Below are 41205 nucleotides of genomic sequence, written 5' to 3' on the forward strand. Positions count from 1 at the left end.
TGACGAAGTACTTCGATCTCCTGAAGGCCGGCGGCTCGAAGCACCATTCGGAGCTTCTCGCCCCGTTCGGCCTCGATGCCGCGGACCCGGCCTTCTGGTCGAAAGGTCTCAAGGTGATCGAGGGCATGATCGACGAGCTGGAAGCCATGGACCGCGCCGTGGCCTAGCGGCGGTTTCCCCGCCCCCAACCCCCTCAATAACTCCATGGCCGGGCTTGACCCGGCCATGGTGTAAAAGGGGCAAGTTTTACATTCTGTACAACGCCCCATAGCCTGTGTTATACAATTTGTACAACATAGGGAGCCACGCCCATGAAGCTCGAGATCAAGAAGATCGGCAATTCGACGGGCCTCATCCTGCCGAAGGAGCTGCTCGCGCGCCTGGGTCTCGCCCAAGGCGATCATGTGCTCGTCACCGAGGGGCCGGAGCGGTCATTCTCCGTCACGCCCTTTGCGGATGACGACGAGGAGACCATGCGCATTGCCCGCGAGGTCATGAAAGAGTATCGCACAACGCTCAAAGCGCTCGCCAAATGAGCGAGCCGAGATGGATCACGAAGGATCAGGCCATTCGCATGCACGCCGAGCAACTCGCCATATTCGGCGGGCCTGCAGGCTTGCGTGACGAGGGCATGCTGGAATCTGCCCTCGATCGCCCGCGTAACAAATGGGCTTTCGGCGAAACCGACTACGCCGCGCTGGCGGCCGCCTACGCGTTCGGCGTCGCTCGGAACCATCCCTTCGTGGACGGCAACAAGCGCGCTGCTTTCATGGTGGCCATGACCTTCTTGCGAAAGAACGCTATCCCGTTCGCTCCCAAGCCGGCCGAGGCGACGGTCGCGATCCAAGGTCTCGCGGCCGGCGAGATCGACGAGGAGGGCCTCGCGCGCTGGATCCGCGATACCCTGCCGGCGCCCGGCTGAAGCGTTTTCAAGCGAAGTGGACACCACTTCGCGTTAAGAAAACGCGTCAAACCAAAACCTAGAGCCTTACTTCCAAGTCTATCAGAGGGGCTCTAGCGGGCAGCGCCGAAAGACATAACCGCCGTGGGTGTCAAGCTGGAACCGCATCGCGCGCGCCGAATTTGACGGCTTACAAGCTCCCGGGAACCGGCGTATAAGCGCCGGAATTTTTACAGCTTCGTAAGAGGCCAGATCGTGGCACGCGCTAAGGCCACCGAAACCGGTGGCGAGCCTGTCGAAACGGCACACGGTGCACCGTTCTGGACACTGGTCGTCGGATGTATCGGTGTCGTCTATGGCGACATCGGCACGAGCCCGCTCTACGCGTTCCGCGAGGCCGTGCGCGCCGCGAGCGGCGGCAGCCCCGCAAACTCGGAGGCCGTGTTCGGCGTCCTGTCCCTCATCTTCTGGGCCTTGATCCTCATCGTCACGCTGAAGTACGTGATCGTGCTTGTGCGCGCCGACAACAGGGGGGAGGGCGGTACGTTCGCCCTCATGGCGCTTGGCCAGTCGGTTGCCAAGCGGAGCACGCCGTTGCTCCTCGCCCTCGGCATCACCGGAGCTTCGTTCTTCTACGGCGATGCCGTCATCACGCCGGCCATCTCGGTGCTTTCCGCCGTCGAAGGCTTGCGGCTGGTGTCGCCCGTGTTCGAGCACTGGGTCATGCCGATTGCGCTCGTCATCATCGTCGGGCTCTTCAGCGTGCAGTCGCACGGCACGGCGCGCGTGGCGCGCTTCTTCGGACCGCTCACCGTCGTCTGGTTCCTGGCGCTCGCCGGCGGCGGCCTGCTGCACATCCAGGACAACCCCGCGGTGCTGACCGCGCTCAATCCATGGTTCGGCGTGAGCTTCATCGCCGCGCACGGCATCCTGGGCCTGACCGTCCTCGGCCTCGTGTTCCTCGCCGTCACCGGCGCCGAGGCGCTCTATGTCGATCTCGGCCATTTCGGCCGCAAGCCGATCCAGGTGGCCTGGGTCGGCTTCATCTTTCCGGCCCTCATGCTGAATTACATGGGACAGGGCGCCCTTGTGCTCGCGAACGCAGAAGCGCTCGCAAATCCGTTCTACCTGCTCTATCCCGAGTGGGCGCTCGCGCCGATGGTGATCCTGGCGACCTGCGCCACCGTGGTCGCGAGCCAGGCCGTCATCACCGGCGCGTTCTCGCTCGCGCGCCAGGCGATCCAGCTCGGGCTGCTGCCCCGTTTCGCGATCAAGCACACGTCCGAAGCCATGGCGGGGCAGATCTATCTGCCGCGCGTCAACTGGCTGCTCATGATCGCCGTCGTGATCACGGTTGCGACCTTCAAGACGTCGTCGAGCCTTGCCAATGCCTACGGCGTCGCGGTCACGGCCACGCTGGTGATCAATTCGCTGATGGCCTTCTTCGTCGTCTGGAAGTACTGGAACTGGCCGCTCTGGAAGGCGGCCGGCCTGATGATCCCGCTGCTTCTCATCGAGCAGACATTCTTCGCCGCCAACATCCTGAAGCTGTTCGAAGGCGCCTGGTTCCCGGTCGCCATCGCGAGCGTCCTGGCGCTCGTCATGTTCACCTGGGTGCGCGGCTACAACATCCTGCTCAAGATCACCCGCCGCAACGAGGCCGATCTCGATTGGCTGGTCCGCAAGCTCGAGGCCAAGCCGCCCGCGCGCGTGCCGGGCACGGCGATCTTCCTGTCGTCGGACGTCAACGCGGCTCCGACGGCCCTGATGCACAACCTGAAGCACAACCGCGTGCTCCACGAGCGCAACATCGTGCTGTCGATCCGCACCGAGGAGACGCCGCGCGTGCCGCGCCATGAGCGGGTCGAGGTGGACCGCTCGAACGAGACGTTCGTGCGCGTGATCGCCTCCTACGGCTTCATGGAAAGCCCGAGCATCCCGAAGATTCTGGAGAGCTGCCGGCGCAAGGACCTCAACGTGGACATCGGCGCCACATCGTTCTTCCTGTCGCGCCGCTCGCTGAGGACGACGACCAAGTCCGAGATGCCCCGCTGGCAGGCGCGGCTCTTCATCTGGCTCGCGCGCACCGCCGAGGATGCGACGACCTACTTCAAGATTCCGACCGACCGCGTGGTCGAGGTCGGCACGCAGGTCGCGATCTAGGCACTCGGGCAGGACGCATTCGATACTGCCGATGGCCTGCCTGTTGCCGGCTGCTCGCTGCCTATTCTTTCGCCGGCACGAGGTTCACGCTCTCGCCGCACCCGCAGGCGCCCGTCTGGTTCGGATTGTTGAACACGAATGTCGCCGAGAGCTTGTCGGTCCTGTAGTCCATCTCCGTGCCGAGGAGATACAGCACCGCCTGCGGATCGACGATCACGCGGGCCCCGTCCTGCTCGACGACCTCGTCGAACCTGCCGATGCTGTCGGCCCAGGTCATGGTGTACTCCATGCCCGCACAGCCGCCCTTCTTGACGCCGATCTTGAGCCCCACGATCTCAGGCCCCTTGGACGCCATGATGGCGCGCACCCGCTCGGCGGCGCGCTGGGTCATGGTCAGCACCTTGGGGCGGACCCGGCGGGGAGGAGAGGCGGAGGTCTGGTTGGTCATGGAAGTGCTGCTGTCCTGGTTCAACGCCAAGAAGTGACACGGGCGAGCTTTGCCCGCAAAGCGAGATCCCTACGCAATATAGCGCGCGGGGGCCCCTGGTGCGAGATGTCCGCCCGGCCGAGGCTCGCCCGAAGCGCGGAAGTCCACCCTTCAGAACATGTTGAGCGCCAGCCGCGCCTCGTCCGACATACGGTTCTGGTCCCAGGGCGGATCAAACGTCAGCGTCACCTTCGTGCCGGACACGCCCGGCACCGCATTGACGGCATCCTCGACCCACTGCGGCATCTCGCCGGCCACCGGGCAGCCCGGCGCCGTCAGCGTCATTTCGATGGCGACCTCGCGGTTCTCGCCGATATCGATCTTGTAGATCAGTCCCAGCTCGTAGATGTCGGCCGGGATCTCGGGGTCGTAGACGGTCTTGAGAGCGGCCACGATGTCTGCCGTGAGCCGCTCCAGCTCCTCTTGCGGCAGCGCGAAGCCCGCCGCCGGCGCGCCCTCCGCGGGAACGTCCGGCTTGGCACCGCTTTCGGCGGTCGCCTCCGGCCAGGGCTGTGTCTCGAGTTCGGACATCACTCCTCCATCAGGTAAAAAGATCCTTGGCGCGCGTGAGCGCGGCGACGAGCGCATCCACCTCGGCCTTGGTATTGTACATCGCCAACGAGGCGCGACAGGTCGCGGTGACGCCGAGCCGCTCCATCAGCGGCTGCGCGCAGTGATGCCCCGCGCGGATCGCGATTCCCGACCGGTCGATGATGGTCGACACGTCGTGCGGGTGCAGGCCGTCCATCGAGAACGCATGGATCGCGCCCTTGCCTTTGGCGGTGCCGTGCACAGTCAGTCCCGGCACCTCCTGGAGCCGTTCAAGCGCATAGGCACCGATCTCGGCCTCGTAGGTGGCGATCCGGTCGCGCCCCACCTGCATCATGTAGGAGAGGGCGGCGCCGAGGCCGATCGCCTCGACGATGGCCGGCGTGCCGGCTTCGAACCGGTGCGGCGGCTTGCCGTAGGTGATGCGGTCCACCTCCACGATCTCGATCATCTCGCCGCCGCCTTGGTAGGGCGGCATGATGTCGAGGTGCTTCTTCTTGCCGTAGAGCACGCCGATGCCGGACGGCCCGTAGGTCTTGTGCCCGGTGAAGACATAGAAATCGGCGTCGAGATCCCGCACGTCGATGGGGAGATGCACGGCGGCCTGGCTGCCGTCCACCAGCACCGGAATGCCGCGCGCATGCGCGATCTCGATCACCTCCTTGATCGGCACCACGGTGCCGAGCACGTTCGACATGTGCGTCAGCGCCACGATCTTCGTGCGCGGGGTGAGGAGCCGCTCGAACTCGTCGATCAGGAATTCTCCCGAATCCGAGATCGGAGCCCACTTGAGCACGGCCCCCTTGCGCTCGCGGTGGAAATGCCACGGCACGATGTTCGAGTGGTGCTCCATGATCGAGAGCACGATCTCGTCCCCCTCGCCGATCTCGATCGCGCCGAACGACGAGGCGACGAGGTTGATGGCTTCCGTCGCGTTGCGCGTGAAGATGATCTGGTCTGCGGAGGGCGCGTTGAGGAAGCGGCGCACGATCTCGCGCGCTTCCTCGAAGCGCTGCGTCGCCGTGTTCGAGAGGTAGTGCAGCCCGCGGTGCACGTTGGCGTACTCGAAGCGGTAGGCGTGATCCATCGCCTCGATCACCGGCAGCGGCTTCTGCGCCGAAGCGCCGTTGTCGAGATAGACCAGCGGCTTCCCGTAGATGTCGCGGTAGAGGATCGGAAAGTCCGTCCGGATGCGCTCGACGTCGTAAGGCGTCGCCGCGGCCTGTTGTGGCTTCTTTTTCGCTGCCGTTGTCATCCTGCCGTCCCCTCTCCTGGCCGCGGTTGCGACGAACTCAGACTGCCGACCGGCCGGGAGCTTCCCGCTTGAGCCAGCCGCGGGCAAGGCCGCGAAGCGCTCCCTGAACCGTCTCGGGCTCCGCCTTGTCGATGGCCTCGCCGACGAAGCTCTCGACCAGCATCGCCTGCGCCTCTTCGAGCGGGATGCCGCGCGAACGCAGATAGAAAATGAGCTCCGGATCGATCTCGGCCGATGTCGAGCCGTGACCGCAGACCACGTCGTCGGCGTAGATCTCGAGCTCGGGCTTGCTGTCGAACTCCGCGTTCGGCGACAGCATGAGCGCCTGCGCCATCTGCTTGCCGTCGGTTTTCTGCGCGTGCGGCCGCACGATGACCTTGCCCTGGAACACGGCGCGTGCCTCGTCCGCGAGCACGCACTTGACGAGCTCGCGGCTCGTGCAATGCGGCACCGCGTGATCGACGATCAGCGTTGTGTCGGCATGTCCGTGCCCGTCAACGAGCTTCGCACTGCCGAGGTCGAAGGTCGAATGCTGCCCCCCGAAGGTCACGGCGAGGTCGTTGCGCACCACGCCGTCGCCCGCCACCATCTGGAACGGCCGGTAGCTGGCGTTCGCTCCGAGCCGCGCCACTGTGCGGCCGAGGTGGATCGACCCCTCGCGGCTGGCAACGAGCTTGATGTGCACGACCTCAGCGCCATCTCCGATGACGAGCTGGGTCAGCGTGTTGACCTGCCGCGGAGCCGTCGGCGCCAGGTGGCATTCGACGAGCACGAGCTTCGCGCCCTTGCCGACGCGCACGGCATTGCGCGTCACGACGGACCGCGCCTCCCCGCCCGCGTCGCCGAAGATCAGTGCCACCGGCGTTTCGATCTCGCGGCCGTCCGCGATGTCGAGCGCGATGCCCTCCGTGAAGAGCGCCGTGTTGAGCGCCAGCACGCCGTCGGTGACATGCCCGCCGACCTCGCCGATCTCCGCCTCGATCCAGGCCGGAGGGTGATCGATGAAGCGAGAGAGAAAGGCCCCGTCGAGCTTGGATATGGACGCGAGGCCGGCTCCGCCTGCACCCTGGCCGTCGACGATCGCGGCAAAGGCCTTCGTCAGGTCGGCGCCCGGCAGCGCGTCGCGCACCATGGCTTCGACCGCGGCCGGCTTCGGTGCGGCCGCGGGCGGCGCGAACGGGAAGGCGTCGCGCATCAGGGTCCGCAGGTCGGTGAACTTCCATTCCTCGACGCGCCGGTGCGGCAGCCCTTCGGCCGCAAACGCACCCGCCGCCGCGCGCCGGAGCTGGCGCAGCCAGTCCCCGCCGGGGAGCCGGCGCTCGACGGCTGCGAACGCGTCCGCCAGCGCCGTCTCCGCCTTGGTCCTGAGAACCTGCACGGGCGCGCTCCGGCCCTTGCTCTCGGTCTTGATCTGCTGCGCGATGCTCATCTTAGGCCGCCTTGCCCTGGTAGCCGGCATAGCCGGACGTCTCGAGCTCGAGCGCGAGCTCCTTGCCGCCGGACGCCTGGATCCGGCCGTTCGCGAGAACGTGGACGCGATCCGGCACGATGTAGTTCAGGAGCCGCTGGTAATGCGTGATGACGAGCATCGAGCGATCCGGCCCGCGCAGGGCGTTGACGCCGTCGGCGACGATCTTGAGCGCGTCGATGTCGAGGCCGCTGTCGGTCTCGTCGAGCACGCAGAGCGTCGGCTCGAGCACGGCCATCTGCAGGATCTCGGCGCGCTTCTTCTCGCCGCCCGAGAAGCCGACGTTGACCGGCCGCTTCAGCATCTCCATGTCGATGTTGAGCTGCTCAGCCTTGCCGCGCACGAGCTTCATGAACTCGGGCGTCGAAAGCTCCGCCTCGCCGCGCTTCTTGCGCACCGCGTTGGCGGCCGTGCGCAGGAACGTCAGCCCGGCGACCCCGGGAATCTCCATCGGATACTGGAACGCCAGGAACACGCCCTTCGCGGCGCGCTCGTCCGGCGCCAGCTCGACGAGGCTCTCGCCGTTCCACAGCACCTCGCCCGAGGTGATATCGTAGCCGTCGCGGCCCGCGAGCACGTGCGCGAGCGTGCTCTTGCCGGAGCCGTTCGGGCCCATGATGGCATGCACCTCGCCCTTGGGCACGGTGAGCGAGAGCCCCTTGAGGATCTCCTTGTCCTCGTCCTCGAGCTTCACATGCAGGTTCTTGATCTCAAGCATTCCAGTTACCTCAGTCGTCTTCCGGTTTCGGCCCGCCGTCGGCCGTCGTTGTTCCGTTTGTCTCCTCTCAGCTGTGCCGAGAGGTCAGTCCTTGCCGCCCCACCGCCATTTCCAAGCGCCGTCGGTCTTGATCTTCGAAAGCCAGACAAACCCGAGCGTGGCGACCGCGAGGATGGCGATCGTGGCCGCAATCCCCGCTGCGCTCGGTTGCTCGCTGGCGAGCGACGGCGAAAGGATCCAGGGCCAAAGGATGGCCCACGTCGCGACGATGAAGCCCGCCGTCGCGGCCCATCCCTTCCAGTTGGCCGGAGCGGCGCCGTATCCGTACGTCTTGGGTTTGAACCAATGGTCGCTCATTACCCGACGCTCCCTTCGAGGCTGACGCCGATCAGCTTCTGCGTCTCGGCCATGAACTCCATCGGCAGCTGCTGCAGCACGTCGCGTACGAAACCGTTGACGACCAGCGCCACCGCCTCTTCCTCCGAGAGCCCGCGCTGCCTGCAATAGAACAGCATGTCGTCCGAGATCTTGGAGGTGGTCGCCTCGTGCTCGAAATGCGCTGAGGCGTTCTTCGCCTCGATGTAGGGCACGGTGTGCGCGCCGCACTTGTCGCCGATGAGCAGCGAATCGCAGTTCGTGAAGTTGCGTGCGCCCGTCGCCTTGCGGTGCGCCGAGACGAGCCCGCGATACGTGTTCTGCGAGTGGCCCGCCGCAATGCCCTTGGAGATGATCCGGCTCGAGGAGTTCTTGCCGAGATGGATCATCTTCGTGCCGCTGTCGACCTGCTGGCGTCCGTTCGAGATGGCGATCGAGTAGAACTCGCCGCGCGAATGGTCGCCGCGCAGGATGCAGCTCGGGTACTTCCACGTGATCGCCGAGCCGGTCTCGACCTGGGTCCACGAGACCTTCGAGCGATGGCCGCGGCAGTCGCCGCGCTTGGTCACGAAGTTATAGACGCCGCCCTTGCCGTCCTTGTCGCCGGGATACCAGTTCTGCACGGTCGAGTACTTGATCTCCGCATCGTCGAGCGCCACGAGCTCGACCACCGCCGCATGCAGCTGGTTCTCGTCGCGGGTCGGCGCCGTGCAACCCTCGAGGTACGAGACGTGGGAGCCCTTGTCGGCGATGATGAGCGTGCGCTCGAACTGGCCGGTCTCCTTCTCGTTGATGCGGAAGTAGGTCGAAAGCTCCATCGGGCAGCGCACGCCCTCCGGCACGTAGACGAACGAGCCGTCGGAGAACACCGCCGAGTTGAGCGCGGCATAGAAGTTGTCGCCCTGCGGCACGACCGATCCGAGGTATTTCCTGACGAGCTCGGGATGCTCGCGGATCGCCTCCGAGATCGGGCAGAAGATGACGCCCGCCTTGGCCAGCTCCTCCTTGAACGTCGTCACGACCGACACGCTGTCGAACACGGCATCGACCGCCACGCGCGCCCCCGAGACGCCCGCCAGCACCTCCTGCTCCTTGAGCGGAATGCCGAGCTTCTCGTAGGTGCGGATGAGCTCCGGATCGACCTCGGCAAGGCTCTTCGGCCCCTCCGTGCTCTTGGGAGCGGCATAGTAGTAGAGGTTGTCGAAGTCGATCTTGGGATACGAGACCTTGGCCCAGCTCGGCTCGATCATGTTGCGCCAGCGCGCGTAGGCTTCGAGCCGCCAGTCGAGCATCCACTTGGGCTCGCCCTTCTTCTCCGAGATGAAGCGGACGATATCCTCGCTGAGGCCGCGCGGTGCCTTGATCGTCTCGATCTTGGTCTCGAAGCCGTACTTGTACTGGTCGACGTCGATCGTCTTGACGGTTTCGATCGTCTCTTTGACTGCAGCCATTGCCTTCACCTTCATGTGCGGCCGGGGGCCGTGTTGTTCTAAAGCTCACGCGGCGAGCGATGCGCCGCAGATCCGTGTCCAGGCGGCAAGGAACGCCGCGATATCCTGTTCCGTCGTCTCGGGCCCGAGGCTCACGCGGATCGCGCTGTTGGCGATCTCGGGGGGAAGCCCCATGGCGGCGAGCACGTGGCTCTCGCCGACCTTGCCCGACGAGCACGCCGCGCCCGCGCTGACCGCCAGTCCCGCCAGATCCATCCTGATGACCAGCGTTTCCGCCGACACGCCGGAACGCGCGATCGACGAGGTGTTCGGCAGGCGGGGCGCATCCCCGCCGACGATGATCGCCTCCGGTGTCGCGCGGCGGACCTCCGTTTCGAGCCGGTCCCGCAACGCGGCGATCCGGCCCGCATCGTCGAGATCCCGAAGCGCGGCCTTGGCCGCCGCGCCGAAGCCGGCGATGGCCGCCACGTTTTCCGTCCCGCCGCGCCGGCGCTGCTCCTGCCCGCCGCCGGCGAGCAGCGGCTCGAGCGGCACGCCGTGTCCGACCACCAGCGCGCCGACCCCCTTGGGGCCGCCGATCTTGTGCGCCGAAAGGCTCATCGTCGCTGCGCCGAGCGTCTTGAAATCGACCGCGATACGGCCGGGCGCCTGCACGGCGTCCGTATGCAGCCGCGCGCCGTGTCGTGTTGCAAGCCGGCCCGCCTCCGCCACGTCCTGCCGCACGCCGGTCTCGTTGTTGGCGCACTGGAGGACGAGGAGCGTCGCTGCGTCGAGGGGGACACCGTCGAGATCGGCCACGCCGTCGTGCGTCACGGGCACCTCGATCACACTGGCCCCGCGCGCCGCCGCAAGCCGTGCGGCCGGGATGCGCACCGAATCGTGCTCGATGCCGGCCAGCGCGATCCGCTCCCAGGGCAGAGAGAGCGCCCACACGTTGGATTCCGTTGCCCCGCTCGTGAACACCACTTCGCCGGGCTCCGCGTTGACGAGCGCCGCCACCGCTTCGCGCGCCTCGTCGATCACCGCGCGCGCCCGCCGCCCCTCGGCATGCACAGAGGACGCGTTGCCGAACGCGTCGAGCGCCGCCACGACGGCCTGGCGCGCTTCCGCCCTCAGCGGCGCCGTCGCGTTGTAGTCGAGGTATGTGCGCACAAGGCTCACTGCGCCGGTCCCTCCAGGGTTGCGATCGAGGATGAGGTGTGCAGCACGCCGCCGGCCACCGGCGCCGTGCCGGGAAGTCCTTCGATGACGTCTTTGAGGCTGACGCCCGCAAGGAAGCTTTCGATGCGTTCGCCGAGCGCCGTCCAGAGGTTATGCGTCAGGCACCGGCTGTCGCCGACGCAACCGGGCGTGCTGTCGCCGAAGCAGCGCGTCATGCGCGTGCCTTCCTCGACCGCACTCATCACCTCGGCGACGAAAATATCGCCGGCCGCCCGCCCGAGCTTGTAGCCGCCGTGGCGGCCGCGCACGCTGTCGACCAGTCCGGCGCGCCTGAGCTTGAGGAAGAGCTGCTCGAGATAGTCGAGGGAGATCTGTTGGCGCTGCGCGATGGCCGACAGCGGCACCGAGCCGCCATCGCCGTACTTCGCGAGATCCGCCATTGCCATGACCGCATAGCGACCGCGTGTGTTGAGTTCCATGCCGTTCACCGCCTGTCCGCCCCCGTAGGCCCCGGGGCGCATACTGCTTGCAACGAACTACCCCACGTGTGCTAAGAGACGCGGGCTGAGCGCCACATACGCTGGGTTGAGCGAGAAAGTCGGCCGCTCGAGAGAGACCGCTCTTTCGAACTGTTCTAATCTTGTAATCCGAATATGAAAATTCCGAGCGGGGAAATCAAGCATTCTCTTGGGCACGATGTCGTGAACGTTGGATAATGCGTCTTCGAGTGCCCGAGCGCCCCCGTCGAGCCCGCCAACCTCAAGAACCCAAAGCGAATAGGAACTGATGCCCGAGCTGATCATAAATGGGCCTGCGGGCCGCATCGAAGCCCGCTACCATCACGAGCCGGCGGCTGATAGCCCGATCGCCCTGATCCTGCACCCCCACCCGCAGTTCGGGGGCACAATGAACAACCAGGTCGTCTACAGCCTCTACTATACGTTCGCGCAGCGCGGGTTTTCGGTCCTCCGCTTCAATTTCCGCGGTGTCGGCCGCTCCCAGGGCTTCTGGGACGGCGGCCCGGGCGAGCTCGCCGATGCCGCCTCCGCGCTCGACTGGCTGCAGATGGTGAAGCCGGATGCGAAGTACTGCTGGATCGCCGGCGTCTCGTTCGGCACCTGGATCGCCATGCAGCTTCTGATGCGCCGGCCCGAGATCGACGGCTTCATCTGCGTCGCGCCGCCGTCGAACCTCTACGACTTCTCGTTCCTGGCGCCGTGCCCCTCATCGGGACTGATGGTCAACGGCGACAAGGACCGCGTCGTGCCGTCGAACTCGGTCGCCGAGCTGACGAGCAAGCTCAAGACGCAGCGTGGCATCAAGATCGACCACGAGATCGTTCCCGGCGCCAACCACTTCTTCGAGGACAGGACGCCGGAGCTGGAAACCGTCGTTGGCGGCTATCTCGACATGCGCCTTGCGAAGGCGCTCGCCGACCGCGAGAGCCAGAAGGAGCGCGAGAAGGAGCGCGAGGCGGCCCGTGAGCGGGAGCGTGAGCGCGAGCGCGAGGAAGCCGCGAGCGGCGCGGCCGATGTCGACGACGGCGACGACGAGTAGCGCCGGGGCAGGCGTCTCCATTTCCGTCCGCACGGCTCCCCATCTGCGGCAAGTGAGCCGCGGCATCGCGGCGCCTGCCGGATTAAGATTGCGATAATGTCTTCCGCGTAAGGCTCGACAGTGTGTCGGGTCGATGTGTTGCGTGATCGCCCGCACGTGCGAAGGGGGAAACGCAATGCTCAATCTGTTGGCGAGGCCGAAGGTATCTGCCGGAGGCCCGCGGGGCACGTCGGCCGCGATCGGTGCGGCCTGTGACTGGGACGCGCTCGCAGGTATGCTGGCAGCGCTGGCCGAAGGACAAAAGGTTGATACGGCAGGGGCGCCGGCCCCGCTGCGCGCCGCCATCGACAAGCTTGCCGCCACGCTCGCGGAGCGCGATCGCGCCGACCTCAGTCAGGCCGTTGCCCATTCGACCTCGGCCAGCGATGCGGTCGCCGCCGTGGCGCGCACGGTGGGCGACGTGCGCGAGATCGCGAGCCTGTCCGAAACCATGTCGACCGCCATCGCCGAGCTCGACGCCACCACGCACGAGATCGCGCGCCTCGGCAACACCTCGTCGCAGTCGATGGCGCATGGCTCGGAGCTGATGGCCGACGGCGCCAAGGCCGTCTCCGCCGCCCACGACTCCATCGACGCCATCTATGGCCGGGTCTCCGCCATGGGCGAGACGATCCAGTCGCTCGAGCGCGCCGCCACTCAGATCGGCGAGATCGTGGCGACCATCGAGGCCATCGCGCGGCAGACCAATCTGCTCGCGTTGAACGCCACCATCGAGGCCGCGCGTGCCGGCGAAGCGGGCAAGGGCTTCGCCGTCGTCGCCGCGGAGGTGAAGGGGCTGTCCAACCAGACGGCCCGCGCCACCGAGGATATCCAGCTCCGCATCCACCAGCTCCAGAGCGAGGTGATGACGTTGAGTGCGGCCATGAAGAGCGTCGACGGCTCCGTGGCCACCGGCCGCTCCGTGACCGCCACCGCGCACGAGAAGATCGGCGCCTTGAAGGGCACCATCGAGGAGAACACCGCGCACATGCGCGATATCGCCGGCATGCTGGGCGAGCAGGCCAGCGCCACCGGCGAGCTTGCGCGCAGCGTGACGACCATCGCCGACCGCAGCTGCGCCGCCGCCGTCAACGCCGGGCGCGCGATCGAGGCCGTCGCCGGCTCCGAAAAGCTGATCGCGGTCGAGCTCGACGCGCTCGAGGGCCGCGCCGTCGCCGATTACGTTCTGCACCGCGCCAAGGCCGACCACATGCTGTGGAAGAAGCGGCTGAACGAAATGCTCGCCGGCCTCAACCGGCTGAGCGCAGCCGAGCTGGTCGACCATACCGCCTGCCGCCTCGGCAAATGGTATCTCGGCGTCAAGGATGCGGAGCTGCGCGGGCTGCCGGCCTTCCGCGAGCTCGACGCCCACCACAGCGCCGTGCACAGCCACGGGCGCCGGGCCGCGGAGCTCTATGCGTCGGGCGACCGCGAGGGTGCTTATCGCGAGGTCGCCGAGATGGAGCGCGCCTCCGCCGAGGTGGTGCGTCTTCTGGACCGGCTGATCGCGCGCTGAACGCGGCGCACGGCACCACATGCGGGGCGCTCGCCTCGCCGGCGATCGGGCTTTAGACCATGATCACTTCAGGCCCTATCAGCCTGAAGTGTGAATCATCGGTCTCATCAAAGAGATAGAGCGTGATCCCGATTCAATCAAAAATGATCACGCTCTAGGCTGGGCCTCGTTATCGGATGGAGCACGAGGGCGGTTGCCGACGGCGGCGGCCCCCCCTCGCCGCGAGGGAGCCCGGGCCTCATGATCCCCACCAACAACACCATTCCGTACACGGCGACGCCGCGGATCACCTGGGTGGTGATCGCGCTCTGTGTCGCGGCTTACCTCTACCAGATGACGCTGTCTGAAGCCGACGCCGCGGCCTTCGTCGACGCCTTCGCGCTGGTGCCCGCGCGCTATACCGACGGCGCCTGGGCTGCGGCCCACGGCGCCAGCCGCGCCAACCTCGCCCCGTTCCTCACCAGCATGTTCCTGCACGGGGGGCTGATGCACATCGCCTCGAACCTCTGGGTCCTGTGGGTGTTCGGCCCGGCGCTCGAGGACAGGCTGGGCTCGGGACGCTTCCTGGCGCTCTATCTCGCCTCGGGCCTCGCGGCGGGTGTGCTGCACGTCGTCTTCAATCTCTTCTCACCCGTGCCGGCGCTCGGCGCCTCCGGCGCCATCGCCGGCGTCATCGCCGCCTACGCGCGCCGCTTTCCCTATGCGTGGGTCAACGTTCTGCAGCCCATCGTTTTTCTCCCGGTCTTCTTCATGATGCCGGCGCTCCTCTTCGCCGGTCTCTGGTTCGCGGCCCAGGTCATGCAAGGGCTCGGGTCTCTCGCGCTGCCCGGCGCCGGCGGCGTCGCCTGGTGGGCCCACATCGGCGGCTTCCTTGCCGGATGGGTTCTGGTGCGCCGCCTCGCGCCGCCGGCAAATGCCGTCGAGGAAACCCACGCCGCAACGCGCTCGGCCCTTTGGCCTTGGACGACGTGGATGCGTTGGATGACATGGTGGTGGCGCCGCTAGTGTGATGATCGAGAAATTCGCCCTATCAAGCGGCCTGCTCCCGAGCGAATTTCTCGATCTGAATCACACTAGCAAGTTCATGATTCTAGTGTCCCTTAATGATTTCGAAGTTCGCTATGGGACCTAGCCGCAAACTCAAGCGAACTTTGGAATCGGGACACTAGACGGTGCCGCAGGATTCCTGTCCGGATTTGTAAGGGACTTGTAATCGCCAATCGGCCGCCGCGTGATTGACGGCCTGCAGCGCATGCCGGTTACATCGCTTCCATGACAATGTGACGGGGAGCGGTTCATGCGGGAGCAGGTGAGCGCCGCGGTGTCGTGGCACTGGACGACGGCCGTGCGTCTCTTGCGGATGACGCCGCCGTGGGTGCTGGCCGTGCCGCTCCTCGGTGCGATCGTCATTGTGGCCTTGAACACGCTGCCTTGGCTCGCTCCCTACCTCACCAAGGACAGCGCCGAGATCATCTCCCCGATCATTCTCGCCGTCGGCGTCGTCGTCGCGGGGTGGCTCGCGGCCACGCGACCCGCGCCGTATTACAAATGGCTTGCGATCTTCGCGCTCTGCCTGTTCCTGCGCGAGCTGCATTTCCGCACCACCAACACGGGTTTCTACATCGCCATCGTCGTGCTGCTCTGGTGGGCCTCTCATGCGCGCGACCGCCTCGAGCCCTTCTTTTCCAACAGGACGATCGTCACGCTGCTGATGGCGGTTCTCTGGACCTACGCCGTCTCGAAGACGTTCGACCGCCACCTTTGGGATGGGCTGATGACCGGCAGCCTCTCCCGCGACCTGTTCGAGGAGAACCTGGAAATTCTCGGCCACCTGCTGTTCGTGGTTCTGGTGATGGTGTCCGGCGCGATTAGGATCGCATCGCCGACAGCATCGCGAGAGACCTGAGCCGGTGAGGTGCCCTACGCCCGGGCCTTCGCGAACGGCGCGGACGCGATCTTGACGGCCACTGCGGTCGCCGCTCCGGCGATAAGCCCGACGATCGCCGCGCCGAAGGCTCCGGCGAGCCACGCCAGCGCCTCGCCGGCAACCGGGGTGGCGGTGCGCGCCGCGTGCGAAAGCGCCTCGATCCAGTGCTCCGGCCCGCTGATGCCGTAGGCATGGAGCCCGTGCACGAGAATGCCGCCGCCGACCCATAGCATGGCGAGCGTGCCGACGACCGTCAGCACCTGCAGGAAGGGCGGCATGCCCCGCACCAGGGCCCGCCCGACCGGGCCCGAGACGGCACCGCCCCTCAGCGCGAGCGCGACGCCGAAATCGTCCGCCTTGACGATCAGCGCCACTGCTCCATAGACCGCGGCCGTGAGGAGCACCGCGACGGCGGCCAGCACGAACGCCTTGGTGAGGAGGTCCGGCGCGGTGATGTTGGCGAGCGCAATCGCCATGATCTCGGCCGACAGGATGAAGTCGGTGCGGATCGCGCCGGCCACGCGTCGGTCCTCAAGGGCTTGCGCGTCGAGCTCTCCGGCCGCCGACACGATCGTTGCGGGAGCCTCGTGCAACACCCAATGCAGGACTTTCTCGAAGCCTTCGTAAGCGAGATAGAACCCGCCGAGCATCAGGAGCGGCGTGATGGCCTGGGGCAGGAAGACGCTGAGCAGCAGCGCCGCCGGCAGCAGGAAGACGAGCTTGTTTTTGATCGAGCCGAGCGCGATCTTCCCGACGATCGGCAACTCGCGCTCTGCGGCAAGGCCGGTAACGTAACGGGGCGTCACGGCGGCATCGTCGACCACGACGCCCGCCGCCTTGCCCCCGACCTTGATCGCCTGGGCCGCCGCATCGTCGAGGCTCGCCGCCGCGACTTTGGTCAGCGCCACCACGTCATCCAGTAATGCCAGCAAGCCGCTCATCGTCGCGTGTCCCCTTAAAGTCCGTCCTGAACACCGGCCACCTTTCCTGACCCGCGAACGGCGCGCAAGATCACCGGGTACGGACGGACGTCCGGGACCGGAGGGGCGGGCGGCGTCAGGGGACGCGTGGTCAGGCGTCCGCGACCACGCCCCCCGTAAGCGCCTCGGCGACGCCCGTTGTTCCCGGGAACGTGATCGGCAGACCTAGGCGCGCACGCACGGCGAGGAACGCCCACGCCTCCGCTTCGACGCTGTCGCCGTCGATGTCGAAGGCTTCGGCGGGCCGCACGGGCGCGCCGACACGCTCTCCGATCATGTTCATGAGGCTCGCATTGCGCCGCCCGCCGCCCGCGGCGATCCAGAGGCGTGGCGCTTCGGGAAAATGCGCGCGCGAGGCGGCAACGGCCGCAGCCGAGAACGCCGTCAGCGTCGCGGCGCCGTCCTCTGGCGAGAGGGCTGCGATCGGGCCGGCATCGAACGCGTTGCGGTCGAGCGACTTCGGCGCCGGCGCGGCGAAATAGGGGTGCGAAAGCCAGCCGGCGACGATGTCCTCGCGCACGCGTCCGGAGGCGGCGATCCCGCCGCCGGCGTCGAACGGCTGTCCGAGCTTTGCCTTCACCCAGTCGTCGATCATCGCCGACGCCGGCCCGGTGTCGAAGGCGATCAGCGTGCCGTCGTGGCCGATCCAGGTCACGTTGGCGACGCCCCCGAGGTTGAGGACGACCAGCGGGCGCTCTGCGATCCCCGCCGCGAGCGCGCGATGGTAGGCGGGCGCGAGCGGCGCGCCCTGGCCGCCCGCGGCCACGTCGGCGGCGCGCAGGTCGTAGACGACGGGCCGGCCGAGGCGGCGTGCCAGCAGCGCCCCGTCGCCGAGCTGGACCGTCAGGCCTGCCTCGGGCCGATGCAACACGGTCTGCCCGTGGAACCCGACGAGGTCGATGCTGTCGGCAGCGATCTGGTGATCGGCGAGGTAGTGGCCGACGGCCTCCGCGTGCAGTTCCGTCAGGTACTGCTCGATGAGCTTGAGCCGGCCCGGACGCGCCGTGCGGTCGCGGAGCGTGGCCGCCTCGGCAAGCCCGGCGCTGAGCTTGTCGCGGAAGGCGTCGGAATAGGGATACGTCGCGGCGAACCCCCGGCCGAGGATCTGCTCGCCGTCGGTTTCGATCACCGCCACGTCGATGCCGTCGAGCGAGGTGCCGCTCATGAGGCCGAGTGCGCGCCAGGTCTCGCCCATCCGCTTGCTCACCGCGCCCTCCTCATGCATGTTCCAGCCCGCCAGGTCATGATCGCTTCGGACTCTACTCTACCCGTCCGAAGCGTAAATCACCGGCCTCACGAAAAAACTCAGCGCCCCGCGCCCGACCGGCGGCGCAGCAGAAGGTCTTTCCAGCCCATCATGACGAATTTCCGATCCGACTTTCTCAATATTCTGACGGAGCGCGGCTTCATCCACCAGTGCTCGGACGAGCAAGGGGTGGACGCGCTGGCTCGCGAGGGCAAGCTCGTCACCTACGTCGGCTACGATTGCACGGCCCCGTCGCTGCACATCGGCCACCTGCTGTCGATCATGATGCTCCACTGGCTGCAGAAAACGGGAGCGGGCAAGCCCATCGCGCTGATGGGAGGCGGCACTACGCGCGTCGGTGATCCGTCGGGTCGCGACGAGACGCGCCGGATCCTCACCCTCGAGACCATCGAGGACAACAAGAACCAGATCAAGACGGTGTTTTCGAAGTTCCTGTCCTTCGGCGACGGCAAGGCCGACGCGCTGATGCTCGACAACGCCGAGTGGCTCGCGAGCCTCAACTACATCGATTTCCTGCGCGATGTCGGGCGCCACATGTCGGTGAACCGCATGCTGTCGATGGATTCGGTGAAGCTCCGCCTCGACCGCGACCAGGAGCTCTCCTTCATCGAGTTCAACTACATGCTGCTCCAGGCGTTCGATTACGCGGAGCTCGCGCGCCGCTACGGCTGCAACCTGCAGATGGGCGGCTCCGACCAGTGGGGCAATATCGTCACCGGCATCGACCTCGGCCGGCGCATGGGGATCGCGCATCAGCTCTACGCGCTGACCTGCCCGCTGCTGACGACCGCTTCCGGCGCCAAGATGGGCAAGACCGCCTCCGGCGCCGTCTGGCTCAACGAGGCCCAGCTCTCCGCCTACGACTACTGGCAGTACTGGCGCAACACCGAGGACGCCGACGTCGCGCGCTTCCTCAAGCTCTTCACCACGCTGCCGCTCGACGAGGTGGCGAAGCTCGCAGGCCTCGGCGGCGCCGAGATCAACGAGGCCAAGAAAGTGCTCGCCACCGAGGCGACGGCGCTGGTGCACGGCCGCGAGAAGGGCGAGGCCGCCGCGGAAACCGCGCGCACGACGTTCGAGCAGGGCGGACTTGCCGCCGGACTTCCGACGGTCGAGATCGGCCGCGAGGCGCTGGAATCCGGCGTCGGCCTCCTGACCCAATTCGTGGAGGCGGGGCTGGTCGCCTCGACGAGCGAAGCGCGCCGTCAGATCAAGGGGGGCGGCCTCAAGGTCAACGACAAGACCGTGACGGACGAGAAGGCGCAGCTTACGGAAACGGACCTCACGCCCGAAGGCGTCATCAAGCTCTCGCTCGGCAAGAAGCGGCACGTGCTGTTGAAGGCAGTGTAAGCGCCCGTGCGAGACCCGGCGTGAGGCCAACGGCCTGCGCATTTGCGCCGGCCCGCGAGATATCACGTACGACTACGGGTTCTTCTTCTTCTTCGCGCCCTTCTTCCCGTCGGTCGGCGTCGTCTCGGACGACCATCCGTCGACCACGCCGCTATCGGCGGACGACGCGCGGCGTTCCGGCTCGCGCGGCGCCTGCACCTGCGGATTGGGATTCGTCATTTCCATGATGGCGCGCAGGATGCCCGGCGTGAACATCGACAGCGGATTGACGAGCACCTGCGGCTGCGACATCGAGCCCTGGATGGCGTAGGTGATGCCGAACACGCCCTGGCAGTCGAAGCCGGATACGATCGGCCCGACCAGCGGGATCTCGCAGAACGCCGAGTTGATGCCCTGCAGGGGCACGTAGGTGCCGCCGAGGTTGATGGAGCGGCTGTTGTAGTCGACCTTGCCGCGGATCGAGGCCCCGAGCAGCGGGCCACGAACGTAGGAATCGTCGAGCACGAATTGACCGTGCCCGATCGAGAACGGCGCCTTGAGGCGCTGGAATTCGAACACCTCTCGCTCGACTTTCCGCTTCCGGCTCGTCGTGTCGGGAGGCGCGCTGCCGGCGCTCGAGTAAACCTCCGAGACGATGGGGTCGCCGAGCACGCGGAAATTATCGACCCACAGAACGCCGCTCTTTTCCGCATCGCCCCGCCCCTCGAGGTCGATTTCGAGCCTCAGGCGTCCGCCCTGCACGTTGGGATAGAACCCGACCAGCTTGAAGGCCTGACCGGCATCGTCTGATTCCGCCGTCAGCATCCGCGGCCCATTCGGCTTGAGCCGCACGGTCAGCGTCTTGCCGCCGTCAAAGGCGCCCTGCGCATCGACCTCGACAAGTTGGTCGCCGCGCTCCGAGATCTTCGCCGTGTAGCCTCTGAGCGAGATGCCGGAATGGCCGAGCACGGTATCGATGGTGGCCGAGACATCGACGCCGGCTGCCGGATGGATCTGCCGCACCGGCGCATCCGCCGCCTTGCCGAGGGCGAGCAGCGAACGGAACAGGTCGCGCGCATCGAACGTCGAGCCCTTGACCGTCATTTTCCAGACGCGCTGCGGGTTGATCTTGCCCGAGACCTGCAGCCGCGACACGACGTTGAGCGAGAAGTTCGGGAACGAGAACTCGCTCAAATCCCGCTTCTCGTTCATCGCGACCCAGCCGTCGAGGGCGATGGTGTCGCCGACGACGCGGAAGTTCTTGAGCAGCGTTCTCGCCGGGTCCGAGGTATCGACGTCGCATTCGAGCGACGCAGCGTGCCCCGGTGCCTTCCGCCAGGCGACGGTGGTGAAGAGGAGCTCGGCGTTGGTGAGGTCGGCGCGCACATGAACGTCGGACGGCGCGTCGGTCTTCGGCGTGATGGTGATCTCGACCGGCACGTTGCCCTGCACCAGATGATTGACGTCGAGCCCGAGCTGCGTGCGGTCGGTGTTGTCCAGCGTCGCCGAAATGCGGATCGGCGGCTGCATTTCGGGCGGCGCGTCGAGGATGCGGTGCATCTGGAGCTTGGCGAGCACGCCGTTGAGCATCAGGTCGCCCTTGGCGACCACTCCGGCGTCGGAGGCCTCGATCTCGATCGTGCCGCCCTGCAGGTCGAGGCCCCCCAGCTTGCCCCTTCCCTTGAGGTCGCTGATGCGCGCCTTGCCCTCGGTCTTCACAACGCTTGCACCGCTGACGAGCGGCATGGAGATCGCGATCTCGCCCTCGACCCGCCCGTCCACCCCTTCGATGGGGAGCGGCCCCTGGCCGGCCAGGTTGAGCTGGCTGTGATTGAGCGTATCGATCAGCGTTGCAAGGGAGGTTTCCGATTTCAGCGCGAGCTCCGCAACGGGGGCATCGTGCGTCACGTCGACCACGGTGAAGCGCCCGCCGCTGAGCGGAAGCCGGCCCGTCTCGCTGGCGATGATCTCCGCCTGGGGCACCGTGACCTCGAGGGTGCTGTTCTCGAGGCGAATGGTGGCCTGCGGCGCCTCGATCGGGAGGCTTTTCGGCAGCGGCTCCATCCTGAGGTCCGTGACCTCCATGATGGCCGAGAGCCGCTGCTGGCCGGAGGCGCCGGCAGGGTCGACATTTTCGGCGGGGTCGTCACTTTCGACGAAGCGTCCCGAAAGCAGCTTGAAGGAGGCCGATTGAATGTGCGCCGCTTCGACCTGCGATCCGACCCACGTGCGGGCGGCGGCAGCCACGGCCCGCGGCCAGAGCGCCTTCAGCGTCGCAAGCGGCATCGACGAGAGCGACGCCTCGATCCGGGTGCTCGGTCTGCCTCCGCCGCTGATCACTTCGCCGTTGGCCGTCACCTCGCCGTCGCCCGCCTTGAGGGAAAGCCCGCCGAGCTGCACCACGCCTTCGCTGGGGATGATGCGTCCGCGCGCCTCAAAATCGCCGATGCCGATCGGCGCCACACCGAACTCCTCCGCGGCGAGCGCCCCGCCGGTCGACCGGACGCCGAAATGCCACTGCGGCGCGCCGCCCGCCGAGGGGTCGTTCGCCACCGCGCCCTCGAGCGTGACGTGGCTCTCCCCCCAGTTGAAGGTCGACGGCGCGAGCGTGAGGCGGCGCGCGTCCGCGTCGTAGGCAAGCGCGAGCCGCCCCCCGTCGAGCAGCATCGGCGTATCGGAGGCCGACGGCAGCCGGACGAAGCCATGACCGAGATCGAGCGCCATATTTGCCGTCTTGAGATCGCCGTCGGTGGAAAGCTCGAGTGCGAGCTCGCCGGCGATCGGCGTGTCGAGCATGGCGAGCAGGCCGAATCCGGGGGAGATCTTGGCGAGCGTGCTCGGAACGAGGTCGCGTACCGTCGCGGCGAGCTTGAGGGTATCCCGCCGGCCGGCCTCGTCCATGCGGATCTCGAGCGACCAGGGCCCCTTCTCGGAGGCGATCGTCGCCGTGCCGGAAATGATGCTGCGCCGCTTGCTGTGCTCGAGGTCGACCGCGGCCTCGGGCACGCTGATCTCGCTCATCTGCCCATTGTAGAAGATGGCGACCGTCGCATTGCGGACCCCGAGCTCCCGGAGATGCGATGTGCCGCGCCGCGCGTGCGCCGAGCTTTCGGCCAGAATGCGCGCCACGTCGATGCGGTGGAAGGAGGGGGCAAGCGCGTCGTGCGCGCCGCCGTCGCGCGCCGGTGGCCGGGCGGGCATCGGGCGCGGCGGGACGATGGGCGTCTCCGCGCCTGCCGCGTCCGCGTCCGAGATGCTGAGCGAGAAGCCCTGGGTGTCCGTGTAGGTGACGGTCAGGCGCGGCTCGATCAGGTAGACCCGCGCCGGGTTGGCTTCGAGCCGCCAGAGAGCGCCTTTGTCGAGCTCGACGGCGGCCATCGGCGCAGAGGCTACGACGTCCCCGTCCGCATCGTTGAGGCGCAGGTTGATGAGGCGCAATTCGACCGTGTAGTCCTCGGCGAGCGTGAGCGCCGCGTCGTCGATATCGGCCCTGAACCCGTCGAGCTCCGCGTTGATGCTGGCCTCGATGCGCGTGCTGAAGGACTTGAGCGACACCGGGCCGTGGATGAGGCGCACGTAGATGACGGCGGCGGCGGCGAGCGATAGCAGCACCACGGGTCCGAGCACGAGCGCGGCGAGGTGGGCGATCCGGCCGAGGCGCCGGCGCATCGCGCTCGGGTGCGCGGCGCGGCCCGTGCGCAGCGCCGTGTAGCGCAACCCGCCCGGGGGCCTCGGAGGCGCCGGTTTTCCGCGCGTCGTGCCGGAGCGGTGTGTTGTCATCCCCAAACGGTCTCCGGCCGACGAAGTGCAAGGACGTTTGCGAGGCCCGGCGATATCCGAGGCCCGGCTATCTCAGGAGCGGTCTCGCCCCACAGCGGCGCCCGATTGGCGCCGCGCCCGGACACCGTCTATAAGCGCCGGTCGTGAGCGGAACGGCTTCCGATCGCGCGAGGGGCGTCGCCGCAGCCTGCGCCTCGAAGAACCCGTGGTCCGGAAATGCGGAGAAGCCCAGTGAATCCCTTGTCCGAGCAATGGATGTGTCGCACCAAAAGCGACGAAAGAAAGGCGCGTCCCGATGCTGAAGGAAGGTGATCCGGCTCCGGCGTTCGATCTGCCGTCGGATGGCGGTGGCAGGGCCGGTCTCAAGGCCGTCCGCGGCCGCTGGGTGGTGCTCTATTTCTACCCCAAGGACGATACCGAGGGCTGCACGATCGAGGCCCGGGAGTTCACCGCGCTCGCGGCGGAATTCGGGCATGCCGGCGCGATCGTGATCGGCATTTCTCCCGACAGCCCGAAGAGCCACGACCGGTTCAAGGCCAAGCACGAGCTGGATCTGCTGCTCGCCTCCGACGAGGAGAAGACGGTGGCCATGGCCTACGGCGTCTGGGTCGAGAAATCGATGTACGGGCGGAAGTTCATGGGCGTCGAGCGCGCGACGTTTCTGATCTCGCCGAAAGGCAAGATCGTCCGCATCTGGCGCAAGGTCTCTGCCAGGGGGCATGCCGAGGAGGTGCTGGCGGCGCTCGAGGCGGCCAGGACGTCGGCCTGAGGGCGATGGTCCGGGCCGGACGGCTCGGCACGGCTGTACACAGAAAGACGAGGGGAGGCGGGTGATTCTCTCGGGAGGACGTGGTAGGAGAGCCCTTGGGGATGGTGCCGGACGGGCGTGCTGAAGCACGCCGGTCGGGGGTTGGCTCAAGAGCCGCAGATCACCAGAAAGCCGAATGGCGGTCGGAAATTTCGCGCAGGTACGGCGTAACCGCGGAGGTTCAACGAATGCTGCCTCAACTCCGGAAATCGGACAACGATAGCCCCGCGAGGACGCAGCCAAGCGCCCTGCCGCCGAGCATGCCCAGTATGTCGAGCATGCTGAGCGCGCCGGCGTCTCCGCCGTCCATGCTGGGGTCGAGGCCGGCGAGCGCAGCGTTTCGTCCCGGGAGTTCCTTGATGACGACCGTGATCGGTGCCGACCTTGTCATCCAGGGCAATTTGATGTCGAAGGGCGAGGTCCAGATCGAGGGCGAGGTGCAGGGGGACATCCGCGCCACGCACGTCGTGCTGGGCGAGCGCGCCTGTGTCACCGGGGCCATCATCGCTGAGGAGTGCGTAATCCGTGGCCGCCTGCTCGGCACGGTCCGCGGGCGCCGCGTGCTGCTGCAAAGCTCGGCGCACGTCGAAGGCGATGTCTATCACCAGACCATGGCGATCGAGCAGGGCGCCTACTTCGAGGGCAAGTCGCGCCGGACGGACGATCCGCTCGCCGGCCTCACCCGCGCGTTGCCGGAGCCCACCGAAGCTGCATCGTCCGCCGATCCCGCAATGCCCCCGCCGCTCTCCTGAGCCAGATCCAGCGTCCGGTCCGCATTCGGTCTCCCGGGCCGTATCGGGACCGAGACCGGACCGTCGCCCCTCGCGCCGAGACGCACCCGACGATCTTCGGGGGGACTGCGTTCTTTCGTGTCGAGCGCCGCCGCCCCGAACAGAGGCTGAGCTGTTCGCGCCGGATGGTGTTCTGTTCTTGTTCTTGCCATCTGCAGAATTGGCGAGCTCTGTGGATAAGCTTGTGGATAAATCAAGTATCATATTGATATTATGATATATTTTAACGGACTCTAAGCGCTTGGGGCCGTTGGGAGCAACCTGCTGAGATCGAGGCCGTTCTCCGAACGAAAAGAGGGTGGCCCGTCGGGCCACCCTCTTGCCGGGCATACGATTTACGAGCCGGATCAGGGCGACGGGGCCGGAGCCGGTTCAGGCGCCTCGGGCGCCGGAACGGAGATGGTCGGGATCGGCTGGCCCTGCTCCTTGGCCAGGAAGGTGAGGCCGCCGAAGATCAGCAGGAACACGAGCGCCGTCACGATCGCGTTGCCGAAGCGGTTCGAGAAGGAGAGGAAGTTGCCGATCAGGTCGATGACGAACACCACGCCGGCGGCGATCAGGATGGGCTGCAGCCATCTATAGTCGGCGGGCAGGAACTCTACCGGGCTCGGTGGCACGTCGGCTTGCGAGAGGTGGTAGAGGACGCCGAAGATCACGGCGAACACGATCGCTGTCACGAGCGCGTTGCCGAAGCGGCTGGAGAACGAGAGTGCATTGCCGATCAGGCCGATGACGAACACCACGGCGGTGGCGATCAGTACGGGCTCGAGCCAGACGTAATCGGTCGGTAAGGACATGGTATTCTCCCCCAGTTTCGCGCCTCGGGATTCTGTTTCCGATGGCGGTCAATGCTTACCGCACGGGCCTGCCCTTGTCATGCCGCTTTCTGGCCGGGAAATTCCGTCAAAGCCCTATGGAACGGCGCGCTTTTGAAGCTTTCCTTCGAGCGATGACGACGCGCGCGACATTGCAAAGCAGAACAGCCAAAAGACGGCGCCGGCAAAGAAATATCCCGTAGCCGCCGTTTGTGGCGACGACCATTTGGCATCCGCCTGCACGCTTTGCTCGACAATGCCGATGAGGTCGAAAAGTCCTATAATGAGTACAAGACTTGTATCTTTGAACAGCGAGATGAACGAATTCACGATTCCCGGAATGACGAGCCTTATGGCTTGAGGAAGAATGACAAGTCCCGTTTTTCGCCAATAGCCGAGACCGAGTGCGTCCGCGGCCTCGTGCTGCCCGCGCGGGATCGCCTGCAGTCCGCCGCGAACGACCTCGGCGAGGTAGGCGGCCGAGAAGAGCGCCACGCCGACCAGCGCGCGCAGGAGCTTGTCGATCGTGACGTCCAGCGGAAGGAACAGCGGCAGCATGACGGAGGCCATGAAGAGCACCGTGACGAGCGGCACGCCGCGCACGAGCTCGATGTAGGCGGTCGCCGTCCAGCGTACGAACGGCAGCTCCGACCGCCGCCCGAGCGCGAGCAGAATGCCGAGCGGGAACGAGGCCGCGATCCCGAAGCTCGCGATCACCAGGGTCAGGAGCAGCCCGCCCCACTGGTCCGTCGGGACGACCGCCAGCCCGAGCGCGCCGCCGTAGAGCAGCACGAACGCGAGCACCGGGAATACGAGCAGGAGAAACGCGAGAAGCGCCGCCTTGTGCGGCGCCCGTGGCACGAACAGCGGCACGAGCCCTGCGAGCGCCAGCAGATAGGTGAGATGCACGCGCCACAACTCGGCCTCGGGATAGCGGCCGTAGAGGAAGAGCTGCAGCTTGTGCCGGATGAACGGCCAGCAGGCGCCCGCATCCGGAACGCGGCAGGCCGATCCGTCGCTGCCCGTGAAAACCGCCCGCACGAGCGCCCAATCGAGAAACGCGATGGCGACGTATCCGGCGAGCGCGATCAGGATCAGGCTCGCGAACGCCTGCCCGACGCTCGGAAAGAGGGCATCGCGAATCCGCCTGACGACCCCGCGCGTTGTCCCCCGCCCCTCGCCCGCGATGTTCGCCGGACCCGCCATGCTCATCGCTCCGCCCAGGCCGTGCGCGCGTTGAACCAGTTCATGAGCAGCGCCGTCGCGAGGCTGATAGCGAGATAGACCGCCATCGTGATCAGGATCACCTCGACTGCCTGTCCGGTCTGGTTGAGCACGGTCCCCGAGAACACCGACACGAGATCCGGATAGCCGATGGCGACCGCGAGCGACGAGTTCTTGGTGAGGTTGAGGTACTGGTTGGTGAGCGGCGGGATGATGATGCGCAACGCTTGCGGCAGGATCACCAGACGCAGCGCCCGCCGCCGGCTGAGGCCGAGCGCGGCCGCAGCCTCGCGCTGTCCCTTCGGAACGCCGTCGAGCCCGGCGCGCACGATCTCGGCGATGAACGCTGCCGTATAGGTCGAGAGCCCGATCAGAAGCGCCAGGAACTCGGGCTCGATGGAGAGCCCGCCCTCGTGGTTGAAGCGGCCGAGCGTCGGAAACGTGACACAAGCATCGACCGCAAACAGAAAGACCGCAAGCGGCAGCAGCACGACGCCCGCCCAGCCGATTGGCCGTAGCGGCCCCGTCGCCGTAGCCTTCCCGGTCCGCCGCGTCTGCCGCCAGAGCCACGCCGCGCCGGCGAGCGAGAGGGCGAGCGCCGCTATGAGCAGCCCGCCGCCGGATTCGATCGCAACCCGCGGCAGATGCAACCCGCGCGTATCGAGAACGCTGCCGCCCGGCAGCGAAAGCCCCTCCTGCGGCATTGGAAGCGCGCGCAGCACGGCGACATACCAGACGAGAAGCTGAAGTAGAAGCGGCACGTTGCGCACCAGCTCGACGTAGGAAAGCGCCAGCCGCGACGCGAGCCAGTTCGGCGAGCCCCGCGCGATGCCGAGCGCAAACCCGAGCACCGTTGCGAGCCCGATGCCGAGGGCGGCGACGAGCAGCGTGTTCGTGAGGCCAACGAGGAAGGCTTGCCCGTAGCTGCTCTTGCTCGAGTAGGGGATCAGCGTTTGCGAGATGTCGAACCCCGCCGTGCGCGACAGGAAATCGAAGCCCGAGGCGATGTTCTGCTTCTCGAGGTTTGCCGCCGTGTTGAGCGCGATCCCGACAGCGAACGCAACCAGCAGGAGCGCGAGCAGCACCTGGAAGGCGAGCCCGCGCACGCGCGGATCGTAGACCGCATCGATCCATGTCTTGCGCTCGATTGAACGCTTTGGCGCCGTTCCCTGCATGCGCCTCACCGGACCGGCGGGGCGTACATGAGCCCGCCGTCCTTCCAGAGCGCGTTGCGGCCGCGTGCGATTTTGAGCGGCGAATCCCGGCCGAGATTGCGCTCGAAGCTCTCGCCGTAGTTGCCGACGGCCGTCAGGATCGACACCGCCCAGTCCGGATCGAGCCCGAGCGCCTTTCCGTAGTTGCCTTCGGTGCCGAGCAGGCGGCGGATCTCCGGATTGGAGGACGTACGGTCCGCTTCGACGCTGCGCTGCGTGACACCGAGCTCTTCCGCATTGATCATGGCGAACAGCGTCCAGCGCACGATGTTCGCCCAGACAGCATCGCCCTGGCGCACGGCGGGCCCGAGCGGCTCCTTGGAAATGAAATCGGGCAGCACGAGGTGCGCCTCGGGATCGGGAAGCCGCGAGCGCTCGGCGATGAGCTGGGAGCTGTCGGTCGTGAACGCGTCGCACCGCCCGTTCGCGTAGGCGGCGAGCACCTCGACCAGACGCTCGTAGACGACCGGCCGGTAGCTGAAGCCGCGCGTCGCGAAGAAGTCGGCGAGGTTGAGCTCGTTCGTGGTGCCGCTCTGCACACAGATGCTCGCGCCCCTGAGGTCCTCGGCCGATGTGAGGCCGAGCGCGCGGCGCACCATGAACGCCTGTCCGTCGAAATAGAGGATGCCGTTGAAGTTGAGGCCCAGCGACGTGTCGCGGCTCATGGTCCACGTCGTGTTGCGCGAGAGGATGTCGACCTCGCCCGACTGCAGCGCCGTGAAGCGCTCCTTGGCGTTGAGCGGCACGAATCGCACACGGCGCGCGTCGCGGAAGATGGCGGCCGCCACGGCGCGGCAGAAATCGACGTCGAGCCCCGTCCAGTTGCCGCGGTCGTCGGGTGCGCTGAAGCCGGCAAGCCCCGTGTTCACGCCGCACACGACCTGCCCACGCTTCTTCACGCTGTCGAGCGTCGGCGACTGCGCCGCTGCCGGCAGCGCACCGAGCACGGCGGCAAGCAGCAGGGCCGCAATGGCTGCTGCGATCCATCCGATCCTGCCCGCGTGTCTGGACTCCGGCCTGCGCCGGAGTGACGAGAGCAGGAGGCAGACCGCAGTGGAAGAAATCACCGTCATCCCGGCGAGGGCCGGGATCCAGACACGCATCCCCACGGCGCACATGCCCCGCCGTGGGGACTCGGCGTAGACAGCGTATGTTCCCATCGCACCGTCCATGTCAGTGCCCCAATATCTGCGACAGGAACGCCCGCGTGCGCTCGTGCTTCGGCGCCGCGAACAAGGCGTCCGGCGGGCCGCTCTCGACGATCTTGCCCTGGTCCATGAACACGATGCGGTCGGCGACGGCGCGCGCAAAGCCCATCTCGTGCGTGACGACCAGCATCGTCATGCCCTGCTCGGCGAGCGAGCCCATGACGTCGAGCACCTCCTTCACCATCTCGGGGTCGAGCGCGCTCGTCGGCTCGTCGAACAGCATGATGCGCGGGTTCATGGCGAGCGCGCGCGCGATCGCCACGCGCTGCTGCTGGCCGCCCGAGAGCTGGCCCGGAAATTTGTGCGCCTGGTCGGCGATGCGCACGCGTTCGAGCAGCGCCGTCGCCGCACGTTCCGCATCGGCCCGCTTGACGCCCCGCACCCACTGCGGCGCCAGCGTGAGATTATCGAGCACGGAGAGGTGCGGAAACAGGTTGAAGCTCTGGAACACCATGCCGACCTCGGACCGGATCGTCTCGAGCGTGCGGAGGTCGCGCGTAAGCTCCGTGCCGTCGATGACGATACGCCCGCCGTCGTGCGTCTCGAGCCCGTTGAGGCAGCGGATCAGCGTCGATTTTCCGGACCCGGACGGACCGCAGATGACGATCTTCTCGCCTTCCGCCACCGAAAGCGAGATGTCGCGCAGCACGTGGAAGTCGCCGAACCACTTCTGGACGCCCTCGATCAGAACCGCGGGCGCTCGATCCGCGGGTGTCCCGGCGGGGGAATGGGGAGGGGTGTCGGGCATCGAGTCTCGATGTGTTGCGTCTCGAGTGCGGTTATGCCGAGAGACGCGTCCCCGCTCAATGCTTGGGGCACGCGTGCGCGCGATTGCCCCACCGCTTTCGGGCGAAACTGCACTCAAAGATCGCGCCCGAGGAACAGAAGCTCGTGGCCGTCGCCCTTGGAATGGCCGCGCGTCGCGAACCCGTTGGCAAGGTAGAAGCCGACGTTGCGCGCCCCCCGGCTGGTCACGACATGGACGCCGGGGCAGCCTGCGGCTTGTGCCTGCCGGACGAATGCGGTGACGAGCTCCGCGCCGATGCCGCGTCCGCGCCAGGCCGCGTCGAGATTCACGTGAAGCTGCGCCGGATAGCGGTCCGTGAGCGCGCTGAAACGCGCAAAGTGGGAGAGGTCGGCGAACAGCGGATCGCGCGCCGGGTCATCGAGGCTTCCGACGAGATAGCCGACCACGCGCTGCGCCCCGTCGAGCGCGACCCAGGCGTACTGCGGAAAATTCACGAGATAGCGGCCGAGCCAGCGTTCGCGGAACGCGGCCTTCTCCTCGGCGCTTGCGAACGACTGGCGTGCGCTCGACGAGAAGAACACATGATCGAGATCACCCAGCCATCGGTCGCGCTGAGGCCCCGAGGAAAGCTGGTTCCAGCGGCAGATCTGGACATCGGGCATGGCAGCGGCAGACATGACAGTGTCGCGGGACAGCGCATATTGGGAGCGGTGCCGCCGGCCGCCCAGCTCCATGGCCCCGCCTGATCCCCGCAACCTCTACTCCGCAGCGCCCTCTCTGTTCGACAGAGCCCCACTCGGCAGGGCCCTCTACGCGGCAGCGCCCTCTCTACTACTGGGCAGCGCCCCTCACTCGGCAGCGGTTGTGCGGATCACGTCCGGCGTGGCCGTGGCAAGTGCGGCGACAGCAGCCGACCAATAACGCCCTTCGGCCTCCGCCGCGAGCTTTTCCCGGCGGAACGCGTCGATCCATTCCCAGACCAGCATCGGGTTCGTCTCGGCGAGGGCAGCGAGGTCCTCGGGGGACTTTGCGAGGACGGTGCTGGCAAGGCGCCGGAGCTGGGTGGCCTCGATGACGTCGGGCGCCGGGTCGAAGTCCGAATCGCGGACCCGGCATCCTGTGTGCGCTGTAATGAGCCGATGATGACGCATGGCTGTCGCCTCCATTTGCAGACGATAGTAGCGTCGCCAGCGCCTGCAAATTGGGCAGATCGCAGCACTGTCCACAACTATCCCATGTTGCGGCGCAAGATTTGCTTGACATCTTTTCGTGTGCTTCCGCGAAAGGCGAGCCCCATTTCGACGCCGGTCTGCTCACGGTGACGATAAGCAACCTCAGGCAAGCACAGCCAGAATCGCGCGCGCCCGTGGAAGCGGGCGCGCAACGGGCAGCGCAGCACAAATGGCTGGGAACGGGGCGTAGAAAAATTACTCGCTGGCTGCTTTCGCGGGCCGCGGCGGCCGCCGCAGGAATGCGGGCACGTTTCCGGCAAAGGCGCCGACGGCGGCTTTGCCGGCGTCGCTCTCCTGGGGCCGTGGCGTGCGGGCGCGTGGCACGGCGGGCGCGGGCCGCTCCTCCTGCTTTGCGGCGGCTGCGACCGGCTTTTTCGCCCTGGCCGCCTGAGGCCTGCGGGCATCGTCGGGCCTCCGAGCATTATCGGGCCTGCGGGCTTCGTCTGGCCGACGGGCGTCGTCGTGGCGCGCCTCCTGCTCGGCGCGCGGCACGCGATCCTTGGGACGGGCCCCGTCGCGGGCCTGCTGTGGCGGTGCCGAGCCGGTTCCCGGCTGCTCGCTGCGCCGGGCACCGCCGGATGCCCGCCGTCCGCCGCTGCGCGCACTCTCGCCGCGCCCGCCGCTCTCGCGCTCGGCGCCGGACCGGCCACCGCGTCCGCCGCGGCCCCGGCGGCGCTTGCCGGCATCGGCGAAGTCCTGCTCGGTCGGCGGCTCGCCGATCCAGACCACGTCCTCGCCGAGCATCTTCTCGATGTCCTTGAGGCTCTTGAGCTCGTCGGGCGTGACGATCGACTGCGCCGTCCCTTCGCGTCCCGCCCGCCCCGTGCGCCCGATCCGGTGCACGTAGTCGTCCGACTGCCATGGCAGGTCGAAGTTGAACACGTGCGACACGTCGGGGATGTCGAGGCCGCGTGCGGCGACGTCGCTCGCCGCGAGCAGCATGATGTCGCCGTTGCGGAAGCGGTCGAGCGTCTCCATACGGCTCTTCTGGTCCATGTCGCCGTGCAGCGCCCCGGCATTGAAGCCGTGCTTCAGGAGCGACTTGAGCAGGATCGCGACATCCCGCTTGCGGTTGCAGAAGATGATGGCGTTTTTGACGTTTTGCGTGTGGATCATATCGCGCAGCGTCTCGCGTTTGACCCAATCTTCGCTGTCCGGACAGAAGCGGAAGCTCTGCGTGATGGTCTTGGCCGTGGTGGCGGGCTTCGCCACCTCGATGCGTTCCGGGTCGCGCAGGAACTGATTGACGAGACGCGTGATCTCGGGCGGCATGGTGGCCGAGAAGAACAGGGTCTGCCGGCGCGGCGGCAGGAGATTGCAGATTTTCTCGATGTCGGGAATGAAGCCCATGTCGAGCATGCGGTCGGCCTCGTCGATGACGAGGATCTCGACGCCCATCAGCATCAGCCGTCCGCGCTGGAAGTGATCCAGGAGGCGGCCCGGCGTTGCGATCAGCACGTCGACGCCGCGGTCGAGCTTCCTGACCTGATCGTCCATCGACACGCCGCCGATGAGCAGCGCCACGTCAAGCTTGTGATTGACGCCGTACTTCTCGAAGCTCTGCGCGCATTGTGCGGCAAGCTCGCGCGTCGGCGCCAGGATCAGCGAGCGCGGCATGCGTGCTCTGGCGCGCCCCGTCTCGAGGCGCGTGATCATCGGCAGCACGAACGAGGCGGTCTTTCCCGTTCCCGTCTGCGCGATGCCGAGCACGTCCTGCCCTGTGACAGCCACCGGAATGGCCGCAGCCTGAATGGGAGTCGGGTTCGCATAGCCGGCTGCGGCGATGGCAGCCTGCACCTTCTGGCTGAGCCCCAGCTCAGCGAACGTCTTCGTTTCCAATAAACCAAGTCTCCATCAACGATCTCAGAGTCCCAAGCGCACACATCCGGAACGGACCGATAACGGTCTCCGGGCGCAGCTTCGGAACGACGAGAGCGCAGGGGAAGGACGGATGCCGCAAACGGGCAAATACAAAAATAAGGGCTCGAAAAGGGACAAATGGAATCGCATGAGATCGGTGCCCCTGCGCCCGAGCCGCCGCCGAAATTGCACACGCACTCATAAAAATCAAGAAAAAACAGTAGCTTTCATGCGACGCAAACGTCGCACAAGGAAAAAGAAAAGCCCGCCGCAGCCGCTGCGGCGGGCAATTCCAACGCGATTTCAAGCCTTTTGGCGAGAGCGAGCTCCCTTACCCGGCGGCCTACTCGTCGAGCCAGCGGTAGATGAGGGCGCCGATGACCGCGCCCGCGATCGGGGCGACAAAAAACACCCAGAGCTGGGACAGGGCCTCTCCGCCCGCGAACACCGCCGGTCCCAGGCTGCGGGCCGGATTGACGGAGGTGTTCGACACCGGGATCGACATCAGGTGGATGGCGGCGAGCGTGAGCCCGATCGAGAGGGGCGCGAAGCCTGCGGGTGCGCCCGGGCGCGTCGAGCCCATGATGACGATCAGGAAGAAAGCCGTCAGCACCATCTCGATGATGATGACGCTCGACAGGCTGGCGTTGAGCATCGAGAGGTTGCCGTAGCCGTTGGCAGCGAACGTCGCCGGCGCATGGCCGATGGTCGCGAAAACAGCGGTGACCGCGATCGCCCCGAGGCATTGCGCGATGATGTAGCCGATGGCGTCGCCTGCCTTGAAGCGGCCGCCCGCCACGAGTCCGAGAGTAACGGCGGGATTGTAATGCCCGCCCGAGATATGGCCGATGGCCCGCGCCGTCGCAAAGACCGTGATGCCGATCGACAGCGCGACGCCGACGATGCCGGCCGCTCCGCTCGGTGCTCCGAACGAGTAGAACGCGGCGCCGAGAACCGCGCCGGTGAGCATGAACGTGCCGATAAACTCCGCGGCGAGTGCTTTGATGTTCATTTGTAGAAGTCTCCCTGCTTTTTATTCCCCAGGCTGGCAGCCGCCGATGCGCCGTTCCCTGCGTGCAGGCGTTGCGTGGACGACCTCCTTTCCGGATTGAAGCTGCGGTGCCAGCGCTCGCTTCATATCACGGCGGATGATTCTGAAAATGCCGCCACCCCGGTTTCGCGAGGGCCGTCGGCGACGGGCCGATTCGCGCCAGGAGGAGCGCGGACGAGGACGGCCCATGGCGGAAGTTTCCGCCCGCCGGCGCGGCCGTGGTAGGATTTCGTATCCCGCCGCTGCGTCGGCCGGGGGGCGAGGAAGGAGCCACGCGCATGACGCGACGCGCCGTGAGGATTGCCTGGGTAGGCGTCGGCCTCTGCCTGGTGATCGGCATGGTCGCGAGCCTGCTCACGTTCATCGGCCCGCCCGATCAGCCCTGGAAGCGCAGCCTGCGCGAGCTTTCGACGCTCATGGACGTGGCTGCGCTGCTGTTCTGGATTGCGGTCTTCGCCATCTACTGGTCCCGCAGGAGAAGTCGGGGGCATTAGGCTGTGGCTGGCGCAGGGCGATAGCGGCTTCTGGGGAATCGAAATGGCGCTCGAGATCCTCCGCGTGCCGGGCCACGGTCCCCCGAGGCGCGTCGGCATCGTCCTCGTGCATGGAATCTTCGTTGGTGCGTGGGTGTGGGAGGCTCATTTCCTGCCGTACCTCGCCGCCGCCGGCTACGACGTATACGCCGTGAGCCTCCGCGGCCATGGCGCGAGTTGCGGCCGCGACCGTATCGAAAGCCTGACGCTCGACGACTACACCGCCGATCTCTTGAGCGCCGCATCCTCCGCGCGAGGCCCCGTCGTTGCCGTCGGCCATTCGATGGGAGGCGCGGTCGTTCAGAACGCCATCCGGCAGGGAGCGCGCTTTGCGGGGGCGGCCCTCCTGGCCTCCGTCCCGCCCTGCGGCCTGATGCGTGCCAGCATCGCCATGATGTGGTCCGAGCCGCGGCTCTGGCGCGAGATCTCGGCGATGTTCGTGTGGGGGCCGAGGGCGGCGGACAGGCATGTGCTCCGCGAAGGGCTCTTCTCCAACCGGATCGACGAGCTGGCGTTCGCACGCTTTGCCGCGCGCGTCGGGAAGGAAAGCGCGGTGATCGGCGTCGAGTTGCAGGGCTTGAAGCCCTTCGCGCCGCTGCCGTGGCAGGCCCCGCCCATGCTCGTTGCCGGCGGCAGCGACGACCGTTTCATCCGCAAGGAGGACCTGTGGGTGACGGCGGCCTGGTACGGCGTGGATACGGTGATCCTGCCGGGGCTGTCGCACAGCCTGATGCTGGATCCGGACTGGAAGTTGGCGGCCAACACCCTACTGACATGGCTCGACCGCTTCGAACTCCGTTAGTCCGAAGAACGACCTTTCGTCCGATGCCCCCTAAGCCGACGCTCGCCGCATCAGATGTCGAGGTCTGTCGCGAACGCCGCGCGCTCCTGGATGAAGCGGAAGCGGGCTTCCGGCTTCGATCCCATGAGCGCGTTCACCGCTTCGCCGAGCTCGCCCCGGTCGCCGTCGCCGATCTCGACCTTGAGCAGCGTGCGCTTCCCGGGATCCATCGTCGTTTCTTTGAGCTGCTGCGCGTTCATCTCGCCCAAGCCCTTGAACCGGCTGATCTCGACCTTCGCATTGGCCGCGAACTCGCGCTTGAGCAGCGCATCCCTCTGCGCCTCCGTCGTCGCGTAGAACGATTTGGCGCCGTGCGTGAGCTTGTAGAGCGGCGGCACCGCCAGATAGAGGTGCCCGCTTTCGATCAGGTCCGGCATCTCCTGGTAGAAGAACGTGATCAGGAGCGAGGCGATATGTGCGCCGTCCACGTCGGCGTCCGTCATGACGATCACCCGCTCGTAACGCAGGTCGTCGTCGCGGTATTTGGTGCCCGTGCCCACGCCGAGCGCCTGGATGAGGTCGGACAGAAGCTGGTTCTGCGATAGCTTCGCCGACGACGCGTTGGCGACGTTCAGGATCTTGCCACGCAGGGGAAGAATGGCCTGCGTCTCGCGGTTGCGTGCGCTCTTGGCGGAGCCCCCGGCCGAGTCGCCCTCGACGATGAAGATCTCGGTGCCGGCGGCCTGCTGGATCGAGCAGTCGGCGAGCTTGCCGGGAAGCCGGAGCTTGCGCGTCGCCGACTGGCGGCCGACCTCCTTCTCGCGCCTGCGCTTGAGGCGCTCCTCGGCCTGATCGACGGTCCATTCCAAGAGCCGCGTCGCCTGCTGCGGACTGTCGGTGAGCCAGTGGTCGAAGGCGTCCTTAACGGCCGATTCGACGATGCGGCTCGCTTCCTGCGTTGCGAGCTTGTCCTTGGTCTGTCCCTGGAACTCGGGCTCGCGGATGAACACCGACAGCATGGCCGCCGCCGTGCCCATCACGTCCTCGGCCGTAATCTGCGCCGCCTTGCGATTGCCGACGCGCTCGCCGAATTCGCGCAGGCTCTTGGAGAGCGCCGAGCGGAACCCGTTCTCGTGCGTGCCGCCTTCGGAGGTCGGGATCGTGTTGCAGTACGAGCGGCAGAAGCCGTCCGCATCGCCGACCCACGCCACCGCCCACTCGACGGAGCCGTGCTTGCCCTCGCGCTCGACGTTGCCGGCGAAGATCTCCTTGGTGACCAGCGTCTGCCCGTCGATCTCGGATGCCAGATAGTCCTTGAGGCCGCCGGGGAAATGGAACTCGGCTTCCGCCGGCGTATCGTCCTTGATCAGCGACGGGTCGCAGCTCCAGCGGATTTTGACGCCGCCGAAGAGATACGCCTTCGAGCGCGCCATCTTGAACAGCCGCGCCGGCTTGAACTGCGCGCCCTTGCCGAAGATGGCCTCGTCCGGATGGAAGCGCACGCGCGTGCCGCGCCGGTTCATCACCGGGCCGAGCTTCTGGAGCTTCCCCTGCGGCATGCCGCGCGAGAACACCATGCGGTAGAGCTGCTGGCCGCGCGCCACCTCCACCTCGCAGGTGTCGGAGAGCGCATTCACCACCGATACGCCGACGCCGTGCAGGCCGCCCGAGGTGTTGTACGCCTTGCCGTCGAACTTGCCGCCCGCGTGCAGCGTGCACATGATCACTTCGAGGGCGCTCTTGTCCCGGAACTTGGGATGCGGGTCGACGGGGATGCCGCGCCCGTTGTCGGAGACGGCGAGGAAGCCGTCCGCTTCGAGCCTGACCTCGATCCAGTCCGCATGTCCCGCCACCGCCTCGTCCATGGAGTTGTCGATGACCTCGGCGAAGAGGTGGTGCAGCGCCTTTTCGTCCGTGCCGCCGATATACATGCCGGGCCGCCGCCGCACGGGCTCGAGGCCTTCCAGCACCTCGATGTCTGCGGCGGTGTAGCTCTCGGACGAATCGGCCTTGCGGGCCCTGTTGGACTTGTCGCTCATGCTGTGTGTCAGGCTCGAGAAGAGGTCGCGGATCGAGTGGGCCATGCGTCGTCACCTCGTGCCTTGGCAGGCGTGCCCGGGCGGCGCAACGCAAAACGGACGCGGGGGCCCGAATCTCGTCGGTTTCAAGTTCGCCGACAGGTGGCACGGGCGGCTGTGGATTGGCAAGCCGGGCGTGCTGAGCCGCCACAGCGGCCGCGATTTCCGCCGGCGCCCAGGAAAAGATGCGTCCCCCCAGGAGCTTGCATCCCGTGTGGCGCGTGCGTCGGAACATCGCCCAGCCCCGTGGATTTTGCGATCCTGAGGGCGCGGGGTCTGATATGAGCCTCGTCTCGGGCGCACGGCCCGGCCGGCACAGGGATCGAACCGGGCATGCAGAAACGGCAGCAAGTGGGCGCGGCGCCGCGCACCTCGTGGTTCGGCGCCATTGCGAACGAGCCGCGCATCCTGATGCTGCTGCCCGGCCTGTTCTGGGCCGGAAACGCCATCGTCGCGCGCAGCGCCGCCGGCGAGATTCCGCCCATCGCTCTGGCGTTCTGGCGCTGGGCGGTGGCCGCCCTTCTGATTGCCCCGCTGGCGTGGCCGCACCTCCGCCGCGACGTTCCCCTGATGCTGCGGAGCTGGCCGATCATGCTGGTGCTGACCGCGCTTGGCATCAGCGTCTTCAACACCTTCCTCTACATCGCCGCCCACACGACCACCGCCATCAACATCGTCATGCTGCAGACGGCGATGCCGATCGTGGTCGTCGTCGCGACGTTCCTGATTTTCCGCGACACCCTCACGCGCCGTCAGGCCGCCGGCGTCGTCGCCTCGTTCCTCGGCACGCTGACGCTGATCTCGCATGGCGACCCGGCCGTGCTGCTCGGTCTCGACTTCCATGAGGGCGATCTCTGGATGCTGGCCGCGGCCGTGAGCTATGCGGTCTACACCGCGCTTTTGCGGCTACGCCCGCCGGTGCATGGGGTAAGCTTTGCATTCGTGACCTTCGCGCTCGGCGCGGCCCTTCTGCTGCCGTTCTACGTCGCGGAGACGGCGTGGGTCGGCGCCATGCCGCTCTCGCTCCACGCGCTGGCGGCGATCGGCTACGTCGCCGTGTTCGCATCGATCCTGGCCTACATGGCGTTCAATCGCACCGTGGAGCTCCTGGGCGCCAACACGGCCGGGCTCGTCGTGCATCTGGTCCCCGTGTTCGGCACCGTTCTCGCCGTGCTGCTGCTCGGCGAGCGGCTCTACGCCTACAACCTCGTCGGCTTCGCGCTGATCGCCCTCGGCCTCTGGCTCGCCACCCGCCGGCCGGCGGCGCCTGCGCCGCAACCGTGATCCCGCGTCGCGACTGTGATCAAAGTCACGGACCGCCGCGTCGGCCCGCGCCAGGTTGGGAGATGGACTGCAACGAGGAACGATCATGCCAAAGGACTACAAAGGGATCACGGCGGATATCTCGCAATACGCCGTCGAGCTGAGGAAGGCGGTCCCCGACGCCATGAACGGCTTCTACGCCCTGTCGAAGGCGGCGTTGGCGGATGGCGCGATCGATAAGAAAACCAAGGAATTCATCGCGCTCGCCATCGGCGTGACGCAGCACTGCGACGGCTGCATCGGCTTTCACGTCAAAGCCTTGAAAGGATTGGGCGCGACGCGCGAGGAAATCGCCGAGCTGATGGCCATGTGCGTCTACATGGGCGGCGGACCGGCCCTCATGTACGCCGCCGACGCGCTGCGCGCCTACGACCAGTTCGGCGAATGACACGCCGCCGAGCACATGGCGCGCCCGGCGATGAGCGATGACGCTGGCAAGGCCGTTCAAAACCCCACGTTGTCGATCAGCCGTGTCTTGCCGAGCCAGGCGGCCGCGAGAACGCGCCCCGGCCGCCCGGAGCCCGGAACGTACGGCGCCAGCGTCTCCGCGTCGCGCGCCTCGAGATAGTCGACCTTGCCGAAGCCCACGGTGAGTAGGGCGGCGGCGGCCTCGCGCGGGTCACGCCCGCGCGCCACTTCCGAGATGGCCTTGAAGAGCATCGGCGCGACGTAGCGCTCGTCCTCGCTGAGGTAGGCGTTGCGCGACGAGAGCGCGAGCCCGTCCTCCTCGCGCACCGTCGGCACGCCCTGGATGAGGACCGGCAGCGCCAGGTCGCGCGCCATCTGCCGGATGACGGCGAGCTGCTGGAAATCCTTCTCGCCGAAGAGCGCCACATCCGGCATTGCCGCCAGGATGAGCTTGCAGACGACGGTCGCGACGCCGCCGAAATGATGTGGCCGGAACGTGCCCTCGAGCGGCAAGGCCGCCCCCTCGACGGCGATGCGCGTCGCGAAGCCCTCGGGATACATCTCCGTTACGGCCGGCGCCCAGACGAGATGCGCGCCTGCGCCCGCGAGCTTCGCGAGGTCGCCCCCCTCGTCGCGCGGATAGCGCGCCAGGTCCTCGTGCGGCGCGAACTGCGTCGGATTGACGAAGATCGACACCACCGTCTTGTCCGCGGCCGAGAGCGCTGCCCCGACGAGCGCGATGTGTCCAGCGTGCAGCGCGCCCATGGTGGGGACCAGCGCGATGCGCTGCCCGTCCGTCCGCCAGCGCGCGACCTCGGCCCGCAAGTGATTGATTGTCCGGACTAACTCCACGTGCACCGCTCTCTCGTTGCGTCCCGATTCCCGATTGAGCGCGGGAATTGAGCGGCAAGTGAGGCCGCTGCCGCGCTCCCGTCAAGAGGATGTGAGGCGCACGTGCCACCCTGGCGCGGCGCCATTGTGCAACTCACAGCCGAGCGCCATCTGCTAAAGTGCAAACGCTCGGAGAATCAGGTGTGCTCCCGTCGAGAAGATGGGGCGCGTGCGGGCGAACGTCGGAGCCGGGATTGGGATGGTTGCGCTGAGAAAATCCGAGCTCGCCGGTCTCGCTGCCGGCGACGGCGAGGCGCCGCCGCGCGACGAGATCGCCGCACACCTCCTGACCGACGAGACGCGCCTTGTCGGCGGCCTGATCGAGCGGGCCGTCTTCACCGACGAGGAGCGCCGGCGCACGGGCGAGCTTGCGCGCAAGCTGGTGGAGGCCGCGCGGGCCGACCATGGCAAGCACGGCGGCATCGACGCCTTCATGCACGAGTACGGCCTGTCGAGCGAGGAGGGCATCATCCTGATGTGCCTCGCGGAGGCGCTTTTGCGCATTCCCGATGCCGACACCGCCGACCGCTTCATCGCCGAGAAGATCGCCGGCGGCCAGTGGGAGCGCCACCGCGGCCACTCCGACAGCCTGCTCGTCAACGCCTCGACCTGGGGTCTGATGCTGACCGGCCGCCTCGTCAAGCTGCGGGAGGCGCGCGGCATCAATCCGTGGGACGCGCTGAAGCGGCTCGCGGCGCGCTCCGGCGAGCCCTTCATCCGCCAGGCCGTGCGCCAGGCGGTCAAGGTGCTCGGCGACCAGTTCGTGCTCGGCCGCTCCATCCGCGAGGCCATCCAGCGCTCGGCGCCGTTCGAGGCGCGCGGCTTCCGCTTCTCCTACGACATGCTGGGCGAGGCGGCCCGGACCGAGCACGACGCCGTACGCTATTTCGAGCGCTACATGGCGGCCATCGAGGCGGTGGGCGAGGCGGCGGGCCCCAATCCGCTGTCGCATCCCGATTCGCTGCTCGCGCGTCCCGGCATCTCGGTGAAGCTCTCCGCCCTGCATCCGCGCTACGAGCCGGGCAAGGAAGCCCGGCTTGCCGCGGAGCTCTACCCGCGTCTCCTCGCGCTGCTGCGCGCCGCCGAGGCACGCGGCCTCGCCGTCACCATCGACGCCGAGGAGCAGGATCGCCACGAGCTGATGCTCGATATGTTCGCCCGCGCCTACACCGATCCCGCGCTCGAGCAATGGACCGGCCTCGGGCTCGCGGTGCAGGCGTACGGAAAGCGCGCGATCCCGACCATCCGCTGGCTGCGCCGCCTGGCCGAGCAGGGCGGCAAGCGCATTCCGCTGCGCCTCGTCAAGGGCGCCTACTG

General features: G+C 67.1%; 38 protein-coding genes and 1 pseudogene. 16 read left to right on the forward strand and 23 right to left on the reverse strand.

What is annotated here, in order from left to right:
• The first annotated feature begins 311 nt into the window (after positions 1–311).
• From V7082_RS11690 to V7082_RS11700, 3 genes are all read left to right on the forward strand, one after another.
• A complete protein-coding gene (locus V7082_RS11690; RefSeq protein ID WP_334148703.1) occupies positions 312–536 on the forward strand; it encodes an AbrB/MazE/SpoVT family DNA-binding domain-containing protein in 225 nt (74 codons plus the stop codon).
• Positions 533–922 carry a type II toxin-antitoxin system death-on-curing family toxin gene (locus V7082_RS11695; RefSeq protein WP_334148706.1) on the forward strand — a complete coding sequence of 130 codons (390 nt, stop codon included), beginning with the start codon at positions 533–535 and terminating at the stop codon, positions 920–922. The genes V7082_RS11690 and V7082_RS11695 overlap by 4 nt, the downstream gene beginning before the upstream one ends.
• 234 nt (positions 923–1156) lie before the next feature.
• Positions 1157–3064 carry a potassium transporter Kup gene (locus tag V7082_RS11700; RefSeq protein WP_334148708.1) on the forward strand — a complete coding sequence of 636 codons (1908 nt, stop codon included), beginning with the start codon at positions 1157–1159 and terminating at the stop codon, positions 3062–3064.
• Positions 3065–3125: 61 nt separating this feature from the next.
• On the opposite strand, the gene V7082_RS11705 is transcribed toward V7082_RS11700, so the two are convergent.
• The 9 genes from V7082_RS11705 to V7082_RS11745 all read right to left on the reverse strand — a co-directional run bounded on the left by V7082_RS11705 (position 3126) and on the right by V7082_RS11745 (position 11007).
• On the reverse strand, positions 3126–3512 hold the full coding sequence (locus V7082_RS11705) for a HesB/IscA family protein (RefSeq protein ID WP_334148709.1): 387 nt from the start codon (positions 3510–3512) through the stop codon (positions 3126–3128).
• 150 nt (positions 3513–3662) lie between these two features.
• Positions 3663–4082, reverse strand: a complete 420-nt coding sequence (locus tag V7082_RS11710; protein WP_334148710.1) for an SUF system Fe-S cluster assembly protein — start codon at positions 4080–4082, stop codon at positions 3663–3665.
• Positions 4083–4092: 10 nt separating this feature from the next.
• Positions 4093–5355: a cysteine desulfurase gene (locus V7082_RS11715; RefSeq protein WP_334148711.1), complete on the reverse strand. Its 1263-nt coding sequence runs from the start codon at positions 5353–5355 to the stop codon at positions 4093–4095.
• Positions 5356–5392: 37 nt separating this feature from the next.
• Positions 5393–6784 (reverse strand): Fe-S cluster assembly protein SufD, encoded by a 1392-nt coding sequence (sufD, locus tag V7082_RS11720; protein WP_334148713.1) that lies wholly within the window; start codon positions 6782–6784, stop codon positions 5393–5395.
• 1 nt (position 6785) lies between these two features.
• Entirely contained in the window at positions 6786–7541 is a 756-nt protein-coding gene (gene sufC, locus V7082_RS11725) for a Fe-S cluster assembly ATPase SufC (RefSeq protein ID WP_334148715.1), read from the reverse strand.
• Between the two features lie 84 nt (positions 7542–7625).
• Positions 7626–7898, reverse strand: coding sequence for a hypothetical protein (locus tag V7082_RS11730; protein ID WP_334148717.1), 273 nt, complete (start codon positions 7896–7898; stop codon positions 7626–7628).
• On the reverse strand, positions 7898–9367 hold the full coding sequence (gene sufB / locus V7082_RS11735; protein WP_334148719.1) for a Fe-S cluster assembly protein SufB: 1470 nt from the start codon (positions 9365–9367) through the stop codon (positions 7898–7900). Before sufB ends, V7082_RS11730 begins: the two co-directional genes overlap by 1 nt.
• Before the next feature lie 45 nt (positions 9368–9412).
• Positions 9413–10528: a cysteine desulfurase family protein gene (locus V7082_RS11740; RefSeq protein ID WP_334148721.1), complete on the reverse strand. Its 1116-nt coding sequence runs from the start codon at positions 10526–10528 to the stop codon at positions 9413–9415.
• Positions 10525–11007 (reverse strand): Rrf2 family transcriptional regulator, encoded by a 483-nt coding sequence (locus tag V7082_RS11745; protein ID WP_334148723.1) that lies wholly within the window; start codon positions 11005–11007, stop codon positions 10525–10527. The genes V7082_RS11740 and V7082_RS11745 overlap by 4 nt, the downstream gene beginning before the upstream one ends.
• Positions 11008–11314: 307 nt before the next feature.
• Between V7082_RS11745 and V7082_RS11750 the strand changes: the two genes are divergently transcribed.
• The 5 genes and pseudogenes from V7082_RS11750 (at position 11315) to V7082_RS11765 (ending at position 15546) form a co-directional block, all read left to right on the forward strand.
• A complete protein-coding gene (locus V7082_RS11750) occupies positions 11315–12085 on the forward strand; it encodes an alpha/beta hydrolase (RefSeq protein ID WP_334148725.1) in 771 nt (256 codons plus the stop codon).
• Between the two features lie 658 nt (positions 12086–12743).
• A pseudogene (locus V7082_RS21565) lies at positions 12744–13133 on the forward strand (methyl-accepting chemotaxis protein); the annotation flags it as partial.
• Positions 13134–13334: 201 nt separating this feature from the next.
• Positions 13335–13640 (forward strand): CZB domain-containing protein, encoded by a 306-nt coding sequence (locus V7082_RS21570; protein ID WP_442909786.1) that lies wholly within the window; start codon positions 13335–13337, stop codon positions 13638–13640.
• A gap of 240 nt (positions 13641–13880) precedes the next feature.
• Positions 13881–14645 (forward strand): rhomboid family intramembrane serine protease, encoded by a 765-nt coding sequence (locus V7082_RS11760; RefSeq protein ID WP_334148729.1) that lies wholly within the window; start codon positions 13881–13883, stop codon positions 14643–14645.
• Positions 14646–14937: 292 nt separating this feature from the next.
• The gene (locus V7082_RS11765; protein WP_334148731.1) at positions 14938–15546 is read left to right on the forward strand and encodes a hypothetical protein; all 609 of its coding nucleotides are present in this window, start codon (positions 14938–14940) and stop codon (positions 15544–15546) included.
• A gap of 14 nt (positions 15547–15560) precedes the next feature.
• Here V7082_RS11765 and V7082_RS11770 read toward each other — a convergent pair whose 3' ends face one another.
• Entirely contained in the window at positions 15561–16508 is a 948-nt protein-coding gene (locus V7082_RS11770; protein WP_334148733.1) for a DUF808 domain-containing protein, read from the reverse strand.
• Positions 16509–16638: 130 nt separating this feature from the next.
• The gene (locus V7082_RS11775; RefSeq protein WP_334148765.1) at positions 16639–17742 is read right to left on the reverse strand and encodes an anhydro-N-acetylmuramic acid kinase; all 1104 of its coding nucleotides are present in this window, start codon (positions 17740–17742) and stop codon (positions 16639–16641) included.
• A 162-nt stretch (positions 17743–17904) separates the two neighbouring features.
• On the opposite strand from V7082_RS11775, the gene tyrS reads away from it, so the two are divergent.
• On the forward strand, positions 17905–19164 hold the full coding sequence (gene tyrS / locus V7082_RS11780) for a tyrosine--tRNA ligase (RefSeq protein WP_334148735.1): 1260 nt from the start codon (positions 17905–17907) through the stop codon (positions 19162–19164).
• Positions 19165–19236: 72 nt separating this feature from the next.
• Here tyrS and V7082_RS11785 read toward each other — a convergent pair whose 3' ends face one another.
• Entirely contained in the window at positions 19237–22923 is a 3687-nt protein-coding gene (locus V7082_RS11785) for a YhdP family protein (protein WP_334148736.1), read from the reverse strand.
• A gap of 295 nt (positions 22924–23218) precedes the next feature.
• Between V7082_RS11785 and V7082_RS11790 the strand changes: the two genes are divergently transcribed.
• Together V7082_RS11790 and V7082_RS11795 are read left to right on the forward strand one after the other, a co-directional pair.
• Complete coding sequence (locus tag V7082_RS11790; protein WP_334148737.1) at positions 23219–23692, forward strand: peroxiredoxin; 474 nt, start codon at positions 23219–23221, stop codon at positions 23690–23692.
• Positions 23693–24090: 398 nt separating this feature from the next.
• Positions 24091–24483: a bactofilin family protein gene (locus V7082_RS11795; RefSeq protein WP_334148739.1), complete on the forward strand. Its 393-nt coding sequence runs from the start codon at positions 24091–24093 to the stop codon at positions 24481–24483.
• A gap of 386 nt (positions 24484–24869) precedes the next feature.
• Here the strand turns inward: V7082_RS11795 and V7082_RS11800 are convergent, their stop codons facing one another.
• The 9 genes from V7082_RS11800 to V7082_RS11840 form a co-directional block, all read right to left on the reverse strand.
• Entirely contained in the window at positions 24870–25319 is a 450-nt protein-coding gene (locus V7082_RS11800; protein ID WP_334148741.1) for a hypothetical protein, read from the reverse strand.
• 114 nt (positions 25320–25433) lie between these two features.
• On the reverse strand, positions 25434–26549 hold the full coding sequence (locus tag V7082_RS11805) for an amino acid ABC transporter permease (RefSeq protein WP_442909784.1): 1116 nt from the start codon (positions 26547–26549) through the stop codon (positions 25434–25436).
• A complete protein-coding gene (locus V7082_RS11810; RefSeq protein WP_334148745.1) occupies positions 26546–27736 on the reverse strand; it encodes an amino acid ABC transporter permease in 1191 nt (396 codons plus the stop codon). Before V7082_RS11810 ends, V7082_RS11805 begins: the two co-directional genes overlap by 4 nt.
• Positions 27737–27741: 5 nt before the next feature.
• Positions 27742–28935 (reverse strand): amino acid ABC transporter substrate-binding protein, encoded by a 1194-nt coding sequence (locus V7082_RS11815; RefSeq protein WP_334148746.1) that lies wholly within the window; start codon positions 28933–28935, stop codon positions 27742–27744.
• A gap of 13 nt (positions 28936–28948) precedes the next feature.
• On the reverse strand, positions 28949–29731 hold the full coding sequence (locus tag V7082_RS11820; protein WP_334148748.1) for an amino acid ABC transporter ATP-binding protein: 783 nt from the start codon (positions 29729–29731) through the stop codon (positions 28949–28951).
• 113 nt (positions 29732–29844) lie between these two features.
• Positions 29845–30408, reverse strand: a complete 564-nt coding sequence (locus tag V7082_RS11825) for a GNAT family N-acetyltransferase (protein ID WP_334148749.1) — start codon at positions 30406–30408, stop codon at positions 29845–29847.
• 171 nt (positions 30409–30579) lie between these two features.
• On the reverse strand, positions 30580–30882 hold the full coding sequence (locus V7082_RS11830; protein WP_334148751.1) for a hypothetical protein: 303 nt from the start codon (positions 30880–30882) through the stop codon (positions 30580–30582).
• A gap of 276 nt (positions 30883–31158) precedes the next feature.
• A complete protein-coding gene (locus tag V7082_RS11835) occupies positions 31159–32802 on the reverse strand; it encodes a DEAD/DEAH box helicase (RefSeq protein ID WP_334148752.1) in 1644 nt (547 codons plus the stop codon).
• Positions 32803–33166: 364 nt separating this feature from the next.
• The gene (locus tag V7082_RS11840; protein ID WP_334148753.1) at positions 33167–33835 is read right to left on the reverse strand and encodes an aquaporin; all 669 of its coding nucleotides are present in this window, start codon (positions 33833–33835) and stop codon (positions 33167–33169) included.
• A gap of 317 nt (positions 33836–34152) precedes the next feature.
• Between V7082_RS11840 and V7082_RS11845 the strand changes: the two genes are divergently transcribed.
• Together V7082_RS11845 and V7082_RS11850 are read left to right on the forward strand one after the other, a co-directional pair.
• Positions 34153–34368, forward strand: a complete 216-nt coding sequence (locus V7082_RS11845) for a hypothetical protein (RefSeq protein ID WP_334148755.1) — start codon at positions 34153–34155, stop codon at positions 34366–34368.
• 43 nt (positions 34369–34411) lie between these two features.
• Positions 34412–35209: an alpha/beta hydrolase gene (locus tag V7082_RS11850; protein WP_334148757.1), complete on the forward strand. Its 798-nt coding sequence runs from the start codon at positions 34412–34414 to the stop codon at positions 35207–35209.
• Between the two features lie 50 nt (positions 35210–35259).
• Here V7082_RS11850 and parE read toward each other — a convergent pair whose 3' ends face one another.
• Entirely contained in the window at positions 35260–37272 is a 2013-nt protein-coding gene (gene parE / locus V7082_RS11855) for a DNA topoisomerase IV subunit B (RefSeq protein ID WP_442909785.1), read from the reverse strand.
• Between the two features lie 327 nt (positions 37273–37599).
• Between parE and V7082_RS11860 the strand changes: the two genes are divergently transcribed.
• Both V7082_RS11860 and V7082_RS11865 read left to right on the forward strand, forming a co-directional pair.
• The gene (locus tag V7082_RS11860) at positions 37600–38550 is read left to right on the forward strand and encodes a DMT family transporter (RefSeq protein ID WP_334148759.1); all 951 of its coding nucleotides are present in this window, start codon (positions 37600–37602) and stop codon (positions 38548–38550) included.
• An 85-nt stretch (positions 38551–38635) separates the two neighbouring features.
• On the forward strand, positions 38636–38977 hold the full coding sequence (locus V7082_RS11865) for a carboxymuconolactone decarboxylase family protein (RefSeq protein WP_334148760.1): 342 nt from the start codon (positions 38636–38638) through the stop codon (positions 38975–38977).
• A 56-nt stretch (positions 38978–39033) separates the two neighbouring features.
• Here the strand turns inward: V7082_RS11865 and panC are convergent, their stop codons facing one another.
• A complete protein-coding gene (gene panC, locus V7082_RS11870) occupies positions 39034–39849 on the reverse strand; it encodes a pantoate--beta-alanine ligase (RefSeq protein ID WP_334148761.1) in 816 nt (271 codons plus the stop codon).
• Positions 39850–40087: 238 nt separating this feature from the next.
• On the opposite strand from panC, the gene V7082_RS11875 reads away from it, so the two are divergent.
• Positions 40088–41205 (forward strand): proline dehydrogenase family protein (locus V7082_RS11875; RefSeq protein WP_334148763.1); only part of this gene is annotated, 1118 nt, incomplete at its 3' end.

Origin of the sequence: Hyphomicrobium sp. (assembly GCF_036833075.1) — a bacterium.
Classification (GTDB): domain Bacteria; phylum Pseudomonadota; class Alphaproteobacteria; order Rhizobiales; family Hyphomicrobiaceae; genus Hyphomicrobium_C.

Bases quoted from the DNA above. Each gene is read 5' to 3' on its own strand.
- V7082_RS11785 (WP_334148736.1), bottom strand. From the start codon at position 22,923: ATGACAACACACCGCTCCGGCACGACGCGCGGAAAACCGGCGCCTCCG.
- V7082_RS11715 (WP_334148711.1), bottom strand. From the start codon at position 5,355: ATGACAACGGCAGCGAAAAAGAAGCCACAACAGGCCGCGGCGACGCCT.
- V7082_RS11795 (WP_334148739.1), top strand. From the start codon at position 24,091: ATGACGACCGTGATCGGTGCCGACCTTGTCATCCAGGGCAATTTGATG.
- V7082_RS11695 (WP_334148706.1), top strand. From the start codon at position 533: ATGAGCGAGCCGAGATGGATCACGAAGGATCAGGCCATTCGCATGCAC.
- sufD (WP_334148713.1), bottom strand. From the start codon at position 6,784: ATGAGCATCGCGCAGCAGATCAAGACCGAGAGCAAGGGCCGGAGCGCG.
- sufB (WP_334148719.1), bottom strand. From the start codon at position 9,367: ATGGCTGCAGTCAAAGAGACGATCGAAACCGTCAAGACGATCGACGTC.
- sufC (WP_334148715.1), bottom strand. From the start codon at position 7,541: ATGCTTGAGATCAAGAACCTGCATGTGAAGCTCGAGGACGAGGACAAG.
- parE (WP_442909785.1), bottom strand. From the start codon at position 37,272: ATGGCCCACTCGATCCGCGACCTCTTCTCGAGCCTGACACACAGCATG.
- V7082_RS11710 (WP_334148710.1), bottom strand. From the start codon at position 4,082: ATGTCCGAACTCGAGACACAGCCCTGGCCGGAGGCGACCGCCGAAAGC.
- V7082_RS11810 (WP_334148745.1), bottom strand. From the start codon at position 27,736: ATGCAGGGAACGGCGCCAAAGCGTTCAATCGAGCGCAAGACATGGATC.
- tyrS (WP_334148735.1), top strand. From the start codon at position 17,905: ATGACGAATTTCCGATCCGACTTTCTCAATATTCTGACGGAGCGCGGC.
- V7082_RS11825 (WP_334148749.1), bottom strand. From the start codon at position 30,408: ATGTCTGCCGCTGCCATGCCCGATGTCCAGATCTGCCGCTGGAACCAG.
- V7082_RS11860 (WP_334148759.1), top strand. From the start codon at position 37,600: ATGCAGAAACGGCAGCAAGTGGGCGCGGCGCCGCGCACCTCGTGGTTC.
- V7082_RS11745 (WP_334148723.1), bottom strand. From the start codon at position 11,007: ATGGAACTCAACACACGCGGTCGCTATGCGGTCATGGCAATGGCGGAT.
- V7082_RS11770 (WP_334148733.1), bottom strand. From the start codon at position 16,508: ATGAGCGGCTTGCTGGCATTACTGGATGACGTGGTGGCGCTGACCAAA.
- V7082_RS11790 (WP_334148737.1), top strand. From the start codon at position 23,219: ATGCTGAAGGAAGGTGATCCGGCTCCGGCGTTCGATCTGCCGTCGGAT.
- V7082_RS11805 (WP_442909784.1), bottom strand. From the start codon at position 26,549: ATGAGCATGGCGGGTCCGGCGAACATCGCGGGCGAGGGGCGGGGGACA.
- V7082_RS11760 (WP_334148729.1), top strand. From the start codon at position 13,881: ATGATCCCCACCAACAACACCATTCCGTACACGGCGACGCCGCGGATC.
- V7082_RS11775 (WP_334148765.1), bottom strand. From the start codon at position 17,742: ATGGGCGAGACCTGGCGCGCACTCGGCCTCATGAGCGGCACCTCGCTC.
- V7082_RS11845 (WP_334148755.1), top strand. From the start codon at position 34,153: ATGACGCGACGCGCCGTGAGGATTGCCTGGGTAGGCGTCGGCCTCTGC.
- V7082_RS11705 (WP_334148709.1), bottom strand. From the start codon at position 3,512: ATGACCAACCAGACCTCCGCCTCTCCTCCCCGCCGGGTCCGCCCCAAG.
- V7082_RS11800 (WP_334148741.1), bottom strand. From the start codon at position 25,319: ATGTCCTTACCGACCGATTACGTCTGGCTCGAGCCCGTACTGATCGCC.
- V7082_RS11850 (WP_334148757.1), top strand. From the start codon at position 34,412: ATGGCGCTCGAGATCCTCCGCGTGCCGGGCCACGGTCCCCCGAGGCGC.
- V7082_RS11690 (WP_334148703.1), top strand. From the start codon at position 312: ATGAAGCTCGAGATCAAGAAGATCGGCAATTCGACGGGCCTCATCCTG.
- V7082_RS11815 (WP_334148746.1), bottom strand. From the start codon at position 28,935: ATGGGAACATACGCTGTCTACGCCGAGTCCCCACGGCGGGGCATGTGC.
- V7082_RS11765 (WP_334148731.1), top strand. From the start codon at position 14,938: ATGCGGGAGCAGGTGAGCGCCGCGGTGTCGTGGCACTGGACGACGGCC.
- V7082_RS11730 (WP_334148717.1), bottom strand. From the start codon at position 7,898: ATGAGCGACCATTGGTTCAAACCCAAGACGTACGGATACGGCGCCGCT.
- V7082_RS21570 (WP_442909786.1), top strand. From the start codon at position 13,335: ATGCTGTGGAAGAAGCGGCTGAACGAAATGCTCGCCGGCCTCAACCGG.
- V7082_RS11830 (WP_334148751.1), bottom strand. From the start codon at position 30,882: ATGCGTCATCATCGGCTCATTACAGCGCACACAGGATGCCGGGTCCGC.
- V7082_RS11865 (WP_334148760.1), top strand. From the start codon at position 38,636: ATGCCAAAGGACTACAAAGGGATCACGGCGGATATCTCGCAATACGCC.
- V7082_RS11820 (WP_334148748.1), bottom strand. From the start codon at position 29,731: ATGCCCGACACCCCTCCCCATTCCCCCGCCGGGACACCCGCGGATCGA.
- V7082_RS11840 (WP_334148753.1), bottom strand. From the start codon at position 33,835: ATGAACATCAAAGCACTCGCCGCGGAGTTTATCGGCACGTTCATGCTC.
- V7082_RS11750 (WP_334148725.1), top strand. From the start codon at position 11,315: ATGCCCGAGCTGATCATAAATGGGCCTGCGGGCCGCATCGAAGCCCGC.